A 57671-nucleotide genomic window follows, 5' to 3' on the forward strand; every position below is an offset into this window, starting at 1 on the left:
TTTCTGCGATGCCTTGGCTTCGCACGGAGTCGAGGTGCGGGTCTTGGATTACGCAGAGCACGCCATGAGTTCAGGCGGTGACGCCAAGGCAGCGGCATACCTCGAGTGCGCCATCGACAATAAGGTGATTTGGGGCGTGGGTATCGATTCGTCGATCACAACTTCGTCACTGAAGGCGATCATCAGCGCGGTCAATCGGGCGGTACGCAGCGAATAGCAATGCCAAACAGAACAAGGCCGGAGCGATGCTCCGGCCTTGTTCTGTTTGCTGAGATTGTTAAGCCAAGCTCACCGCATGCCCTGAATGCGCACCGATCTCAGCGACGATGGTTGCAAGTGCATCTGCAGGAATCTTCTGATCAACTGTGAGCGCAATGAGCGCATGGCCTGAGTCGTTGCGCGAGACCTGCATGTTGGCAATGTTGATGCCAGCCTCACCAAACACACGTCCTACGACGCCGACTACACCCGGCTTATCGTGGTAGCGCAGGAATGCCAGGTAGTCGCTGATCTGCACATCGATGTCATAGCCATCAAGTTCAACGAGCTTGCCGAGGTTTCGTGGTCCGGATGAGGTGCCAGCCACCACTACGTTCGTGCCATTGGTCAGGGTCAATCGCACGCGCACCAAGGAGCGATGATCGCCACTGTCCTCGTCAGTGGTCAACGCCACCTCAACCCCCCGCTGCTCTGCAAGTACTGGTGCATTCACAAATGAAACCGGGTCATGGACAAGGTTTTGAAAGACACCTTTGAGGGCGCTCAGCTCAAGCACCCGCACGTCATGCTCGATGACCTCGCCACGCACCTCAACATCCACTCTCTCGACTGCATCCTCGGCAAGACTGCACGCAATGAGTCCGAGCTGCTCGGCGAGCATCACCAATGGCTTGACGGCTTCGGCCATCTGACCGCCCTGAACATTGACGGCATCAGGAACAAGTTCGCCGGCCAGCGCCAGGCGTACTGAGCGGGCCACAGAAATGCCGGCTTTCTCTTGAGCCTCATCGGTGGAAGCGCCAAGGTGCGGAGTCGCGACAACTGATTCAAGGGTGAAGAGCGGTGAATCAGTGCACGGCTCCTTGTTGTACACATCGACGCCAGCCCCGGCCACTCGACCGTCAACCAAAGCCTCGTACAGAGCCTGCTCGTCAACGATGCCGCCGCGCGCTGCATTGATGATGCGCACCGTCGGCTTCACCTTGTGCAGTTCAGCATCACCAATGAGGCCGACAGTCTCCGGAGTCTTGGGCAGGTGGACAGTGATGAAGTCACTTTCTGCCAGCAGATCGTCAAGAGTCACCATGCGAATGCCAAGTTGAGCAGCCCGGGCCGGCTGAACGTAGGGGTCATAGGCAATCAGCTTCACTCCGAATGCACTGAGGCGCTGCGCGACCAGCATGCCGATGCGGCCTAGGCCAACCACGCCAACCACCTTGTCAGCCAACTCAACACCTGTGTACTTCGAGCGCTTCCACTCTCCGCGACTCAGGGCCGCATTGGCAGGAACGATGTTGCGTGCGCTGGCCAGCAGCAGCGCCACTGCAAGCTCTGCTGCACTGACGATATTTGAGGTTGGGGCATTGACCACCATGACACCGGCCTGAGTTGCGGCCTTCACATCGACGTTGTCCAGCCCAACCCCGGCGCGCGCGACAACTTTCAGCTTCTTGGCAACTGCCAGAGCTTCAGCATCGATCATGGTCGCCGAGCGAACGAGAATTGCATCGACATCCGTGATGGCCGCGAGCAGGGCTACCCGGTCGGCGCCGTCACACTCCACGATCTCGAAGTCTGGGCCCAGGGCCTCAACTGTGGCCGGGGAAAGTTCTTCAGCGATGAGTACGCGGGGCTTAGTCACCGGGAGAGTCTAGCGAGGGCTGCTGGCCTCACCTGCCTGCCCTCAACTGCCCAATCCCTCAGAATTCACAGCCCAGAGGCGGCCATACCGAAGCCTGAGCCCAAGAGCAAACCGCAGCCAAGGCCAAGGAACATGAAGGGCCCAAATGCTATGGACGAGCCCAGACGTACCCGGCCAGTGACGAGTAGGACCAAAGACCAAACGCCGCCGAGCAGCCAACATGTCATCAGGCCCAGGATCGCGGCATCCCAGTTCAGCCAACCCAAGGTCGCGCCGAGCAAAGGCGCCAACTTCACGTCGCCAAAGCCCATGGCTCGACCTGAACTCACCAGCCACACCATCCCTATCACTGCCAGCCAGAGTCCGGAACTTTCCAGGGAACGAACAACATGCCATTGGCCGCCAAGAAACCCAGCCAGACCAAGGCCGAAGGCAACAACCGCATACATCGGCATCACGATGCGATTGGGCAAGCGATGTTCCCGAATATCGATGACTGACAGAACAGCTCCAACAGCCACCCACGCGACGAGCAGTGGAGCGAGAGCGGCCATCGCACGAGTATGCGAAGCCAAGGCAATTCGCGCATCTCGCAATGCCGTGCCTGTGGACAAAGAAGAGGCGGCCGAACCCATCGGGGTCCGGCCGCCTCAGCGATGCTTGGTGTCAGCGGGCAGCAGTGCCCTCGACGTAGTCGTCACCGCGGGTGTCAACCCAACTCATCAGCCCACGGAGTTCGCGGCCAATTGCCTCAATCGGGTGTGCCTCGCCCTTGGCACGCAGTTCCTTGAACTCAGGCCCGCCAGCAAGCTGATCGGCCATGAAGCGATTGGCGAAGTTGCCATTTTGGATGTCCGCCAGAACCGCCTTCATGTTTTCCTTGACATGAGGATCGATGACGCGCGGCCCGGATACATAGTCGCCGTATTCCGCAGTGTCCGAGACGCTCCAACGCTGCTTTGCAATGCCGCCTTCGTACATGAGATCGACGATGAGCTTGAGCTCATGGAGACACTCGAAGTAGGCGACCTCAGGCTGGTAGCCAGCTTCAGTCAAGACCTCGAAGCCATACATCACCAACTGCGATGCGCCACCGCAGAGCACCGACTGCTCGCCGAAGAGGTCGGTCTCAGTCTCTTCAGTGAAGGTGGTCTTGATGCCACCGGCGCGAAGAGCGCCAATGGCCTTGGCGTAACTCAGTGCGAGTGCCCAGGCATTGCCGGTTGCATCCTGCTCGACTGCAACGATCGCTGGCACGCCTCGACCTGCGACGTACTCACGACGCACGAGGTGTCCTGGACCCTTGGGAGCGACCATGGCGACATCGACCGTGGTTGGCGGGGTGATGAATCCATAACGGATGTTGAAGCCGTGTGCAAAGAACAGCGCATCACCGGGCTGCAAGTTTGGCTCAATGGCCGTGGCATACAGCGCAGACTGAACAGGGTCTGGCACAAGCACCATGATCAGGTCGGCTTCGGCGCAAGCCGTTGCAGGATCAACAACACGCAAGCCAGCCTCTTCGGCCTTTGCACGGCTCTTGGAACCTTCAGCCAGGCCAACGCGAACGTCGACGCCTGAATCGCGAAGGGACATGGCGTGGGCGTGACCCTGGCTGCCAAAGCCAAGGACTGCGACTACGCGATTCTGAATGATCGACAGATCGGCGTCGTCGTCATAAAACAGTTCAGCTGCCACCGGAGGTTCTCCTTATTCAATATGGGACTTGCACATGTGCGTAGGAATTGCAATGTTGCGCCCAACAGGTTACGCCGTGCGTTCGCCTGACTTGTCCGCAGGCCGAGTGGATCGATCAGAGATGGAGCGCGAACCACGGCCAACAGCAACCATGCCCGACTTCACCAATTCTTTGATGCCGAACGGCTCCATGACTTTCAAGAAGTCAGCGAGCTTTTCCGGGTTGCCAGTGATCTCGATCGTCAAGGCCTCGGGCGCCACGTCAACAACCTTCGCCTTGAACAGCTGCACGACTTCAATCACCTTGCTACGAGAATCGATATCTGCCCGCACCTTGACGAGCATGATTTCGCGCGCCACTGCAGCACCCTGATCGAGTTCGACGATCTTCAGCACATTGATCAGTTTGTTCAGCTGCTTGGTGACCTGCTCGAGAGGCAGGCTCTCAACGTTCACGACGATGGTCATGCGCGAGACATCGGGCACCTCCGTTGGGCCAACGGCAAGAGATTCAATGTTGAAGCCGCGTCGAGAGAACAAACTCGAGACGCGCGCAAGCACGCCGGGTTTGTTCTCAACGAGGACTGAGAGAGTGTGTCGACTCATTATTCGTCCGACCCCCATTCTGGAGCCATAGAGCGCGCGACCAGGATCTCGTCATTGCTCGTTCCTGCAGCGACCATCGGCCACACCATTGCGTCCTTGTGCACTACAAAATCAATGACCACAGGGGCATCGTTAAGGCTCATTGCCTTCTCGATCGTGGCATCAACTTCATCGGGATTCTCACAACGCAAGCCATGGCAGCCGTAGGCATCAGCCAACTTGACGAAGTCAGGCAAGCGATGCGAATGCAGATCAGTGTTGGAGTAGCGCTCGTTGTAGAACAGAGTCTGCCATTGACGAACCATCCCGAGGCTGCTGTTGTTGATCAAGGCAACCTTGATCGGGATCTCGTTGATCGTGCAGGTGACAAGTTCCTGATTTGTCATCTGGAAGCAGCCGTCTCCATCGACAGCCCACACCGTCCTGTCCGGCATCGCCACCTTGGCTCCCATGGCCGCTGGCACAGCAAAGCCCATCGTTCCGAGCCCACCTGAATTGATCCAGGTGCGCGGTTGGTTGTACTTGATGAACTGCGCAGCCCACATCTGGTGCTGGCCCACGCCTGCCGTGTAGATCGTGTTCTCGCCAGAAATGACGCCGAGTCGCTCGATGACGTACTGCGGGGACAGACCTTCTTCTGACAGGTCGTAGCCCAAGGGATAGGTCGCGCGCATGTAACTGAGCTGACTCCACCAGCCCTCATAATCACCGTGACGCCCCGCGGCATATTCGGCCTCAATCGCCACGATGAGTTCGGGGATGATTTCGAGCAGGTCGCCGACGATTGGGACTTCAGCGAAACGATTCTTGCCAATCTCGGCCGGGTCGATGTCTGCATGAATGACTGTGGCATTGGGAGCAAAGCTCGAGAGCTTTCCCGTAACGCGATCATCGAATCGCGCACCCAAGGTCACCAGCAGATCGGCTTTCTGCAAGGCCCCAACTGCCGCGACCGTGCCGTGCATGCCAGGCATGCCCAATTGCAGCGCGTGATTGTCAGGGAACGCGCCGCGTGCCATCAAGGTGGTGACCACGGGAATGCCAGTGAGTTCGGCCAAGCGCAACAGCGCAGCAGATGCGTTGGCGCGAATGACGCCACCGCCGACATAGAGCACTGGTTGACGTGCTTCGACCATCAAGCGGGCAGCCTCACGCACCTGCTTTGCATGTGGACGTGTCACCGGGTGATAGCCAGGGAGGTCCATGGTTGGCGGCCAGTCAAAGGAGGTCATGGCCTGCATGGCGTCCTTGGAGACGTCAACGAGCACCGGACCCGGGCGGCCAGTGGATGCGAGGTGGAAGGCCTCAGCGATGGCCTGCGGAATGTCATCGGGATTGGTGACCAAGAAATTGTGCTTGGTGATCGGCATGGTGATGCCGCGGATGTCCGCCTCCTGGAAGGCATCGGTACCAATCGAAGCGCTCGCCACCTGACCAGTGACAGCGACCATCGGCACTGAATCCATGTGGGCATCAGCGATCGGTGTCACCAGATTGGTGGCACCCGGGCCACTGGTTGCCATACACACGCCCACTCGACCCGAGGCTGCCGCGTAGCCCTCGGCTGCGTGTCCGGCGCCCTGCTCATGGCGAACGAGGATGTGTCGAATCTGCCGAGAATCCATGAGTGGGTCGTACAGGGGAAGAATTGCCCCACCTGGAATCCCGAAGACGTCGGTGACCCCGGCCGCCTCTAGGGACAGCACGAGACTCTGCGCTCCCGTGACCTGCTCGCTCATTACTTCCTTCTTCTCTTGGGTCTTATCCGGTGCATCACACTGCCCCACTCAATAAGAAACCCTCCGACCCTTTCGGGAAGCGGAGGGAGCGCGCCAGCTAAAACTCAGCCTGCGCGCCTAGTAACTACGAGAGCAGTTGACACAAGGCCGAACTTTACTCCTATGCCACCCGTTATGTCACCCTATTTCTGGAGTGACGAGCACCACGCCTGCCTTGGGCTACTGCTTGGCCGCCTGCTCACGCGTTTGCACGACTGGAAGCTGCTGCACTGCCTGCGTGATGCTGGCGGTGGCGGACTTCAGCGCGGCGCTCGCGCAGGCACCGTCCGCCGTGGGGCAAGCCTGGATCTTGGCGGCCACAGCGTTCACCTGATCAGCAAGGGTGGCAAAGTCCGTGGCATAGGACTCATAGAGGACCAGATCAATCCCCTTGATTTCAGTGGCCTCCCCTTCTTTCTTGGGATAGCCAGCAACAGCGGTGGTCAAATCGACACTCGCCTGAGCGAAGCCTGGAGCAGTGCCAAGGACAGATTCAGGAGTTTGGCCGGCCAGATTGCTGCCAGAGAACTGAGCGGCCAGAGTTGAACTGGCCTCATAGGAGTGCTCCACTTTCACTGCATTCAGGGTCTTCACTGCAAAGCCAAGCCCGATTAGCAGGCTGAGCAGGAAGAACACTCCGCAGAGGAAGAGCATGCGCCCCGGTTCTCGCTTGTAAGGAGCACGCAGCTCGGCAGTCCACTTCGATCCGTCCCAGTACCGCTGACTGTTCTTGCGAATGGGGTCTGCGTAGAAGCCCGGCTCCAGACGTGCTGGCATGACTTTCAACTTGCCTCGACGAGTTGACCTTCGAATGAACACGGGGAGCAGCGAGCCGAGCGCGAACTTGACGAGGATTTCCGCGGCCAGACTGAGATAGCCACTGAAGAAGACGCCACTAATCGTTGCGTTTGCAAGGCTCCAATCGAAGTCGGCCTTCAACAGGACAAGCACCCCGACCAGAACGTCTGGCACGGTGAGCATGAGTCCCACGATGAACCAGACGTCGAACCAGATGGGTCGGCCATACAGCCGAATCGGGTCTTGGAACGTTTCCGAGTTACTGGCCCGGTTCTTCTCGAGCTTTGCGCGCGCCTTGGCTTTCACCGAACCTCGTTCTGGAGTCTTGGGCAGTAGTCCGCGAGTCAGCGGCGATGTGCATCGTGCCAGTTTTGCAGGGGAAGCGAGGGGCTGATTCAGAAAATCTGAGGTGCTAGTTGCGTGCAGCTGGTGAATGGCTCCAGGTTTCATAGCCGCCGTCAAGGTTCACCGCCGTGACACCACATTCACGCAGCAGGTTGGCAGCCGTATGGCCCCGCTGCCCCACCTTGCAGTAAACGATGACGTCCTGCTTGGGCAACTGATCACATCGACCCCTCAAGTCATCAACGGGAATGTTGATCGCCTCCGGAATATGCCCCTCCTGAAATTCCTCAGGGGTCCGGACATCAACCAGCACAGCTCCTCGGTCCATATGCGCTGCCAGTTCATTCCACTGCAAGGTCTGAGTGAGGCCACTCAAAACATTGTCGGCCATGTAGCCCAGCATGTTGACCGGATCCTTCGCCGAACCAAACGGCGGCGCATAGGCAAGTTCCAAATCGGCTAACTCAGGTGCAGTGATGCCTGCGCGCATTGCGGTGGCGAGCACATCGATGCGCTTGTCAACACCCGCACGCCCTACTCCCTGAGCGCCAAGAATCTGGCCAGTCGCTGGATCCACGACCATCTTCAGCATCATCGATTCCGAACCTGGGTAATAGCCAGCATGGGAACCCGGATGGGAATGCAGCACGACACAAGGCCGGCCTTGGGCACGCAGGCGCTTCTCACTCCAACCCGTCGTGGCCACCGCCAGATCGAACACCTTCACGATCGCCGTGCCGATCGTGGGCACCTCGCGAACCGGGCGCCCCATGATGTGATCGGCCACCATCCGGCCCTGGCGATTGGCAATGTTCGCAAGCGGCACAAGAACGGCCTCACCATCAAGGGCGTCGGTCTTCTCGACCGCGTCACCAACGGCATAGATCGACAGATCACTTGTGCGATTGAAGGCATCGACGACGATCCCTCCCCTGGGCCCGACCTCAAGGCCTGCCGCATGGGCCAGAGCCGTGTCGGGACGAACGCCGATTGCCAGGATCACTAGATCAGCATTAATCCGAGACTGATCTGCCAGTACGACCCCTTGCTCATCAATGGATGACAAAACTGAGCCAAGGCGCAAAGTGATCCCGTGTGCAATCAACTCTTCAGCAACAGGCATTGCCATCTCGGGGTCGAGTGGTGCAAGCACTTGATCCAGTGCCTCAACGAGCGTGGTGGGAATCCCCCGATGCACCAAGTTCTCTGCCGTCTCCACTCCAATGAATCCACCGCCAATCACTACCGCGTTCTTCGGGTGGCTGGTGACAGCTTGGGTCAGTCGCGTGACGTCTTCGATTGTGCGCAAGGTCAGTGCACGCTCAATGCCAGGCAGATTTGGCACGATTGCCTGCGCCCCTGGGCTCATGATCAAGTAGTCATATGGCAACTCATAGGAAATGCCATCAACCAGATTTCTGACCTTGACTGATTTCGCAGTTCGGTCGATGCCCGCGACCTCAGTCAGCACTCGCACGTCAAGGCGGAACCGGGCATGCAGACTCTCGGGCGTCTGCAGCAGCAGATCTCCTCGATCGGCGATGACACCACCGACGAAGTACGGCAGACCACAGTTCGCATAGGAGACGTAGCCGCTGCGCTCGATCACGATGATGGACGCAGTCGGATCCAGCCTGCGAAGGCGCGTCGCCGCAGACATCCCGCCGGCAACGCCGCCAATGATCACGACCTGCCTCATCTCAGCCCCCAAACAGGCGGGACAAGAACCCGCCCTGCTTCTTGGCGGCAGCCTTCTGAGCTGCCGTACACGTGCATCGTTGCGCCTTCGGCACTCCCCGCATCACCTGATCCACATGCTGGCCACAGCCAGCCCATGAGGTCTTGCCGCAGTTTTGGCAGGTCGCTTGTCGACACATGAGGTTCCATTTCGGTCGTGGGAGCATTGGTGCTATTGCTATAAGCATACCCCCCGGGGTATGCTTATAGCAATTCAACCGCTGACCGTCGACACCAAGGCAGGGCACGTGAGTCAACACGCAGAAGGTTCTTGGGATGCGCGCTTTGCCAAGGACGGCTACCTGTTTGGCACCGACCCGAATGCATTCCTCGTACGCGAGTCCCACCACATCACGCCTACCGGCTTGGTGTTGGCTGTCGCAGACGGCGAAGGCCGCAACGGCGTTTGGCTTGCCCAGCAGGGATATGGCGTGCACGCAATCGAAGCTTCGCCAGTTGCCATGGACAAGGCCAAGTCACTGGCCGTTTCACGAGGCGTGTCTATCGCAACGGGATTCACGTCGATTGAACCAGGATCCATCTTCTTCGAACAGGTGGACGTGCTGAACTGGACTTGGCCTATCGAGCAGTACGACGCCGTTGTTGCGATCTTCATTCAATTCGCCATTCCAACCCAGCGGGACAAGCTGTTCGCCGAAATCAGCGCCGCAGTCAAGAACGAGGGAGTCTTGCTGATGGAGGGCTACCACCAGCGCCAACTTGGCTTTGGGACGGGAGGGCCATCTGCACTGGAGCAGTTGTACGACACAGAATTGCTGCGGGAGTCCTTTGCCGATCTGGACCTCATCGTGTTGCGCGATTACGACCAGGAGATTGACGAGGGGCACGGACATAAGGGCACGTCGGCATTAGTCGATCTCGTGGCTCGCAGAACTTCACGACTCGATACTGTCCAGCGCGATTGAGAGCTTCTCTGAGACTTCTGCAGCAATGGCCTGCATCTGCGAATTCGTGGCAAGCTCACTCATGATGCTCGGATCGATGAAATCGACAACCGTCCCACTGGGGGTCGCTCGCACCACGACATTGCACGGCAGCAAGAGCCCGATCTCCGGTTCGGCCTGCAGGGCGCGCAAGGCCATGGCCGGATTGCATGCGCCCAGAATCAGATAGCGATCGAACTCAGCGCCCAACTTGGTCTTCAAGGTGGCCTGCATGTCGATTTCTGTGATCACGCCGAAGCCTTGAACAGCCAAGGCAGCACCGACCTGAGCCCTGACCAGATCAAAATCTCGATCGAAGGTTCGGCTCATTGAGTACGTCATCGTGTATTCCTCACTGTTGAGAATCAGGCTCGCACACACTGTTCAGACAAGCGACAAGTTCTTTTGAACCGTCGGCATGCTCACCCTGTTTCAGTATACCCATTGGGGTATGCTGAAACAGTTCAGTCAGTCTCGAAACTTCTCCCATGTTTCGAACAGTTGTGCTACTCGAGCCTCATCTGTTCCGGCTGACTCGCGCAATCGAAAGGAACCACCATGCGTACCAACCAAAGCAACGTCGATCGCATCATCCGTGTTGTACTGGCTGCAGTTGCGGTGGTCGTGGCGCTGCTTATCGGCGCCAGCAGCGTGCTCGGCATCATCTTGTTCGTCGTTGCGGCGATCTTGCTCATCACGGCCGCTGTGGGCTTCTGCCCTCTCTACCGAATTCTGGGACTGCGGACAAACAAGTCCACGTGACCACGCGCGCCTGACGAACAGTTACGTTCCCTACACGTCGACTAGGTGATGGCAGTTACTCCGCCAGAGAGTCGATGTACGTGCAGATGAAACCGGTGACGCTGACCAGCCTCAGCGTCGAGTGTGATTTCAGTTCTCACGACAGAGACTGTTTTGACTTGCCCCGCCATGCTGGCTGTTGTGCTTCATACCCCTATGGGTATGGATTTATAGTGATGCCATGGAAATTGACAACGAATTGCGCAAAGACGTGATGAATCGCCTCAAGCGTGCGCGCGGACAAATCAACGGAGTCATCAACATGATGGAGGAGGGCCGTTCCTGCTCCGATGTCGTCACGCAGATCGCCGCTGTGTCAAAGGCACTCGAGCGAGTCGGCTTCAAGATTATCGCCACCGAACTCAAGCAGTGCATTCAAGCGGGCGGCGACGTAGCGAAGGCTCAAGCCGACCTGGAGAAGCTCTTCTTGGCGCTGGCCTGAACTAACCGAGCAGGCTCACATCGCGGACAGCACCTGTGTCAGCTGAGGTCACCATCGCGGCATATGCCTGAAGCGCGGGCGACACTGTGCGATCTCTGCCGATTGGCTTGAAACCCTGCTTGCCCTTGGCCTCCATCGCCGCACGTCGTGCAGCCATTTGCTGATCTTCGATATCAACATTGATGGTGCGGTTGGGAATGTCGATGACGATCCGATCCCCCTCCTCGATCAATGCGATCGCGCCACCTGAAGCTGCTTCTGGCGAAACGTGCCCGATGGACAGGCCTGAGGTGCCACCGGAGAAGCGACCATCGGTGATGAGCGCACAGAGTTTGCCCAGACCCCGGGACTTCAGGAAAGAGGTTGGGTACAGCATTTCCTGCATGCCTGGACCGCCGCGCGGACCTTCGTAGCGAATCACGACAGCATCGCCAGCCACTATCTGCTTGTTCAGGATTGCCTCAACAGCATCATCTTGACTGTGGAAGATCCGCGCTGGGCCCGCGAAGGTCAGCAACTCCTTCTCCACTCCCGCTGTCTTTACGATGCAACCGTCAGGTGCGATGTTGCCGTGCAGCACAGCGAGTCCGCCATCCTGCGAGAAGGCATGCTCGCGATCGCGGATGACACCCTCTGACCGATCCAGATCCAGCGAGTCGTAGCGCCGATCCTGGGAAAACGCAGTCTGCGTCGGTATGCCGCCGGGTGCAGCGCGGTAGAACTCAAGTACCGATTCATCCTTCGTCTGCGCGATATCCCACTTGGCCAGAGCCATGGCCATCGTCGGCTCGTGCACAGTCGGAAGATCGGTGTGCAGCACTCCAGCGCGGTCGAGCTCACCGAGAATCGCCATCACTCCCCCTGCGCGATGGACGTCTTCCATATGAACGAGCTGCGAAGCGGGAGCAATCTTGGAAAGGTTGGGCACCTTGTGTGACATCCGATCGATGTCCTTCATCGTGAAGGGAACACCTGCTTCGCTCGCAGCGGCCAATAGATGCAGTACAGTATTCGTCGATCCGCCCATGGCGATGTCAAGTGCAATCGCATTCTCGAATGCCTCGAAACTGGCAATCGAACGCGGCAGCAGGGTCTCGTCGTCCTGCTCGTAGTAGCGCTTGGTGATCTCCACGATCAAACGACCGGCACGCAAGAAGAGTTCCTTGCGATCGGCATGCGTCGCCAGCACCGAGCCATTGCCCGGTAGCGAAAGCCCGAGCGCTTCAGTGAGGCAGTTCATCGAGTTTGCGGTGAACATGCCAGAGCACGACCCACATGTCGGACAGGCCGACCGCTCCATCGCGTCGACTTCCTCATCGGAGTTCTTCTCATCACCAGCTTCGACCATCGCGTCGATGAGATCGACTTTGCGAGTCAGACCATGCCAGGTGACCTTGCCAGCCTCCATGGGTCCACCTGAGACAAACACCACCGGCACATTCAGACGCATGGCCGCAAGGAGCATGCCGGGCGTGATCTTGTCGCAGTTCGAAATGCAGACCATTGCGTCTGCGGTATGTGCATTGACCATGTATTCGACCGAATCAGCAATGAGATCGCGACTCGGGAGCGAATAGAGCATGCCTGCGTGTCCCATCGCGATGCCGTCATCGATCGCAATGGTGTTGAACTCCTTGGCGATGCCGCCAGCGGCTTCGATCTCGCGAGCCACGAGCTGACCCAGATCCTTGAGGTGGACGTGCCCAGGAACAAACTGAGTGAAGGAGTTGACCACCGCAATGATCGGCTTGCCGAAGTCGCCATCCTTCATGCCAGTGGCACGCCAAAGTGCCCGCGCACCGGCCATATTGCGACCGTGCGTTGACGTGCGGGAGCGATACATAGGCATGGCAGACCTCACAGAACTGTTGGGCTATCTGAACCAAGACTACGCCGCGTCAGCCGAGGCCTAATCGAATAGCCACTATTCGCTTACGCCGAGCCTTTCGAGGAGAAGCGATCGGACCTTCGCCGCATCGGCCTGACCGCGGGTGGCCTTCATGACGGCGCCCACAATGGCACCAGCTGCTTGCACCTTGCCACTTTTGATTTTTTCCGCAACGTCGGGCTGGCCAGCTAGCGCCTCGTCGATTGCTGCGAGCAGCGCTCCGTCGTCACTGACGACTGCGAGCCCGCGGCTTTGCACGATGGCATCGACCGTGCCTTCGCCGCCTATCAGGCCTTCGAATACCTGCCTGGCGAGCTTGTCGTTCAGTGCGCCACTGGCGATAAGCACCTCGACCTGCTGGATGTCCTGAGGTGTGACGTTCAACTGATCGAGTTCGAGTCCCTGCTCATTGGCAACCCGCAGCAGCTCGCCGGTCCACCACTTGCGCGCCGCGCTGGAATCAACGCCAATAGCGATGGTTGCTTCTACGCGTTCGATGGCACCTGAGTTGGCAAGGGTCTGCAACTCGAATTCACTGATCTGCCATTCGATCATCAGCCGCGCTCGCTTCACCGAGGGCATTTCAGGCAAACCGGCGCGCAACTCTTCAACCCAGTCACGACTTGGAGCCATTGGCAGAAGATCTGGCTCTGGGAAGTACCGGTAATCCTCGGCTTGCTCCTTTGAGCGTCCGCTGGTTGATCGACCGGTGTCCTCGTTGAAATGTCGAGTCTCTTGAATGACTCGACCGCCTGAATCCAGGACCGAGGCCTGCCGCTCAATCTCGCTTCGCACTGCACGCTCGACCGAACGCAGGGAGTTCACGTTCTTGGTCTCACTTCGGGTTCCCCAGCCGTCGCCAGGCTTGTTCAGCGAGAGGTTCACATCACAACGCATCGAGCCCTCTTCCATGCGGACATCGGAAACCTCAAGCGCGCGCATCACATCGCGCAGTTCAGTGACGTAAGCGCGAGCAACCTCGGGTGCCAACTTGCCGGTGCCGATGACGGTCTTGGTGACAATCTCAATAAGCGGGATGCCGGCGCGGTTGTAGTCAACGAGCGAGTAGTCAGCGCCATGGATGCGACCTGTTGCTCCACCTGTGTGCGAGAGCTTGCCGGTGTCTTCTTCCATATGAACTCGCTCGATTTCGACGCGCACCACCTGCGGGCCATCGTCGGTTGCGACCGTGACGTCTAGATAGCCGTCAAAGCACAAGGGCTCGTCGTACTGGCTGATCTGATAGTCCTTGGGCATGTCCGGGTAGAAGTAGTTCTTGCGCGCGAAGCGACACCAATCTGCGATCGTACAGTTCAGGGCCAGGCCAATGCGAATGGTCGACTCAATCGCCTGCCGATTGACAACAGGCATCGAGCCGGGAAGACCAAGGCACACAGGACATACATGGGTATTGGCCTCGGCCCCAAACGCAGTCGAACAGCCACACCACATCTTTGAGTTGGTGCCGAGCTCGACGTGAGTTTCAATGCCGATGATTGGCTCATAGCGGCTGATGGCCTCGTCATATGGCAGATAGACATCGGTTGCTGAACTCATAGTGATGGAGCCTCCTCAATCAGCAGATGACCCCATTTGTCGACGAGCGCGGCTTCAAGAGCCCCACCCGCGAGGTAGAGCCGATCGTCGGCCATGGCCGGGGCCATGAACTGAAAGCCAACCGGTAGCCCGTCCTCGGGAGCAAGGCCAACAGGCAGCGACATTGCACAGATGCCTGCGAGGTTGACTGGGATCGTGGCGACATCGTTCAGATACATCGCAATGGGATCGTTCAACTTCTCCCCCAGCTTGAATGCTGTGGTGGGCGCAGTCGGCGACGCGAGTACATCGACTTTTTCGAAGGCCGCGTTGAAGTCGCGGGTAATCAGCGTTCGCACTCGTTGCGCCTGGGCGTAGTACGCGTCGTAGTAGCCGCTGGAAAGAGCGTAGGTGCCCAGAATGATGCGTCGCTTCACCTCCGGTCCAAATCCGGCCTCGCGAGTGATCGCCATGACCTGTTCAACGGAGTTCGAGCCGTCGTCGCCAGCGCGCAAGCCGTAACGCATGCCATCAAAACGAGCCAGATTGCTCGAGGCCTCCGATGGCAGAATCAAGTAATAGGCCCCGAGCGCATATTCCATATGCGGGCATGACACTTCGACTATCTCCGCACCCAGATCTTGAAGAAGGTTCAGCGCCTCGGTGTATCGCTGCGCGACTCCCGCCTGATAGCCGTCGCCACCCAACTCCTTGACCACGCCGATGCGCATTCCGCGAACGTCACCTCGTTGAGCTGCACCAACAACATCAGGCACTGGCGCATTGATGGAAGTGGAATCCATTGGATCGTGGCCAGCGATGACTGCATGCAACAAGGCGGTGTCCAGAACAGAGCGCGCGCACGGGCCAGGCTGATCAAGGGAGGAGGCCAGCGCAATCTGGCCGTAGCGCGAAACTCCGCCGTAGGTGGGTTTGACGCCAACTGTTCCGGTGACCGATGCCGGCTGGCGAATGGAGCCACCGGTGTCGGTGCCAATAGCCAGCGGGGCCTCGAAGGCGGCAAGCGCTGCTGCGGAACCACCACCCGACCCGCCGGGGATCCGGTCAAGATCCCATGGGTTGTGTGTGGGGCCATAGGCCGAGTGCTCAGTAGAGGAGCCCATCGCGAACTCGTCCATGTTCGTCTTGCCAAGGATCACAATGTCGGCCGCACGAAGGCGCTGCACCACTGTTGAGTCATACGGAGGACGCCAGCCCTCAAGGATCCGAGACCCCGCCGTAGTCGGCTCGCCCTTCATCGCGAGCACATCCTTCAACGCAAGGGGAACACCGGCCAGGGGTCCCAGTTGCTCGCCGCTGGCAATACGCGCATCAATGCTCTTGGCTTGCGCAAGCGCCGAATCACCAGTCAGGTGAAGGAAGGCGTGCACCTTGTCATCAACCGCAGCGATTCGATCCAAGTGCACTTGAGTCACCTCAACTGCAGACGTCTCTCTACTTGCGATCGCAGCAGCCAAGGTGGCAGCGGACTGCCGGATGAGATCACTCACTGCTATTCCTCGTCCAGAATTCTGGGCACGCGAAAGCGATCGTCCTGTGCTGAAGGCGCCCCGGAGAGCGCTTCATCGCGACTCAGGCTCGGCTTCACGACGTCATCGCGGAAGACATTGACCATCGGGATGGGGTGCGACATGGGCGGGATGTGATCGGCCGTGACCTCCGAGATACGGGCCACCGATTGCAGGATCACATCGAGCTGCCCCGCGTAGTGATCGAGTTCGGCTTCAGTGAGCTCAAGTCTGGCGAGTTTGCCCAAATGTGCGACATCGGCCCTGCTGATAGACATACCGCCATTCTATGAACCACACCTTATGAACGAAGCGCGGCTGCCAAGCCGTCGGCAAGCAGCACCGCGAAACGCTCTGGGCTGACCACAGGAACACCCAAGGCTTCTGCCTTGTCGAGCTTGGATCCGGCATTCTCGCCGGCGACAAGTACATCGGTCTTCTTAGAGACCGAACTCAGCACTTTGCCGCCGGCAGCAACGACAGCTTGCCCAGCCGAATCTCGGGTGAAGCCGTCAATTGATCCGGTGATCACGACGCTGACTCCCGTGAGCGCGCCTTCGGCCTTCACCTTGCGCTCATGCGCGAGTTGCATGCCGCCTTCACGCCACTTGTCGATGATTTCGCGATGCCAATCGACTGCAAACCATTCCGCCACCGCTTCGGCAATCACTCCCCCAACACCTTCGACGGCCGACAGATCCTCTGGTGAGGACTCTGCAATGGCATCGATCGAGCCAAACTCATCCGCGAGTGCCTGAGCAGCAGATGGCCCAACATGGCGAATGGACAGCGCGACAAGCATTCGCCACAAAGGTCGACTGCGGGCAACGTGCAGTTGATCGAGGATGATCTTCGCGTTCTCGCTGAGTTGGACTGCTCCGTCACCGGCATCCGCGGCCTTGACGAAGAACTCGCAAGTGGCCAAATGCTCGCCGTTGAGCAGAAAGACATCTCCGATGTCGCTGACGATGCCGCAGTCAAGCATTGCCGCAGAGGCTTTTGCACCTAAGCCTTCAATGTCCAAGGCTCCGCGCGAGGCTATGTGAATCAGGCGTTCGCGCAATTGCGCCGGACACGACCGCGAGTTGGGGCAGCGCAGATCCTTGTCGCCCTCTTTCTCAGGTGCGAGTTCGCTGCCGCATTCAGGGCAGTGCGTAGGCATATGAAACTCACGCTCTTGACCCGTCCTGAGTTCAATGACCGGTCCGAGTACTTCCGGTATGACATCGCCGGCCTTGCGTAGAAACACCATGTCGCCAATGAGCACGCCCTTGCGGGCAACCTCGAAGCCGTTGTGCAAGGTGGCCATCGCAACTGTCGAGCCAGCCACCTTCACTGGTTCCATCACTGCGAACGGAGTGACGCGACCTGTGCGCCCGACATTGACTTGGATGTCGAGCAATCGCGTGCGCACAACTTCAGGTGGGTATTTGTAGGCGATCGCCCATCGGGGTGCTCGGGATGTTTCACCAAGGGCGCGCTGCATCAGGAAGTCATCCACTTTGATGACAATGCCGTCAATTTCGTGCGCGACGTCATGCCGGTGTTCGCCGTAGAAGTGCACGTACTCCATCACTCCGGCCATATCCGCATGGATGGCGATGCGATCGCTGGTCGGCAATCCCAGTGCCGAGAGCAGCTCATATGCGTGGCTCTGGCGGGTGATAGCCAAGCCATCGACCACGCCGACACCGTGCAGAGTCAGGTCGAGTCGGGCCAGTCGATTGGTCGCATGGTCCACTTCAGCCTGCAGCCGATTCACCCGCGCCAACTGACGCTCAGTCTTGGCCTTGCGCCGCGCCTCTTCGAGCTCGTCCTGCCGCTTGTCCACTCGCTGCCGCAGGCTGCCCGCAGCCGCATTGCGCGGGTTGGCAAGAGGCGCCAGCCCCTGGTCGAGCAGTTCGGAGTTCAGAGAATCGAAAGCCGCGACGGTCAAGAACACCTCGCCACGCACCTCGATGAGCGCCGGCATCTCGACTCCCGGCTGCGCAGTCAGCGTCTGGGGAATGGCCGGCACAAAATGAGCATTGAAGGTGACGTCCTCCCCTACACGCCCGTCGCCACGGGTGGCAAGGCTCTTGAGCTGACCCCGCTCGTACACGGCGTCGATCGCGAGTCCGTCGATCTTCAATTCACACAAGAGCGCGGGGAACGTCTCAGCAGATTTCTCCAGGCGAGTGAGCCAGGTCTGAAGTTCTGCATCATCAAAGACGTTGTCCAGGGAGTACATGCGCTGGAGATGCTCAACTGGCGAGAAAAGAGCGCTGGCTGCTCCTCCCACTTCCGTGGTCGGAGAGTCCTGCCCTTGCAGAATCGGCCACTGTGTCTCGAGCTCGACCAGTTCTGCGAACAGCCGGTCGTACTCCGCGTCATCAATGGAGGGGTCATCGTGCAGGTAATAGGCATTGCGTGCTGCTTCGATCTGCTCCACGAGCGCAAGCCAGCTTGCGCGCGCAGCATCTGGAACCTCAGCCACTGGGTTCCTCCTGTCTCAACACCCGCCCGGCGCGCACGCATGCACTGTATGCAGCACGAACCTGCGACCACTGCGCCCCCGCGCAGCCACAAGTCGGCGTGATCACCACATTTGTCATGTGCTGAGCATCGTCCATGCCGAGATGATGCGCGAGCGTGCGCATCGGTGCACTGACTACTGCATCGCTTCTGCGCGGGTCAAGATTCGCGAGCGGACTGACACTTCCCGCCCAGATGCCGACTCCGGACTCCCAGGCTTCGCCGATGGCGTCCTCGTCGATGCCAGCGAGGGTGAGATCGAAGCTGACGAATTTGGCCTGCGCATTTATCAGGACGCGAATAGGTGGCTGGGCCGCGCAGCAATGAACGCCACTGATGAGCTCAGGGACAGCCGTCAGCATTTCACGCAAGGCATCCTGTACCAGCGGCGGATCGACTGGGTCAAAGCGCGAGAGGCCACTCACGCTGCCAATCGTTCCGTCGAGCACAGCATTCAAGCCTGGCTCGTCGACTTGCAGGAGGATCGTGGCGGCAGGAAATCTGTGCTGCAGTTCAGCCACATGAACGCGGACGGCTTCAGCCAGTGCGCTGGCCAAGTCGCGACAAGCTCCGGCATCCTTGAGCACGCGTTCGCCGCCTGCGAGTTCGATGCTAGCGGCCATAGTCCAAGGACCGACGATCTGTGCTTTGAGTGGTCCGGAGTAGTCCCGTCCAAACTCCTCTAGGGCATCCAGATCCTCCCCCACCCACGAGATCGCTGTGCGCATGAGTCGACTCTTGCCGTCAGTGATGCGCCAGCCATCGGCAGTGGTCTCAAGCCCGAAGTCCGAACCAACGGCGTGCAGCAAAGCGCCTGTACGGCCGATGCAATCCCCGCCTGGCCCACGATTGGGAAGCTCGGGGACGTGCAGGAAGTCCGGTAATTCACCAGCAACGATGCGGGCTGCCTCGCGGGAATTCTCGCCGGGAAGCGATCCGATGCCTGTCGCCGCCGCCGGCTCCCAGGGAAAACTCAACTGATGACGACTCGGCGAGTTCGCTCCACTGTGGCAGAGCCAATCACCCGAGTTCCGTCGTAGAGCACTACTGCCTGACCGGTAGCCAGACCACGAATCGTCTGATGCAGATCTACTACGAGTACGTCTTCAACGAGTTGAGCAATTGCATCCACCGGCTCGCCATGAGCGCGCACTTGCGCAGTGCAGGCCGTCGGCGTGCCGCCCAATGATTCGTTGGTCCAGGTGGGTCGTACTGCCGAAATCTGGTCAATATCAAGCAGAGTCGGGGGACCAACGAACACCTTGCGCGTTTGGATATCGATGTCGACGACATATCTCGGTTTGCCGTCTGCTGCGGGAACTCGAAGGTCAAGACCGCGCCGCTGCCCAATCGTGAAGCCAAAGGCGCCTTCGTGCTCGGCCACGACCTCGCCGGATGTTAGATCAATAATCTCGCCCGGCTGATCGCCCAATTTGCGGCGTAGGAATGCACCAGTGTCGCCATCGGGGATGAAGCAGATGTCGTGGCTGTCCGGCTTGCGCGCTGTCAGCAATCCGCGCCCCTCGGCCTCGGCGCGAATCTGTTCCTTGAAATCCCCCCCCAGCGGGAATAGCGAGTGTTCGAGCTGCCAGCTTTCCAGCACTCCAAGAACGTAGGACTGATCCTTTTCGGGATCGACCGCGCGATGAAGCTCCTTCCCGTGCGGGCCATCAGTCACAAGTGCGTAGTGCCCAGTTGCCACAGCGTCGAAGTCGAGCGCAAGAGCACGATCCAGAAGTGCAAGAAACTTGATGCGCTCATTGCATCGAAGGCATGGGTTCGGCGTATTGCCGTGTTGGTATTCGTCGAGAAAGTTCTCCATCACATCGATGGCGAACTGCTCCGAGAGATCCCATACATAGAAGGGAATGTCCAGACGATCGGAAACTCGCCGAGCATCTCGAGCGTCATCAAGAGTGCAACAACCTCTCGAACCAGGCACACTCGCGGATTTCGAAAGCGCAAGATGAACGCCTGTGACCTCGTGTCCAGCATCAACCATCCGCGCTGCTGCTACAGAGGAGTCGACTCCCCCAGACATGGCGGTCAGGACTTTCATGCCCGGCTCCGAACTGCGCCTGCACGAGTTGCGCGTTCAACTGCACCGGGCAAGGCGGCAAGCAATCGATCAATGTCGCTTGTGTTGGTTTCGCGACCAAGGCTGAAGCGAAGTGAACCACGGGAAGCCTGCGCCTCGGCACCCATGGCAAGCAGTACGTGGCTGGGTTCGGGAATGCCTGCCGTGCAGGCTGAACCAGTCGAGCAATCCACTCCAGCTGCATCGAGCAACAACAACAGGGCATCGCCTTCGCAGCCATCAAAAGTGAAGTGTGCATTGGCAGGCAGCCGATCATTGCCGAGTAGATCTGGGTCACCGTTGAGGCGAGCGCTAGGAACTGCCTCGAGCACCCGCAACACCAAATCATTGCGCAGCACACGGACTCGGGCAGCAAAGTTCACTTGATTCATCACGCTGTCGTGCACGGCGACAGCGAAGGCAGAGATTGCAGCCGCGTCCAAGGTGCCCGAACGGATTTCGCGCTCGTGGCCACCGCCATGCAGGACAGGTGTCGGCTTGACATCTGGATCCAGGATCAGCGCACCCACACCAAAGGGTCCGCCGACCTTGTGCCCGCTGATCGTTACCGCCGTTGCACCGAGTTCGCTGAGATCCATGTGCAGTTGCCCGAGCACTTGCACCGCATCGGTGTGGAAGGGCACGCCGTAGGACCTGCACATGTCGGCGAGTTCATGCACCGGCTGCACAGTGCCAACCTCGTTGTTCGCCCACATCACTGTGCACACCGCGATGCCGCCTTCTGCAAGCGCCTGTTCCATAGGCGCTAGTACCACTCGTCCGACACCATCCACTGGCGCCCAAACGACGCGCGCGGCCTCGTGCTCGGCAAGCCAATTGACTGGATCAAGGACTGCGTGATGCTCAATAGCAGAGGCAATGACGCCGGTATTACCTGCGGATTCGCCGGTCCAAAACAGGCCTTTGACTGCCAGGTTGTCGGCCTCGGTGCCACCACTTGTGAAGATCACAGCGCTTGGTCGCGTGTACAGGTCCGCAGCAATGCTCTCGCGCGCCTCTTCAACGATTCGACGTACACGACGGCCCGAATCATGCAAGGAAGAAGGGTTGCCAACCAGTTCGCTGACTTCTAGCCATCGCAGCCGAGCTGCGGGAAGCATCCGGGTTGTGGCAGCGTGATCCAGATAGCTGCGGTCAGTCACAAATCGACATGGTAGTGCCCGCCTCAGCGACCAGTGAAACTTGCTTTACCCGGGCCGTTTTCAATGAATGACTGCATTCCATTGATGCGGTCCTCGGTGGCAAATAGCGACGAGAAGGCTTGCCGCTCCATTTCAAGTCCAGTTTCAAGATCGACATCGAGTCCGCGATCAATCACACGCTTGGCCGCCTGCATCGCAATGCGGGGCCCGGCTGCAAGCTGAGTTGCCCACTCCATCGCTCGCGCGAGCACCTGATCTGTTGGCACGACAACATCAACAAGACCAATGGACAGCGCTTCCTGTGCATCAACGAAGCGTCCCGAGAAGATCAGCTCTTTGGCCTTCGCTACACCGATGAGTCGAGGCAGGCGCTGAGTGCCTCCGGCACCTGGGATCAAACCCAGCAGCATTTCGGGTTGACCCAATCGCGAGTTCTCGGCCGCCACGCGGAAATCACAGGTGAGTGCCAATTCGCAGCCGCCTCCCAAGGCGAAGCCGGTGATCGCTGCGATGCTGGGCTGAGGAAGGCGAGCTACCGCAGAGAATGCCTCTTGGAGTCGCACAGAGATGTTGATCATCGCCTGGTAGTCGAGTTCAGCCATTTCCTTCACATCGGCGCCGGCGGCAAATAGCCGTTCCCCGCCATACAGCACCACGGCGCGCACATCATCGCGAAGCGCAAGTTCACTCGCCACCTGGAAAATCTCTGACTGCACCTGCACTGACAAGGCATTCATTGGCGGACGCTGCAGAGTGACGACAGCCACTGCATCAAGAACTTCAAGATTGACGAACTCAGGCATGTCTTCTCCACTTAAATGAGGCGGTTCAGGGGAGCCTATCGGCGGACTTTCGCCCTCGCAGCCCTAGTAGCGTGTATCCAATGGCCCACACGCATGCACGTCCCGGTTGGGATCCCTTAGGGGTCACGCCTGATGGCAATGGCGGTGTGAATGTGGCCTTGTGGGCTGAGGGCGCTGAACTGATTCAGTTGTGTCTGTTTGACGAAGCCGGCGTTGAAAGTCGCATCGACATCACGCACAAGGTGTTCAACATCTTTCACGGACACGTCCACAACGTGCCGATAGGAACTCGCTATGGATTTCGAGTCCACGGTCCCTGGGATCCCAATATTGGCCATCGCTGGAATCCGAATAAATTACTGATCGATCCCTATGCGCGCGCGATCGAAGGTGAACTTGCGCTTGACCCATCAATCTTCGGTCACGTTGGCACCGACGATTTGGCATTCAACGTCGCTGACTCCGCTGAATTCATGCCGCGCTCAATCGTGGTCGACAGCAAATTCGATTGGGGCGACGACAAATTTCATCACGTGTCTTGGGGCGATACGGTCATTTATGAGGCTCACGTCAAAGGCCTGACAAAACTGCATCCGGGTATTCCCGAACATCAACGCGGTACCTACGCAGGTGTTGCGCATCCGCTGGTTGTCGAACATCTGAAGTCCCTGGGTGTCACCTCCATTGAACTCATGCCCGTGCATCAGTTCTTCAATGAGATCCATCTGCTTGAGACAGGTCTGACGAATTATTGGGGCTACAACTCGATCGGCTACTTCGCGCCCCATGCTCTGTACTCATCAACTGGCACTCGCGGCGAACAGGTCAATGAGTTCAAGCAGATGGTCAAGGATCTGCACGCAGCGGGGCTCGAGGTGATCCTCGATGTCGTCTACAACCACACGGCCGAGGGCAACGAGATGGGCCCAACCTTGAGCTTTCGAGGCATCGACAACGACGACTACTACCGGCTCCGCGATAGCGGACGTCACTACACCGATTACACCGGCACTGGAAACACCTTGGATATTTCCAAGCCGCATGTACTCCAGCTCGTCATGGATTCACTGCGCTACTGGGTCACTGAAATGCACGTTGACGGATTTCGATTTGATCTCGCCTCGGCACTGGCACGATCGATGCACGATGTCGACATGCTCGGCACCTTCATGTCCACGATCCATCAGGATCCGGTGCTCCGCCGGGTCAAGCTCATCGCTGAACCCTGGGACGTAGGGCCTGGCGGCTATCAAGTCGGCGAGTTTCCCTCACTGTGGACTGAGTGGAATGGCAAGTACCGCGACTGCATCCGCGATTTCTGGCGGGGTGCAACGGGCATCAGCGAAGTTGGCTGGCGCTTGACCGGCTCGGCTGATCTATACGCCTCCGAGGGCCGTCGACCTTTTGCATCGATCAACTTCATCACGGCGCACGATGGCTTCACGATGAACGATCTCGTGAGCTATGAGACCAAGCACAACGAGGCCAATCTCGAGAACAACCGCGACGGCACCAACGACAACCGTTCACGCAACTACGGAGTCGAAGGGCCAACTGAAGATCTGGCGATCAATGGCGTTCGCGATCGACAACTTCGCAACTTATTCACCACCTTGGCTCTGTCAACGGGCGTGCCAATGTTCACCGCAGGCGACGAGTTCGGAAGGACTCAGCGCGGCAACAACAATGCCTACTGTCAAGACAATGAGATCTCCTGGATCGAGTGGCAACTCACCAAGAGGCAAGCCGACCTCTTGGCCTTCAACCAACAGGTCATGCAGATTCGCAAATTGCATCGAGCCTTCCGGCAGCGCTATTTCTTCGACGGTCGGCCGATGACGGAAGGCGGTCCCAAGGATCTGGCGTGGATCGGGCCCGACGGTCATGAGGTGCCGGAGAGCGCTTGGCATGACGCAGATCAAAGAACTCTTGGCATGTACATCGCAGGTGATCTAGAGGATCGACTCGACGGCCCACCGGTCAGCGACGATTCATTTCTGCTGATCATGCATGCGGGCGAAGAGGAACTGGAGTTCACCTTGCCAGGCAAGCCCTATGGCGCGAGCTACCGGCGCATCCTGGATTCAGCGGCCGATCAATCAACGCAGTCCGAGGCAAACGAATCCGCTGGTGGAGTCATCACAATGGCTCCGCTAAGCCTGGTGCTGTTCCGAGTCAGCGACTAAAACTCAGCCAGCGAACTGCACTGGCGGCTCGCCTACCTCGATCTCGGCGACCACGATAGGCATCGTCTGCAAGCCCATCTCCAACGGCGAGGCCAGGCCTCGGTGTGAGGGAAGGATGCGGACGGTATAGCCGAAGGGGCCATTCTGATCGAGATCCAAATTCAAGGTGTACAGCCATCGGTTGCCCTCGTAGCTCTCGGCCGCTGTCATCACTGGGGATTGCGGATGGACGATGCGGTCATTGGAATCAACCCGACCGTGCACGACCTGCACGATGACATCGTCAGGAGTCAGATCCCCGAGCGCGATGTTGGCGCGAATCTCAACTTCAGTGCCCAGATTCACGATGTCGCCGATCCCCTGAATTTCAACGTGCTCCACCTGAGCTGACGGCCATGCGGCACGCACGCGCGACTTCCAGTACGACAGTTCACGAGCTACCTCGAAGTCGTTCGCACTTGCCACGCGACCAGCATGGGCTGCTGGCAGATACAGATTGTTGACGTAGTCGCTGACCATGCGGCTGGCGAGCACCTTGGGCCCAAGGGTGCGCAAGGTGTGCCGAACCATGCCGATCCAGCGACCAGGCAGACCTGATTCGTTGTTCTCATAGAAGGTGGGCGCAACCGCCCGACCCATGAGGTCATAGAGCCCGGCAGCTTCAAGATCGTCACGGCGATCGGCATCGTCAACACCATCTGCGGTCGGGATGGCCCAGCCGTTTTGGCCGTCAAACCACTCATCCCACCAGCCGTCCAAGATGGAGAGATTGAGTGCGCCATTCAGGGCGGCCTTCATGCCTGAAGTACCGCTTGCCTCCAGCGGGCGAATCGGGTTGTTCAGCCAAACATCACAACCTGGATACAGGATCGTTGCCATCGCCATGTCGTAGTTCGGCAGGAAGACAATGCGGTGACGGACATCTTCCCCATCGGCAAACTGCACGAGCTCCTGGATCAGCCGCTTGCCGCCCTCATCGGCGGGGTGTGACTTGCCCGCAACGACCACTTGAATCGGGCGCTCCTCATCAAGGAGCAATGCGCGCAGCCGTGCCTTGTCGCGCAGCATCAGCGTCAATCGCTTATATGAAGGAACACGCCGAGCGAAACCGATGGTGAGCACATCGGGATCCATGACTGAGTCGATCCACTTCAACTCAGAATCGGTGGCTCCCCGCGCCAGCCATGAATCGCGCAGCATTGTGCGCGTCATCTTGATCAGCTCTTGCCGCAACTCACGCTTGACGGCCCAGAGGCGGTCATCGGGAGCATCGGCAATCGCATGCCAGCCATCAGCATCGTTGAGCATCTCGGCACGGTCCGAGCCAAGTGCAAGATCGCGAATCTGACGGGCAGTCCAGGTTGGGGCATGAACGCCATTAGTGATCGAGGTGATGGGTACGTCCTCGATGTCGAACTCTGGCCACAGCCCAGCGAACATGCCACGTGAGACCTGACCATGCAGCAGGCTCACCCCGTTTGCTCGTCCGGCAATGCGAAGGCCCATGACGGCCATGTTGAAGACGTTGGGGTCACCGCCAGCGTAATCCTCAGCGCCCATGTCCAAGATCCGCTCAACTGGAACTCCGGCGACCGCGTTATCGCCACCGAAAGTACGGGCGACCAGTTCGCGTGGAAAGCGGTCAATGCCGGCGGGAACAGGCGTGTGCGTGGTGAAGACCGTGCCAGCCCGTACTGCCTCGAAGGCTTCATCGTAACTGAGTTTGACTTCAGACTGCACAAGCTCACGAATGCGCTCCAGACCCAAGAAACCAGCATGGCCTTCATTGGTATGGAAGACCTCGGGCTCTGGCGCTCCGGTGATGCGGCAGTAGGCGCGCAACGCCCGCACGCCTCCGATGCCGAGCAGTATTTCCTGCAGCAACCGGTGCTCTCCTCCACCGCCGTAGAGACGATCGGTGACCTCGCGCTCGGCCTGGCCGTTTTCTTCCACGTCTGAATCAAGCATCAGCAGTGGAATACGGCCAACACGGGCAATCCAGACATGCGCGTGAATCGCTCGTCCGCCGGGCAGACCAACCTCGATGCTTGCAGGGGTGCCATCGGCTTCGCGAAGCAAGATCACCGGGCTGCCATCGGGATCACAGACCGGGTACCGCTCCAACTGCCAGCCATCGCGCGAAAGGGATTGCCGGAAATAGCCAGCGCGATAGAACAGGCCCAGACCAATAATCGGGACGCCCAAATCGCTCGCGGTCTTGAGGTGATCGCCAGCCAGAATGCCAAGGCCGCCGGAGTATTGCGGCAGCGCCGCGGTCACGCCGAACTCTGGGGAGAAATAGGCGATGCCCTTGGCTGAGTCCTCGCCCAGCGACTGGTACCAGCGATCACTTGCCAGATAGTCACTCAGATTCTCTGAGCGGTGGTTGATCCACTGCACGAAGCCGTCATCGGCTGCCAACTCCTCAAGGCGGTCTGCCGATACCTCGCCAAGCAGGCGCACGGGATCCTCCTCGACCGCTAGCCACAAGGCCGGGTCGATGGACTTAAACAGATCGCGAGTCTCTGGATCCCACGACCACCGCAGGTTCAGCGCGAGATCCTCTAGGGCAGCCAGACGCTGCGGAAGGACTGTGCGGACAGTGAATCGTCTAATCGCTCTCACGAGCCTAGAGTAGTCGATATGATAGCGCTTACATTGCCACCCAGATCACAGCGGTGTGAATTTCACGCAACATCTGGGTGCCATGACATCGAGCACTGATCGTGAGGGGGCAGCAGCCGTGTTTCCGCCGCTCTCGCCGGTACGGTCTGCACCATGGTCGATGCCGTGAAGAGAGCTCCCGCCGCAAGAGTGCAGGCCAATGCCGAGCCTTGGTTGCCGCCGAACACCACTGTTGCCGCAGAGCTCTCTGGCCGCTTCCCGATCACTGACATCAGCCCGACTGTGCTCGGCGGACGCCGCCCAGCTGCCGCCGCCGTGGGTGAGCTTGTTGAGGTTCGCTGCACGAGTTTTCGCGATGGCCATGGCGCTCTCGGCTTGCACCTTGTCGTGCGCGACCATGCCGGACTTGAGCATTCACGTACCCGCATGATGCCGACGAACGACGGATTGGACACTTGGGTTGGTCAGTTCCGTCCAGACGCGATGGGGCTTTGGCATTTCGACATCGAGGCTTGGGGAGACCCATGGTCCACGTGGATGCAGCGAGCTGCCATCAAGATTCCGGCGGGCCTCGACGTAGAACTTGAATGCGAAGAGGGTGCGCGCATTCTGGAACGAGCTCTGAGCGAAACCACGATCCCGCGTAACTCTGTCATCGATGTGGCCATCCGGGCCTTGAGATCTGAGTTGGCCCCCAAGATTCGTCTGGCATCCGCAGTCGACCCTGGTGCAGCCGACGCGATGTACGTCCACCCGATTCGCGAATCCGTAACGTCCAGCGGCCCATGGCCCGTGCAGGTACAACGTCGGCGAGCACTTGTAGGAGCTTGGTATGAACTCTTCCCGCGCAGTGAGGGTGCTGATCTTGGCAAGAAGCGATCTGGAACCCTTCGTTCGGCGATGTTGCGGCTGCCTGCAATTGCTGCGATGGGCTTTGACGTTGTCTATGTGCCTCCGATTCATCCGGTAGGCGCAGTCAATCGCAAGGGACCCAACAACATCCTGAATCCCAAGGCCGGGGATCCCGGCTCGCCCTGGGCGATCGGATCTGCGGAGGGCGGCCATGACGCCATTCATCCAGATCTCGGAAACCTGAGCGATTTCACCGCGTTTGTGGCGCGAACCGAGGAACTCGGCATGGAACTTGCGCTTGATCTGGCCCTGCAAACCTCACCAGACCATCCATGGGTGGCCACACATCCCGAGTGGTTCACCACACGCGCCGACGGCACGATTGCCTACGCGGAAAATCCGCCAAAGAAATACCAGGACATCTATCCACTGAACTTCGACCTAGATCCGGAAGGCCTGTATCTCGAGGTTGAGCGCATCGTGCGACTCTGGATCGCACGAGGCGTGCGCATTTTCCGCGTGGACAACCCGCATACCAAACCCTTGTGGGTTTGGGAGCGATTGATCGCTTCCATCAACAGCACCGATCCCGAGGTGCTATTCCTCGCTGAAGCATTCACCAAGCCGCCGATGATGCGCGCACTCGCGCAGGTCGGCTTTCAACAGAGTTACACCTACTTCACCTGGCGCAACTCCCGACAAGAAATCGAGGAGTATCTGCGCGAACTCGCTGGGCCGGCTGCAGCGCAAATGCGTCCGAACCTTTTCACCAACACTCCAGACATCCTGACGGAGTACTTGCAAAATGGCGGGCCGCACGCATTCGAGATTCGATCAGTCCTCGCAGCAACCTTGTCTCCAAGTTACGGTGTGTACAGCGGCTTTGAACTCTTTGAACATGTGGCACTTCGGCCGGGCAGCGAGGAGTACCTCGACAGCGAGAAATTCCAATATCGGCCACGCAATTGGAAAGCAGCCGAGGAGAAGGGGCTCTCGCTCTCGCCATTGCTCACTCAACTCAACTCGATTCGCCGGGCCCATCCGGCACTTCAGGATCTGCGCTCCTTGCATTTCCATCAGAGCAGCAATCCCAACATCATCGCCTTCTCAAAGATTGACGAAGGCGATGTCATGCTCGTGGTGTGCTCCTTAGATTCATACCAAGCCCAACAGGGAGTCATTTCTTGGGACATGCCAGTGCTTGGCATGGATTGGGAGCAACGGTTCGTTGCCAATGATCTCTTGCACGACCACTCTTGGACCTGGGGTCGCGAGGCGTATGTTCGTCTCGCGCCTTGGGAGCAGATCGCCCACGTGATCCATGTGCCAAGGGAGGCTGCTGGTGGCAACTAGCCCAATTGGTCGGGTCGAGGTCAGCCTGTCTGAACTGGACCAGATCGTTGACGGCTGGCATCACAACCCGCATGCCGTTCTGGGTCCGCACATCAGCGGGAAATCTGTGACGATTCGCGTGCTGCGCCCGACTGCTGATGCAGTAACGGTGGTCACGCCTGAGGCGCGAATCCCTATGACACATGAGCATCGAGGCGTCTGGTTCGCGATCCTGCCTGGTGCTCAAGTGCCGAACTACGTCGTCGACGCCACATACGGCGGCAACGTCATTCCAGGCGATGACCCCTACCGATTCCTTCCCACTCTCGGCGAGATCGACCTTCATCTGATCTCAGAGGGACGCCATGAGCAACTCTGGCAAGTTCTCGGAGCACATGTGCGCCAATACGACACTCCCTTCGGCGTGGTTACGGGCGTCTCGTTTGCGGTGTGGGCTCCGAGCGCGCAGGGCGTGCGCGTCAGTGGAGATTTCAATTTCTGGGACGGCATGGCTCATCCCATGCGTTCACTTGGTTCGACAGGTGTCTGGGAACTGTTCGTGCCAAGCATTGCTGAAGGCACTGTCTACAAATTCAATGTCCTGGGCAAGGACGGCGTTTGGCGTGAGAAAGCCGATCCAATGGCCTACGCAACCGAAGTGCCTCCCGCAACAAGCTCGATCGTCTACACGTCTTCCCATCAATGGGCGGACCACGAATGGATCGATGAACGTGCAGTAGTTGATCCTCACCGGCTGCCTCTAAGCATCTACGAAGTGCATCTCGGCTCGTGGCGACCACATCTGGACTACCGCGGTCTGGCAACAGAACTCGTCGAATACGTACAAGCAACTGGATTCACGCACATTGAGTTCATGCCGCTCGCCGAACATCCGTATGCCCCTTCCTGGGGCTACCACGTCACCTCCTACTTCGCCCCGTCTGCGCGATTTGGTTCGCCAGATGACCTCAGGTTCTTGATCGACTCACTCCATCAGGCAGGCATCGGCGTGATCGTCGATTGGGTGCCTGCACACTTCGCGACTGACCCATGGGCACTTGTTCGCTTCGACGGCACGGCCCTCTACGAACATCCAGATCCGCAACGAGGCGAGCACCCTGACTGGGGTTCATTCATCTTCAACTACGGGCGCACTGAAGTGCGCAACTTCTTGGTTGCCAACGCCATCTACTGGCTCGAGGAATTCCACCTCGACGGATTGCGCGTCGATGGCGTGGCTTCAATGTTGTATTTGGACTACTCCCGCAAGGACGGCGAGTGGTCACCGAATCAGTTCGGCGGCCGCGAGAATCTTGAGGCCGTCTCCTTCTTGCAGGAGATGAATGCAACCGTCTACAAGCGGGTGCCCGGAGTGATGACGATCGCAGAAGAATCAACTGCCTGGCCGGGCGTGACACAGCCAACTTTCAATGGTGGTCTCGGCTTTGGATTCAAGTGGAACATGGGATGGATGCATGACTCCCTTGACTATGTGAGTCGAGAGCCGATTCACCGGCAGTATCACCACAACTCGATGACCTTTTCGATGATGTACGCCTATAGCGAGCGATTCGTACTGCCGCTCTCGCATGACGAAGTCGTCCATGGCAAGGCCTCAATCATCGACAAGATGCCGGGCGATCGATGGCAGAAGCTGGCGAATCTTCGTGCCTACCTGGGTTTCATGTGGGCGCACCCTGGCAAGCAGCTCATATTCATGGGCACAGAGTTCGCGCAATCGCATGAGTGGAACAGCGAAAAGGGCCTGGAATGGTGGCTTCTGGAGTTCGCTGAGCATGCTGGCATGCTCGCCGCGGTCAGTGATCTGAATCGGGTCTACCGCGAGCATCCAGCGCTGTGGCAACGCGACGACTCCCCGAATGGATTCGAGTGGCTGGATGCCAATGACTCAGCCTCCAATATCTTCAGTTGGCTTCGCTGGGATGAGGCTGGCAGCTGTGTGGCTGTAGCCGTCAACATGTCTCCAGTGCCGCGCACCACATATCGCATCGCATTGCCGTTCGCTGGCGAGTGGAAAGAGTTAATCAACACTGATGCGGCCAACTACGGCGGAACCGGCCTTGGCAATCTTGGACTTGTCACTGCACATCCGCAGGCTTGGAACGGTCGGCCAGCTTCAGCAGACATCGTGCTGCCGCCGCTTTCGGCTGTCTACTTGTCGTTCACTCGTGCCAGGGAGTAGTTGCTAGAACAGCGCACTGGCAAGGGCAGTACGAGCGGGTGCGACGGCCGGATCATCATCGGCAATCACGAACAGCTCCAACAAACGAGTCCGCGTGCGATTGCGCTCCTCACCTGTCGTGGCCTTCACTGTTGCGATCAAGCGAGCAAAGGCCGCAGCCCAATCGCTGTTGAGTGCTTCGGCATCAGCAAGGGCCAGCTGAGCATCAACATCTGATTGCGCAGCATCTTCAATGAGGGTCGCCGACTCAGTTCTGCCATAGAGACCCACCATTGCTAGACCGGCCAGAGCCTCGGCATCATTCGGCGTTTGGAGCAGCACTTCACGGTATGCCTGTTCAGCAGCAAGCCAATCCCCGGCCTCGACAGCATCGAAGGCAGCAACGAACCGTGGATCAATTGGCTGCTCCGCTTCGACTTCAGCGGCGGGCGCCGCCGCCTCACCAAAGGTGCCCGTCACCCCTTGCTCGGCCGCAACTTTGAGCAACTCAGCCAGCACCTGCTTGATTTGAGCTTCTGGATATGCACCCTGGAACAGCGGGAGCACCTGACCCTTGACCACTGCAAACACAGAGGGAATCGATTGAACCTGAAAGGCCTGCGAAATGCGCGGCTCGGCATCCACATCAACCTTGGCCAGAATCCAACTGCCACCTGCTTCAGCAGCGAGTTTCTCCAAGATGGGTGACAACTGCTTGCACGGCTCGCACCAGGTAGCCCAGAGATCCAGCACAACCGGCACCGTGTTGGACTGATCCAGAATTCGCGTCTGGAACTCGGCCTCGGTGACATCGAAGATCACGCCTGTAGGTGCCTGTGCCTTGGCAACCTCAGCAGCTTGCTGTTGCTTGCGATTGGTGGCTAAGGCACCCAGATCTATTGCACCCCGGGCAGCAAATGGTGTCGACACAGGTCCCATTCTTGCCTATGCCATGCGAGCCGCGACTAGCGGAGCAGCCCGCGGTTGGTCAGGGTGCGGCGACGCATTGGTGCGAAAACGATTCGTTCCACCAGCACGCCAACGGCAAGAATCATGAAGATCGAGCCGATCACCAATGCCATGTCTCCCAGCGAGCGTCCGTTGTCGAGCATCTGGCCAAGGCCTGGCCCAAGCGCTGGCGAAACGGCGATCAATTCAGCAGCCATCAGCGAGCGCCAAGCGAAGGCCCAGCCCTGCTCCAGCCCAGCAAGGTAGCCGGGCCAAGCCGCGGGCAGCACGATGTGGCGCACTCGAGCAAGGCCCTCGGCGCCCATCACCTGGCCGGCGCGCAGGATGATGGACGGGATCTGATCGATGCCAGCGATGAGCCCGTTGGCAATCGAAGGCACAGCACCCAAGAGCACGACGGTGTAGATCGTGGTATCAGAAAGGCCGAACCAGATGATTGCTGCAGGAACCCAAGCAACCGACGGCAGCTGCTGAAGACCAGTGAGAATCGGGCCGAAGATTGCACGCAAGGTCTTGTTCAATCCAAGCGCCACACCAATAGGCGTTGCGATGATCACTGCAAATACAAAGCCCTTTGCCGCCCGCTGAATGCTATTGAACGTTGCCTGCCACAGGATGTCTTGAGTTGCCTGCTGGCCAAGTGCACTCCACACATCGTGCGGCGAAGGAATGATGTAGTCGGGCTGCCACTGCAGCCAAATGACGATCTGCCAGATGAGGAGTATCGCGCCAATGGCAATCAGTGGCGACAGCAGAGTGAAGAAGAAAGCGCCGATGCTCCGCTTTTCTTCGCGCGGAGTCTCAAGCGCATCAAGACCTGACTCAAGGCGCTTGAGATCTGTGCCGCCGCTGGGACCTTGAGTATCAACGTCAGACGGCATGGCGAACGATCTCCTCACGCAGATTGTTGGTGATTTCGCTGGCAAGTTGCGAGACATCTGTTGAGTCCAGCCGCCACGGCTCATGTGATCCGATATCCCATTCGCGGATGATGCGACCTGGTCGAGAAGACATCAGCAGCACCCGCTCGCTGAGCCGCACAGCTTCACGCACGTTATGCGTGACGAAAATTATCGTGATGCCAGTTTCTCTCCAGATGCGCGTGATCTCTTCGTGCAGGAAGTCACGAGTGATGGCATCGAGGGCGGCAAAAGGCTCGTCCATCAACAGCACTGAGCGTCCTTGCGCAAGCGCGCGTGCGATGGCTACTCGCTGACGCATGCCGCCTGAGAGTTCGTGCGGCCGCTGCTTATAGGAGCGCTCAAGGTGGACGAGCTCAAGCAACTCCTGAGCACGAGCTTTGCGGTCCTTGCGCGGCACTCCACTGAGCTCGAGAGCGAGTTCGATGTTCTTGCCGGCGGTCAGCCACGGCATGAGCGCGGGTTCCTGGAACATCAACGTTGGCGGACCAGCAAGACCAACGGAACCGGTGGTTGTGGTCTCAAGCCCCGCGATGATGTTCAAAAGGGTGGACTTGCCACAGCCAGAGGCTCCGACGAGCGAGACGAACTCGCCTGGCTTCACTGCAAGACTCACGCCGTCAAGAATGATCGGACCGTCTGCGCTGAACTTCTTCACGATATTCGCGAGTTCCACTGCTCCCTGAGCAACGGCCATAAATGATTCCCCACTTTCGTTGGCCAGTTGAGGCGCCGGTGCGGGACCCCCGTCCCAACACCGGCGCCCATCCACCGCTACTGCAGACCGAGCGAAGCGGCCGTAACAGGCTTTGCCTTTGCGGCCTTGAGCACGCTGTTCAACAGACGCAGGTCATAGATGCCGCTCAACGCACCAGGATTCAAATTGAGCAATCCAGCTATGACCGCATCGTCGGCACTCTTCTTCAAGGTCAATGGCAGTGGATCCCAGGTGAAGCGCAGGTTGCCCCACGAGCGAGTGATGACGTTGTCGGCCAGTGGCTTGCCCGTCCACTTGGTGATCTGCTCCTGAACTGCATCCTTTGCCGGCAGGATGTTCTTGGCGATCCACTTGATCGCGCTGTTGTTGGCCTGCAGGACCGTTCGCACCGTGCCTGGGTACTGGTTCAAGAAGGCTTGCGAAGCGATGATGTCGGTCGTGACGAACTGCCCACCTGACCACAGATCCTTCTCGTCGACCAGCACCTTTGCGCCGGACTCGAGCACCAGGCGTGAAGCCCACGGCTCAGGCAACCAGCCACCATCAACGTCGCCACGCTTATAGAGAGTCAGCGTCGTTGCGTTGTCAGTCGGGATGATGGCCACATCGCCACCGCCGGCCGAGTTGAACGTAAGGCCCTTTTCCTTCAAGAACGAACGAAGCGCGACGTCCTGAGTGTTGCCGAGTTGAGGAGTCGCAATCTTCTTGCCCTTGAGATCAGCGATGCTATTGATGCCAGGGCGCACAACGAGCTGAGCGCCACCGGAGGTTGCACCTGAAACGACGCGCAACAAGGAGCCGCTGGTCGAGGTGTAGCCCGACACTGACGGGTTCGGCCCGATGTAGCCGATATCGATTGCGCCGCCCTTCATGGCCTCGATCTCAGCCGGACCGGCATTGAAGACCGTGTACTCGACCTTGGTGCCTTCCTTGGCCAGCGCCTTTTCAAACAAGCCAAGCTGCACTGCAACGAGTGCGGGCGCGTGAGTGAGGTTTGCAAAGAAGCCGATGCGCACCACGGACGCGGTCGGCAGTTTCGGCAGTTTCGGCAGAACTGAAGTGGCAGATGGGGTAGGCGTTGGCGTGGGCGTGGGCGTGGGCGTGGGCGCAGCGTGCGCCGCTACCGGAAGCACCGCAACGCTCAGTGCTGTCGCGGCGAGTACTGCCCGCTTGGTGAACTTGTTCATCATTGCCTTTCGAATTGGGATGTTTGTTCTTACTGGATCGATTTTCCTACTTAGTTGATGGGAAAGATAATGATAGTTGGAAAAGAACGCAAGTCAGACACACCGGCACTCCTGCCGACCCTTGGCAACCATTCCCCGTGAAAAAGAGGACAATGCAAACCGTGCATATCTCCGCCAAGGCTGACTATGGGATGCGAGCCCTTCTAGAACTCACCTCCGCCTACCGCGAGAATCCCAAACAGCTAGTCAAGGGCGAGGTCATCAGCAAGGCCCAGGACATCCCGGTGAAATTCCTGGAGGGAATCCTTCGTCAACTGCGCCAATCAGGGATCGTGGCCAGCCAACGAGGGGCAGAAGGTGGCTACCGCCTGGATCGCTCCCCCGATGAAGTGACCATTGCCGATGTCGTGCGCGCCTTGGACGGTCCACTGGCAGCCGTGCGCGGCCAACGGCCCGAAGACGTCGTCTACTCCGGGCCCTCTGAGCATCTTCGCGAGGTCTGGATTGCCGTTCGAGCGGCGATTCGCGATGTCCTTGAGCACATCACCTTGGCTGAGGTCGCGTCCAACGAATTGCCCACGACTGTGGCTGCCCTGCTGGATGAGCCAGGTGCATGGCAGCGCCGCTCCTCTTAAGGCAAGATGCCTCCATGGACCCCATCTTCAAGCGCGTTGACCACGTTGGAATTGCCGTTGCAGATCTCGACGTGGCAATGAAGTTCTACTCCGAGGTATTCGGCATGACCGTGCTGCACGAGGAGGTGAACGAGGAGCAGGGTGTACGTGAGGCCATGGTCGGTATCGATGGCAGCGGCGCGCAGCTGCAGTTGCTGGCTCCAACCGGCCCAGAGTCCACAATCGCCAAGTTCCTTGATCGCAATGGCCCCGGAATCCAGCAGATGGCCTACACGGTTGAAAACGTCGATGCGGCTTCAGATGAACTGCGCGCCCGCGGCGTTCGGATGCTCTACGACACCCCAAAGCGCGGCACCGGCGGTTCACGCATCAACTTCGCCCACCCCAAGGACTGTGGTGGCGTGCTCGTTGAACTGGTGGAGCCACCTGCACACGCTGCTCACTAGTACCCAGCGGATCCTTCAGCGGGCCGATGTCTGACATCGGCGTCTTCGTAGATCAACACCGCTCAGAACTGCTCGCGCTGCTTGCCGGTGCACTAGGAGCCTTGGCATTCCTCGCCTTGATACGTAAGGCGATCAAGTGGTTCATCATCTTGCTGCTGATGACTGCCCTGGTGACCGCGTGGTGGCTGACCCATGAACAAGATCTCTTCGGCGGTGCGAAAGACATCGTGGAACTCTTACGATGAACCGTGTCTGAAACAGATGTGACTCAAGTGGCGGCGGACACAGCCGTGCCCAGAGGTCCGCAGACACCCTGGCATATTGATCGTGGGCGCAAGGCCGGCGAGATGGGTTACATCCCTGGTCTGGATGGCATTCGTGCCATCGCCGTCATTGGAGTGCTCCTCTACCACGCGGATCTCGATTTCATTCCAGGCGGATTTCTTGGTGTCGATGTCTTCTTCGTCCTCAGTGGCTTTCTCATCACTTCGCTTCTTCTCGAGCAGTACCAACGTTCGGGTCGCATCAACTTCAAGGTCTTCTATCTCGGACGCATACGCAGGCTGTTTCCAGCTCTGATCGCCGTGCTCCTTGTCGTTGGAATCGTCAGCGCCTTCTTCTACAAAGATGCGGCTGGCAGATCGCTCAGCGACATCATCGCCTCATTCTTCTATGTCAATAACTGGTGGTACATCGTCGGCGACCAGTCGTACTTCGACTTCATTGCTCGACCACCATTGCTTAAGCACCTGTGGTCACTTGCCATCGAAGAGCAGTTCTATTTCATCTGGCCCGCAGTTGCCTTCTTGATCATGCGCAAGTGGCAACGACGTGGAGTGCTGCTCTTCTCGCTGCTGCTTGCCTTTGCGTCCACTGCCTGGATGTTCTACCTGTCCAATGCCAATGGCTACCCAGAACTTGCAGATCCAACTCGGGTGTACTTCGGCGCTGACTCTCACGCAATGGGATTGCTGATCGGAGCGGCACTCGCGGCGGTCTGGCGCCCGGGTCGTATGCAGGCCAAGGTCAACCCCTTAGCCCGAAATCTGTTGAATCTGATAGGCGTCTTGGCCCTTGCCGGCCTGCTTGGCTTCTACGTATTCGTTGGCGAATTCGCGCCATGGCTCTATCGCGGTGGTTTTCTTATCCTCGCTGGAATCGTCGCTTTGCTCATCGCCATCACAAGCCATCCGGCTAGTGGGTTCTGCTGGCTGCTGGGGCTCCAGCCACTTCGCTACATCGGGCAACGTTCGTACGGCCTCTATCTATGGCACTGGCCGATCTTTGCCGTCACGCGACCTGAATTGGACATCCCTCTCGACGGGCTTTCGCTGCTCGTGCTTCGTCTCGGACTGACCTTTGGTGCAGCCGAGCTCAGCTATCGCTATCTCGAAATGCCCATACGCCGTGGAGCAATTGGAAAGCTGAAGAACAAGTGGGAGCGCGGAACCACTGCCACCCGATCAAAGCTACGTTGGCAGGTGCCAGGTGCATTGCTCGTCTCGCTCCTGGCGCTCGTCACGATCTTGACAGCACTTGTGGTCACAGCAAGAAACACCACGACCGCTCCAGACATAATCGCGGCCATCGGCGATCGCCCTGCGGTCACCATCGACACCACATCGAATGTCAAGCCTTCGGTCAGCGCCATGGGTGACTCCGTGATGCTCGGCGCGCGCAAGTCGCTTCAAGGCGCGATGCCGGGCATCACCATCGATGCCGCTGTTTCTCGTTTTCCCGGCGCGTTCATCGGTCCACTCAAGCGCTACGAAAAGGCGAACAAGCTTGGATCCACTGTCATCGTGCACCCGGGCACGAATGGAGTGCTGCCTGAATCCATGCTTCGCGAGATGCTCAACATCTTGAAGCCGCATGCGCGTGTGGTGCTGGTCAATGACAACATGCCGCGCACTTGGCGCAACCCAAACAACAACGTCATCGATGACGTCGCCAAGGACTATCCGAACGTGGTGCTTGTCGATTGGTACAACGCCTCGCACGGACATCCTGAGTACTTCGTGTCAGATGGCGTACATCTGACTTCGAAGGGTGCGGCCACCTACTCGCAACTTCTCAAGAATGCAGCTGAAGCCCCCGCCGCCCAGCCATTAACGAGCCCATAGACCCGAGCAGACAGACAGCTCAGGCTAGGTCATTCCAGCGGTCCATCGGGCCAGCCCATTCACGTGGCAGAGGCGAAAACTGTGGAGCCACGGACGCAACGATGAGATCTAGAACAGCGGACACAGCCTTCTCCCCCACCCACAGATGCTTTGCCCCATCAACACCAATCACCTTCGCCTGGGGTACGCGCGAAAAACGTTGATGAGCTTCTGGTGGCTGGAGGTAGTCATCGAACTCTGGCACCAGCGCAATCAAGGGCAATTGTGAGGCGGCCCAGATGTCGAGCATCTCATCGGTTGAAAATCTCAGCGGCGGCGAAAGCAGGATTGCGCCGGCAATCCCCTGAGCCGTTCGTGCTGCAAGTGCATGTTTGAGGATCACGTCGGTTCCAAATGACCAGCCCAACACCCAAGGTTGCGGGAGATTCGCCTCCCCTACGTATGCGAGTGCGGCAGCCAGATCGCGACCTTCGGCCCCTCCGTCATCAAAGACACCTTCGCTTGTTCCGCCCGCGCTCGTGGTACCGCGCGTATTGAAACGAAGCACCGCAATATCGGCAAGGGCAGGCAGCCGCCAGGCCATCTTGCGCAGCACGTGACTGTCCATCATTCCGCCAGCTGTGGGCAGTGGGTGGACGCAGACGATGGTCGCCACTGGCGCATGCTCGAGCGGAGTCGCAAGTTCTCCGATGAGATTCAAGCCATCAGATGTACGCAAGTTGATTGGCCGTCGAAGTGCCGGAAGCACTGAGTTGGCGTTGATTTCTGCCATATCTGTCCTCAGTAGCGCGAACCGCGTTGGTGCCGCGGACCACGAGTGTGACGAGATGACCAGCACGATTTGTGCCAATGGCGGCGAGTATCGACTCCACCCAGTCCATCAGCTGGGAAAGCCACCACATGCGGGGTTCCCGGGTGAATCTCATGATCACAACCCGGGCATCGATAGGGCTTCGTGGCTGCAGCACCAGTGATGGTCTGGACGATCCAGTCCTCACCGCCGTAATCCTCAGTATTGCGCAGACCGTAAGCGGCTGGCTGGGATTGGGATCCGGGATCTACCTGACGACGATTCTTCCGGCCCACATGCGCAGTCTTTCATGCACTTCAGAACAGTCGAAGGCTCGGATCCTCAGTGCCTTTGAGAGTGTCGTAATCCAGCACGACGCAACGAATGCCGCGATCCTCGGCCAAAGTGCGTGCCTGTGGCTTGATCTCTTGCGCCGCAAAGATTCCAGTGACCGGCGCAAGGAGCGGATCGCGATTCAGGAGTTCCAGGTATCTCGTGAGTTGCTCAACACCATCAATCTCCCCGCGTCGCTTGATCTCGACGGCTACCGATGCGCCACCACCATCTCGACACATCAAATCCACTGGGCCAATTGCAGTCGGAAACTCGCGTCGCACCAAGCTCCAGCCCTCGCCGAGAATGCCAACGTGCGTGGCGAGCAGCACCTGCAAATGCGCCTCGACGCCGTCCTTCTGCAGGCCCGGATCAACACCGAGTTCATGCGAGGACTCATGGTCGACCTCATGCAAAGTGATACGCAACTGCTCCCCTGCCTTGTTCTCAACCAGCCACAGAAGCTCTCCTGTTTCCAAAATCGATTCGCGCAGTGAGCAGGGCGGACTCATCCAGTTGAGAGGCTTGTACGAACCGCCGTCAGCATGCACGAGCACCGAGCCATCGGCCTTGACCATGATCAGTCGCTGCGCCGAAGGCAGATGGGCGGTCAACCGGCCGACGTAGTCGACGGTGCACGTAGCCACCAGAATTCGCACCTCGCAACCGTACCGATGTGCGGTTTGTGCCAAATCGGGTGCACGATGGGCAAGTGCCAGCATGGAGCACCTTCTCCTATTTCTATGGACCCCTGTGTGCCTTGCTGGGCGTTGGCGTACTGATGCTCATTCTGCGATGGACCTATGCCCGCGGGAAGTCAGTTGTTGCTGCTCCCCCACGATCGGGCGCAAGTGATCAATACGGCCTCCTGGTGCCAGTTGCCAGACCCGGAAGCGTCATTGAGGGCGAGCTCCTTCGACGCAAGCTCGAGGGCGCCGGCTTGCGCGCCAATCTGGCCGAAACCTTGGATGGCCCAAGAGTGATGGTCTGGCCCGCTGATCTTGCTCGGGCTACAGAAGTGCTGAAGAACTCTCGCCCTTAACCGACACCCGGCTGATCTGAGCGCCGAGCCGAATCAGGTCGGGCACGAAACCGGCATAGCCACGGTCAATATGTGAGACCCCAGAGATCGTGGTCTCACCCTCGGCTACCAGGCCAGCGAGCACCAAGCCTGCCCCCGCACGAATATCTGTTGCATCAACAGGTGCGCCCGAGAGTTGGGGTCGACCGCGCACGAGTGCGTGGTGCCCGTCAATGCGAATATCGGCTCCTAGCCGTCCCAGTTCCTGGACAAATCTGAACCGTGCCTCGAAGAGATTTTCAGTGACCAGTGCGGCACCATCGGCAACAGAATTCAAGGCAATGAACTGCGGCTGTAGATCGGTCGGAAACCCTGGATACGGAAGAGTGACGATGTCGACAGCACGTGGTCGCTCGTGCATGACAACGCGAAATCCATCGTCCAGTTCACTGATATCAGCGCCGGCGATCTGAAGTTTCTCCAGAGCAATCTGCAGGTGCCCGACCTGCGCATTGCGCACTGTGATGTCGCCTTGAGTGATGGCCGCGGCTGCTGCCCAGGTCCCAGCAACAATGCGATCAGGAACTGCGCGATGAGTAACGGGGTGCAGAGCATCGACCCCAAACACCGTCAGCGTTGACGAACCAAGGCCATCGATGTTTGCGCCCATCGCAATGAGCATTTGGCAGATGTCGATGATTTCTGGTTCACGAGCCACGTTGTCGATGACCGTCTCGCCCTTGGCCGTCACGGCAGCCATCAGGATGGTCTCGGTTGCTCCGACGCTGGGAAAGTCCAGGTAGATGGACGCCCCTTGAAGCCGGCCGTTTGACGAGGCAATGAGGTAGCCGTGTTCGCTGACTGCAGTAGCGCCGAGTCGAATGAGGCCCTCGATGTGCATGTTCAAACCGCGAGATCCAATGTTGTCACCGCCTGGCAGTGCAACGTCGGCAACGCCACAGCGCGCAAGCAGCGGACCGAGCACACAGATGGAAGCGCGCATGCGTCGCACGAGGTCGTAGTCGGCTCGATGCTCGAGAGTCGCGGGAACATCGATGACGACCGACTGCTCCTCGCGCTCGTGCACTACCGAGCAACCAAGCCGGCGAAGCAGCTCGGCCATGATCTCGACGTCGAGAATGTCGGGGACGTCCAAGAGGGTGGTGCTGCCCTCGGCGAGTAGTGCAGCTGCCATCAACTTCAGCACGGAATTCTTGGCGCCAGTGACGCGGACCACCCCCTGCAGTCGAACACCGCCGACCACCTTGAGAAGTTCCACGGCTTCATCGTAGGAGTTCGTCCTCCTCGTCAATCTCACGCTGTGAATCCAATTGAAGATATGTTCAAGTGCTTAAGTCCTCAAGAAAAGGGGTAGCGACAATGACAAGACCCTTGTACGAGGCCAATGCGGAGTTCTTTCGCACACTGGGTCATCCTGCGCAGATCCAAGTGCTGGAATTACTGAGCGAGGGCGACTACGCAGTTCACGAACTTCTTCAGCAGATCGAGATCGGTGCGAGCAACCTCTCCCATCAGTTGGCCGTGCTGCGGCGCAATCGGCTCATTGAGCAGGGGCGGAGTGAAGGGGGCCTTCGTGGCACTGCCACTGGCCTTGGCCTTGGCCTTGGGACTCTGGTCAGGCATGGGTGCCGCAGCAGACCCAACACTCCTAAGCCCAAGCCAATGCTTGGCATAAGGTCAAACCATGGTGAATCTGACGCGCATCTATACCCGCACTGGTGATGACGGCACTACTTCACTCGGCGACATGAGTCGGACCGGCAAGAACGATCCGCGGCTCAAGGCCTACGCCGACGTCGACGAGAGCAACAGCGCAATCGGCGTGGTCGTGGCTATGAAGGAACTCCCCGACGACGTGACTGCACTTCTCGTGCGCATCCAGAACGATCTCTTCGACGTCGGTGCTGATCTGTGCACCCCAGTGGTAGACGATCCGCCGCATGAGCCCTTGCGTGTCACGCAGCCGTACATCGATGCCCTTGAGCACGCGTGCGATGAGTACAACGGGCGGCTGCAACCGTTGCGCTCGTTCGTCCTTCCCGGGGGCACCCCGGCTGCCGCCGGCTTGCACCTTGCGCGCACAGTAGTTCGGCGTGCAGAGCGGAGCACCTGGGCGGCACTTGATACCTATCACGGCGGCATGAATCCGCTCACTGCTACCTATTTGAATCGACTCAGTGACCTGCTGTTCATCCTTTCCCGCCTTGCGAATCTCTCCGCTGGCGGTGACGTGCTCTGGGAGCCTGGCCGCAACATCAAGGACGCCTGAACGGGAAATGATGAGAGGGGCCGGAGGATTCCGGCCCCTCTCATCATTTGAATTCTTATTAGCGTGTGGCGCTCGCTGCTGCAGCAACGGCAACGCGCTCCCGGTGCCTAGTCAAGCTGGCCAAGCGCTCGTAGCCGTGCTCGACCGTGAGCCGCGGTACTCGGATCGTCCGAGGCCGCGTCGGTCTTGGCCTCGTCCTCATCGATCTCAGACGCGAACTCTGCGGACTCCGCCAGGATGGTGACGCCCGCCTCGGTCACTGACAGGTAGCCCCCGTCAACCGCAATGCGCAGGTCGTCCTCGCCCTCGCGCTCGACCCGAACCATCGCATCATCGACGAGTCGAGCCACCAGCGGGATGTGGTGGGGCAAGATTCCGATTTCGCCCGATGTCGTACGGGTGAACAAGAAAGTCGCCTTTCCCGACCAGATTTTGCGCTCCACGGCAACGATGGAGACGTCCAATTCGGCCATATCACGCCACCCTTCGCCTCGAGGCTCGCGTCACAGAGTGACGCCGTAGCTTGCAGCCTTCTTCGCCAGGTCGTCCAGGCCACCGATCAGGAAGAAGGCCTGCTCTGGAACATGGTCGAACTCGCCCTTGCACAGCTTGTCGAAAGCCTCGATGGTCTCCTTGACTGGCACCGTCGAGCCAGGCTGGCCTGTGAACTGCTCGGCAGCCATCATGTTCTGGCTCAAGAAGCGCTCGATGCGCCGCGCCCTGTTGACCAACTGCTTGTCCTCCTCGGACAGTTCATCGACGCCCAGGATGGCGATGATGTCCTGAAGGTCCTTGTAGCGCTGAAGGATTCGAATGACCTCCTGTGCGACGCGATAATGCTCTTCGCCGACGATGGCCGGGTCCAGGATCGTCGAGCTCGATGCCAGCGGATCCACGGCGGGGAAGATTCCCTTGGAGAACACATTGCGGGACAGTTCCGTTGTTGCGTCCAGGTGGGCGAAGGTTGTTGCCGGCGCCGGGTCGGTGTAGTCGTCGGCGGGGACGTAGACGGCTTGCATCGAGGTGATCGAGCGACCACCAACGGATGTGATGCGCTCCTGCAGCGCGCCCATCTCGTCTGCCAAAGTCGGCTGGTACCCCACTGCAGACGGCATGCGCCCCAGCAGCGTGGAGACCTCCGAACCCGCCTGGGTGTACCTGAAGATGTTGTCGATGAACAGCAGCACGTCCTGCTTCTGGACATCACGGAAGTACTCAGCCATGGTCAGCGCCGACAGCGCCACACGCATGCGGGTACCCGGCGGCTCGTCCATCTGGCCGAAGACCAGCGCGGTGTCCTTGAGCACGTTGGCGTCGGCTAGCTCAACCCAGAGGTCATTGCCCTCGCGAGTGCGCTCCCCCACCCCGGCAAACACCGAGGTCCCGCCGAAGTTGCGCGCAATACGGTTGATCATCTCCTGAATGAGCACCGTTTTGCCCACGCCGGCACCACCGAACAGAGCGATCTTGCCACCACTCACGTATGGGGTGAGCAGGTCCACGACCTTCAAGCCGGTCTCGAGCATCTCCGTTCGCGGCTCGAGCTCGTCGAATGACGGTGGGTTGCGGTGGATTGGCCACCTTTCCAGGTCGCCGCCGTAATTGGGATCGTCCAGGCACTGTCCCAACACGTTCCACACGTGACCCTTGACAGCATCGCCCACCGGCACGGTGATCGGACCGCCGGTGTCGGTCACTTCTGCCCCACGTACCAGACCATCGGTGGGCTGCATCGAGATGGTTCGCACGAGACTGTCACCGAGGTGCTGAGCGACCTCGAGTGTGAGCATCTTGGCCATGGGGCCGTAGGTGATGTCGACGTGCAAGGCGTTGAACATCCCCGGGATCGAGCCGCGGGGGAACTCCACGTCAACCACTGGGCCGGTGACGCGGACCACCCGCCCAGCCGTGTCGCTGGTGCTGGGGGAACTGTCGGTCTCTTGGATGGCGGTCATGGTCCTCTTCGCTTTCTCGTTGATCTACTTGGCATCGGCGAGGGCATTCGCCCCGCCGACGATTTCGCTGATTTCCTGGGTGATCTGAGCCTGACGCTCGCGGTTGGCCATCAAGGTGAGATCCGTGATGAGGTCGTCCGCGTTGTCGGTGGCCGCCTTCATCGCGCGACGCCGAGATGCCGACTCCGAGGCAGCCGACTCAAGCAGCGCCGACAAGATTCGGGTCGCGACGTACCGCGGCAGCAATGAGTCGAACAAGGTGTTGGCATCCGGCTCGAAACTGAACAGGGTGCGAGGCCCGGAATCCTCCTCGTCGTAGGTCACCACCATTGGCGCGATTCGCAGAGCCTGGGCGGTCTGGGACAGCATCGATCCGAACTCGGTGAACACGATGTGCAGTTCATCGACGCCAAGGACGCCGTCCGGTCCCGGGTATTCGCCTTCGTCGTCGGCCCCGGCGAGGAAGGCCTCGACCAGAACCTTGGCAATCTCCTGGGCGTCCTCGTAGGTCGGCTTCTCGGAGATACCGACCCATGAGTTGCTGATGACCCAGTTGCGGAAGCTGAAGTAGCCCAGCGCCTTGCGCCCAACCACAGACACGACCGGAGTCTTGCCCTCAAGGCGCAGCAGAGAGATCAGTTCCTCGGCGCGACGCAGCACGTTGGCGTTGTAGGCGCCGCACAGCCCACGATCGGAAGTCACCACCAGCACCCCAGCGCGCTTGGCGTTCTCTCGCGGCACCAGCAGCGGGTGGTCGAGCGCCGCGCCGGCAGCGAGGTTGGACAGCATGTTGGTGATCTCGGCCGCGTAGGGACGTGCCGCGTCGACCCGTGCCTGGGCCTTGGCAATCCGCGATGTCGCAATGAGCTCCTGCGCTTTGGTGATCTTCTTGATCGAGGTTGCCGAGCGAATGCGTCCGCGGAGCTCACGGAGCGTGGCTGCCATTACGGCTTCTTCGGGGCGGGCTTGTGCACTTGAACGGACTCCTTCTTCTCGTCGCCCTCATCCATCGCGTCGACATGCGTGTCGGGAATGACCAGACTGCCGTCGGAAGTCGCGAAGCCCCTCTTGAACTCGCCAACAGCGTCGACGAGCTGGCTCTCTGTCTCCTCGGTGAGCAGTTGACTGTCCCTGATGTCGGAGAGGATCCCCGCTCGGGAGGCCGTCACATGCTCGATGAACTCCGACTCGAACCGTGCCACATCAGCCACGGGGACAGAGTCAAGGTGGCCCCTGGTGCCCAGCCAGGTGGCGACGACCTGATCCTGTACGGACATCGGGCTGTACTGAGGTTGCTTAAGCAGTTCCACGAGGCGGGCGCCGCGCTCGAGCTGCGCCTTTGAGACCTCGTCGAGGTCGGAGGCGAAGGCGGCGAAGGCTTCCAGTTCGCGATACTGGGACAGGTCGAGCCGAAGCGAGCCGGCCACTTCCTTCATCGCCTTGATCTGGGCTGCTCCGCCGACCCGGGAGACCGACACGCCAACATTGATGGCAGGACGGACACCCTGGTTGAACAGGTCAGTCTCCAGGAAGCACTGCCCGTCAGTGATCGAGATGACGTTGGTGGGGATGTAGGCCGAGATGTCGTTCGCCTTGGTCTCGATGATCGGAAGCCCGGTCATCGAGCCTGCACCGAGTTCATCGGAGAGCTTCGCGCAGCGTTCCAGCAGCCGGGAGTGCAGGTAGAACACGTCGCCGGGGTAGGCCTCGCGGCCCGGTGGGCGGCGAAGCAGCAGGGAGATCGCGCGATAGGCCTCAGCGTGCTTGGTCAGGTCGTCAAAAACGATGAGTACGTGCTTGCCCTCATACATCCAATGCTGGCCGATGGCTGAGCCCGTGTATGGGGCGAGGTACTTGAAGCCAGCCGGATCTGACGCCGGGGAGGCAACGATGGTGGTGTATTCCATGGCGCCACCGTCTTGTAGAGCACGGCGCACGCTGGCGATCGTGGTGCCCTTCTGTCCGATCGCGACGTACACGCATCGAACCTGCTTCGACGGGTCACCGGTCTCCCAGTTCTGGCGCTGATTGAGAATCGTGTCGACGCATACTGCGGTCTTGCCCGTCTTGCGGTCACCAATGATGAGCTGCCGTTGACCTCGCCCGATGGGGGTCATCGCGTCGATGGCCTTGATGCCCGTCTGCAGCGGCTCGTGCACGCCCTGCCGCCGGATCACCGATGGTGCCTGCAACTCCAGGGGGCGGCGGCTTTCGGCAATGATCTCTCCGAGACCGTCGATCGGCTCGCCGAGAGGATTGACCACCCGACCCAAGAACGCATCGCCTACGGGAACCGCCAGCACTTCTCCGGTCCGCTTGACCGAACCACCCTCTTCGACGGAGTCGAAGTCGCCCAAGATCACAGCGCCAATGCTGTGCTCGTCGAGGTTGAGCGCCATTCCCATGACACCGCCGGAGAACTCCAGGAGTTCCTGTGCCATCGCCGATGGCAGACCCTCGACGTGGGCGATACCGTCGCCGGCGTCGATGACAGTGCCGACCTCTTCGCGACCCGTGCCAATCTCGAGGCTCGAGACGTAGTTCTCGATGGCGCCTTGGATGTCCTGCGCTGAGATTGTCAACTCTGCCATGGTTTCTTCGTCTTCCTCTTTGTCCGGGTGGGTAGCTAGTCAGGTCTGTACGGGTGGGTACTAGTCGGGCAGTCTCGTCGCGGCCGCGGCAAGTCGAGATGACAGGGTTCCATCGATGACTTCGTCCCCGATAGCAACTGACAATCCGCCCAGCGGCGCAGGGTCGATGATCAGGTGCACCGAAACGGGGTGGCCATAGATCCGTGTCAGCACATCGGTGAGCCGCTGTCGCTGTGTCTGACTCAGTTCGGCAGCCGCGCTCACCTGGGCGACTATCTCGCCCTGTCGGGCGACCGCAAGGCTAGTCAAGTCATGGACGGCATTGTCGGCTCGTTCACCGTGCAGCAGCTCCACAGTCTGAGCGAGAAGCGCCAAGACCGTTGTGTTGGCTCCATTGCCGCCATCAACGATGGAACGCAGCAGGGCAACCCGGGCTGAGGCCGGCTCGCGGTAGTCGCTGAGCAGGGCCGTGAGCTTGGATTCGGCCTCCAGAACACGGCCGAATCGGAAGAGTTGCTCGGCAACCTCGTCGGCCTGACTCTCACGCTTGGCTCGCTCCAGAAGGCACAACCTGGCTACATGTTCCAGGCATTGCACGAAGTCCTCAGTTGTGGACCAGCGCTCTGAGGTCGCGGTGACGAGGATGTCAAGGGCGCCGGTGCCGACTCTGCCTGCCAGCAGTTGGTCCAACATCGCACGCTTGGCATCGGCCGCGCCACTGATCTCAGCCAGATGGCGCGCCAGGATCGGTTCACGCAGCAGGAGTGAGGCGACAGCGGCAAGCTCAGCGGCAAGCTGCGAGAGATCGTCAACTGACATCGAGGTCGACAGCACATCGAAGCGTGCGACCACGGCCGCTTGCGCGTCTCGGCTGGCGGGGCGAAGGTCGGTCGGGCTCAACTCCGGAGCGACGGGCACCGGCGCCATCGCCTCCAACTCATCGAGGAACCTGTCGACAGTTGCCGACCGTTCCTGCGGGTCGGCTACGCGGCCCCTGACGATCTCGCCTGCCCGACGCAACGCGTCGCTTCCGAGTAGTGCGCGGAGCTCGCGGATACGCTGCGCCCGCAGCTGGATGACCTGTTGGTCTCCGTACACCTTGAGCCGCTCGGATTCGACGGAGCCCTGCTGCCGCAAAAGTTCAGCGATGCGCAATGAGTCCGATGAGGCCTCGTCGACGATCTGACTGGCCTCGATGCGGCCATTCTCCAGGCGCTCAGCGTGGTAGCGATCGGCATCAGCAAGTCGCAGAGCCGCCTTGGCGCTCTCGTCGAGTTGCGTGCGTACCGCCTCCTGTTGCGCTGCCATCAACTTCTTCACGGGCGGAGCCGCGTACTTCATGATGATGAAGACGATGACGCCGAAACCGATCAACTGCCCGATGAATGTCGACATCTGCTGCTACCGCCCGCCACGATCTGAAGATGACGCATCCACCCGGAGGATCCGGTTGGCAAGAGTCACCGACAGGCTGTCCACTGAGGCATTCAGGCTGGACGCGAGGGAGTCTGCCTCCGACGTGAGTACCTCGCTGGCTTGGAGCAGCTTGTCCGAGACCTCCTCGTTGGCCTCGGCACGCATGTCGTCGATGACCTGACGACCATCGGCTCTGGCCTGATCCCTGAGCCCACCTGCCTCCGACCGGGCGGCGGTCAGTTCCTGCCGGTAATCCCGGTCAGTGGCCGCGTCCTGCTCAGTTGCCTGCCGGTTGTCCTGGCTGGTCTGGGCGAGTTGGCGGTCACGTTCGTTCAACACCTTCTGCACCGGTACAACAACGAACTTGGCGATCACTGCAAAGACGACCAAGAAGATCGCCAGAATGAAGAAAAAGGTGCCGTTGGGGATGAGGAAGTTGGTGGTTTCACCTTGCGCCTCAGCCGCCAAAACCGTGACGCCGGAAATTACTACGCCCATCGAATCAGGACGCTCCCGGCGTGGCGAACACGAACAATGCCATGAACGCCAGGTTGATGAAGTACGCCGCCTCCACCAGACCGACAGTGATGAAGAACGGGGTGAACAAGCGGCCCTGTGCCTCAGGCTGACGCGCGATGCCTGAGATCAGCGCGTTACCGGCGATACCGTCACCGATTCCCGCGCCGATGGCGCCGCCTGCCAGGATAAGGCCGCCGCCGATCAGCGCTCCGGCGACGATTGTTGGATCTGCCATTACATTTCCTCCTTGATTGCTTATCGGTCTGCTGTCAGTTCTTGTCTGGCTTTAGGAGCCGGCTCAGAGCCTTGCCCTATTAGTGCTCCTCTGCGCTTTCTGTGGCCTGGCTGAAGTAGAGGATGGTCAGGAGGGCGAAGATGAAGGCCTGGATCAGGCCAACAAAAAGGTCGAAAGTCTTCCAGACCGCGTTGGGCGCCCACATGATGTATGTGGGAAGCAGGGCGATCAGGCCCACCATGATGACACCAGCAAACATATTGCCGAACAGACGTAGGGACAATGAGATCGGCTTGGCGATCTCCTCCACGATGTTAATGGGGGCCAACAAGGCCACATGGCCCTTGGCCACCTTGATCGGGTAGCCGATGACGCCGCTCCGCTTAAAGCCTGCCGCGTGGTAGCAGACGAAAACGAGCAGCGCGAGCGCCAGTACGAAATTGATGTCGGAGGCTGGTGGCTGAAGCAGTTCCACCGTCCCGCCGTCGGCCGCAGTGAACTGCAGCGGCAGCACCGAGATCCAGTTCGAAATCAGGATGAAGACGAACAGGCTCACCGCGAAGGGGAGCACGAACGGGGCAAGCGAGAGGCCCATTGATGACTGGATCTGCGAGCGCATCTGGACTGTGACGGCCTCCCAGAACAACTGCACTCCGCTGGGCACGCCCGTTGACGTGACCCGAGCACGCAATATGAAGGCGAGCACGAGCGTGATAACCGCAGCCACCAGTGTCGCGCGGATCGTGTCGGTGTTCACAGTCATTCCCAGCCACGTGGCCGTGTCGTGATGGCCGACTTCGACCCCGCTCGCCGAGAGCATTTCTCTCACCATTGCGCTTACTCCGCGTCCACCGGACCGGCGCTCGAGGCGCGGCCGGTTGATTCAGTTGCACCCTGTGGAACGGAATCGTCCCAATCGCCCTTGCGGAGCTTCTTGTAGACGGGGAGAACTGTGCTCAAGACCAGGACAACCTGAAACACAGCCAGTCCGAACAGGACGCCGAAGCCGTATGGGCGAAAGACGAATGCGACGACGAGCGCAATGGAGGTAATGACCAGGAGTCGGATGGCCGAGTTCAGAGCCATAGTGCCCTTGAGCGGGTGATCCTCGGAGGTGATCGATGCCACCGACCACCCAACCAGCAGTGCGTTGGCCAATCCCAGACCCAGGCCAAAACTGAAGAAGAACCCGAAACTCATCGCACCGGCCATGAACGCAAGCGCGATCGCCATTACGGCGAGGACGGCGCAGGCCACGGCTAGCCGCAGGGGGCGGAAGACCACGGACGGGAGGACGAAGGGCGCATCAGGCACCGACGTCGCCATTGAACCTCCCATGATCATGCCGGCCCGGAAATGAATTCCGCACCGGCTGGACGCGGAACGCTACCACAAGGAATTTCACCAAGAACATCACGTTGACGACTTCCGTTCCCGACCGATATACCGAAGCAAGCCGGACGATGCGAGTGGTGATTGTCCCTGCAGTATCAGCCATATCTCTTGATTCGGCTATCGAGACAGACCGGTTTCTAGCGGTCGAACCGTACCATCCATGTGTCGGTGGAAACCGTCTGGGGGCGGCCGATATTTGGCAACTTCGGCTTTGGTCCAGGTGATTGCGCAGACCACCACAACAAGGATGAAACCCTTGGTGACGAACAAAGTGGTGTTGGCGAAGGCAATGATCAGAGTTGCCAATCCGTCCGTGCGCGGAACGGGCACGGCACTCGCCAAGGCACGAAGCGGTTGCTAGCGCAAAGTTCCAGTCCGCAGTTGCTTGGCGGAGGAGGCTTTGCTCACGCCGGGGCGCATAACCGCCCAAATGAGCAGTCCCAGGCCGAGCACGCCTCCCGCCAGCGCCCAGCCAACTGGGATAAATGCAACAGCCACTGCGGTACCGGCAATCAAGCCAGTCCATGCGTACATCAGCAGGACCGCTCGCTGCTGCGAGTGACCCATCTCCAATAGCCGGTGATGGAGGTGCTGCTTGTCTGGTGCAAAGGGATTACGGCCAGCTCGAGTTCTTCGAATAACGGCGAGAACGAGATCCACGAGCGGGATCGCCATGACCGCCAGCGGAATCAGCAACGGCAGCAGAGTCGGCAGCAATGCCGGGCCTGCCACGACGCTTGGATCTATCTGCCCGGTCAAAGTGATCGTCGCCGCTGCGAGCATCAGCCCGAGCAGCATCGAGCCGGTATCCCCCATGAAAATGCGCGCACGGAAAGTGTTGTGCGGAAGAAATCCCAAGCACATGCCAAGGAGCAGCACCGAAACAAGAGTCGCCAACGTGGCTCGGGCGATGCCGAGTTCAACGGAAAGCAGATAGGAATAGGCGAAGAAGGCCCCAGCGGCAACAGCAACGATGCCAGCCGCGAGACCGTCGAGGCCATCGACGAAGTTGATGGCATTGACGCTGACCAGCACGATCAGCACGGTGAGCAGCACGCTGGTGACCGGATCAACGACGAAGGTACCGCCGAAGGGCAACCAGATAACCGAGATGCCCTGTAGAGCCATGATGCCAGCGGCGAGCACCTGGCCGGCGAGTTTGATCGGAGCATCAAGGCCCCACTTGTCGTCCACGATGCCCAGCAACACGATCACCGTTGCCGCCGAGAGCAAAGCAAATGGCGTATCCGCTTCCCCGAACACCGAGCCCATCTTGGGGAGTTTGCTCGCCAGTAGCAGACCCGTCATCAGGCCCAGAAACATCGCCAAGCCGCCCAGTCGTGGAGTCGACTCAGCATGGACATCGCGATCGCGAACCTCAGCTACCACCTTGAATCGCATTGCGATCCGCTCGACAACTGGGGTGGTCAAGTAGGTCACCGCCGCGGCGGCGAGTAGACAAAGGAGGTATTCGCGCAAGTTATGGCCGCGGGTACGCCGGGAACTTGGTCACGAGTTCGTGTACCTGTTCGCCAATTTCGGCTGTCTTCTTGCCCTCGACATCACGCACGGCTTGTCCGATGACAGAAGCAATGACCCGCATTTCAGGAACACACATGCCTTGGGTGGTAACTGCAGGCGTTCCGACGCGAATGCCCGACGCAATTGCCGGCGGCTGCGGGTCATAAGGGATTGCGTTCTTGTTCAAAGTGATGCGCGCGGCATCGCATCGATTCTCGGCTTCAGCACCGGTGACTCCCAAGCCCTGCAGATCGATGAGAGCCAAATGGGTGTCGGTGCCACCACTGACTGGACGCATACCCTCTTCGATCAATCCAGCAGCCAACGCTTGAGCATTGGCGATGACCTGCTTGGCATAGATCGCGTATTCCGGAGTTGCAGCTTCCTTCAATGCGACTGCCTTGGCGGCGACGCAATGCATCAACGGGCCACCTTGCATCATCGGGAAGACGGCCTTGTCGATTGCTGTCGCGTGCTCGGCCTTGCACAGGATCATGCCGCCGCGGGGACCGCGCAGGACCTTGTGCGTGGTGAAAGTGACGACGTCTGCAAATGGAACCGGGCTGGGGATTGCCTTGCCGGCAACCAAGCCAATGAAGTGCGCCGCGTCGACCATCAGAATTGCGCCAACTTCGTCGGCGATGGAACGGAACGCGGGGAAGTCGATGAGTCGCGGGTAGGCAGTAGCCCCGCAGATGATCATGCGCGGCTTGTGTTGAATCGCGAGCGCTCGCACTTCGTCATAGTCGATGATTTCCGTGTCCTGTCGGACTCCGTAGGAAATGACGTTGAACCACTTGCCGGAGAAATTGACCTTGGAACCATGGGTCAGGTGGCCGCCGTGCGGAAGGCTCATTGCCAGAATCGTGTCGCCGGGCTTGGTGAATGCACCGTAGGCAGCAATGTTCGCGCTGGCCCCACTGTGAGCTTGCAAGTTTGCGTGATCGGCATCGAACAGTTCCTTCGCTCGAGCGATACCGATGTTCTCGGCGACGTCGACTTCAGCGCAACCACCGTAGTAGCGCTTGCCGGGATAGCCCTCCGCATATTTATTGCTCAGAGTTGAGCCAAGGGCTGCGAGCACGGCAGGCGAGGTGAAGTTCTCACTCGCGATGAGTTGCAGACCTCCGCGGAGTCGCTCCAACTCGGCCAGCAGCACGTTCGCGATATCGGGATCCTCTGCCGCGAGTGCATTGAAATCTGGGCCCCAGAAGGGTGTGGTGGTCATGAATCTCCTCGAGAAGGTGAAACCACCACTCTACGCAATCGCCAGGAGTGGGCAGCCCAGGAACATGAGGTAATTGGCCCCTATCGGGCTTGAGCCGGAATGCCCGGTGCTACTTGCTGGAGCTGGGCGATTGACAGCGAACCCTGACGCACCACCGTGGGATCCAAGCCAGACATATCGAGCACCGTGCTGGGAAGTTCGGCCGGTTCGAGCACTCCCGAGTCGATGGCCACAGACGCACATTCGCCTAGCTGATCGATCGCGTCCGCCAAAGTGAGCGGGGCGGCGTGCCCGGGACCGTTTGCCGTCGTGACGACGAGGGGGCCACATTTTTCAAGCACGGCCAAGATCACCGGGTGAAGCGGCATCCGCACAGCGATTGGAAGATCCGGAGTGAGATCCCAAACCAGAGTTGGCTGTGGTCGCAATAAGAGTGTGAGAGGTCCGGGCCAGAAGGCTTGCATGAGCGCCTGCACTGGCGCCGTCACTCCGGTGGCAATCCCAGCGACCGTCGCAGCTGACGGCACCATCAACGAAAGCGGCGAGTCATGGCTTTGACCCTTTGCAGCTCGCAATGCGGCAACACCACGCGAGGAGAAAGGATCGGTCACAAGCGCGTATGTCGATTCAGTGGGCAGCACCACGAGATCTCCACGTTTGACTGCGCTTACTGCTGCGGCAACTGCTCGTTCGCGATCCGAACCGCTGGAAATGGTGAGCATGGCTAGATCGACCGGCGGGCAATCGTAAACCGTGGAAGGCCGTTGAGGTCAATGCGATCTGAGACTTCAGTCCACACTGGAGTTCCCAATGCCAGACCGGAGATGGCCGAAACTTCGTAGTCAGCCGTCATCGCCTTGGCGACACCAGGGACTCCGCGCATTGCCGCATCCGAACCCTGCACGTCTGCATGCTCAACGACGAGCAAGCCTCCGGGCTTGAGCAAGATGGCTGCCGTCTTGAGAACTGCACGAACAACATCGAGACCATCTTCTCCGCCATACAGTGCGATCTTGGGCTCGTGATCGCGCACTTCGATCTCACGCGGGATCATCGCGTCCGGAATGTACGGAGGATTGCTCACCACGACAGCCACCTGCCCGATCAGCCGAGCCAATGGTTGCTCGCGATCAGCGACGGTTGCTGCGTCTTCATGGATGATCTCAACACGAGAACCATTTGCCGCCAGGGCATCTTCGTAGGCCTTGACATTGCGTCGCGTCCAAATGATCGCCTCGTCTGAGACCTCAACTGCGTGTACGCGCGAGTTGTCGACTTCCATGCCCAGTGAGATCGCAATCGCACCGCTGCCGCTGCAGAGATCCACCGCAATGCGTGATCCAATGGGCTGGCCCTGCAACTCGCGAATGGCTGCCTCAGTCACCAATTCTGTTTCTGGGCGAGGGATGAACACGCCCGGGCCAACAGCAACATCAATACGACGAAATCCGGTTGAACCGAGCAGGTGTTGGAGTGGAACTCTGGAGAGCCGTTGGGTCATCAGTTGCTCGATCTGCACCCGTTGGTCAGAATCAACGCCATCTTGCAGGATCAATCGATTGCGCGGAATCCCGAGAGCGAAAGCCACGATCTGACCAGCATCAACTGATGGCGATGGCACACCAGCATTGGTGAGTCGGCGCTCGGCATCAAAGAGCACGTCACGAATTGATTCACGACCCCCGATTGTATGTACCGAGTCGAAGCTCACTTGCCGCCGCCTACAGCCAACTTCGCGGCGTTGTCGGCGTCGATGCAAGCTTGGATTACTGCGTCAATGTCACCGTCAAGAATCTGATCAAGGTTGTGCGACTTGAATCCGACTCGGTGATCGTTCAACCGATTTTCAGGGTAATTGTAAGTGCGGATCCGCTCGCTTCGGTCAACAGTGCGCACCTGCGACCGACGTACATCCGATGCATCCTTTGCTGCAGCTTCCTCAGCAGCAGCCAGCAGACGTGCTCGCAGAATGCGCATAGCCGACTCCTTGTTCTGCAGCTGACTCTTCTCGTTCTGACAAGAGACAACAACCCCGGTTGGAAGGTGCGTGATTCGTACAGCGCTATCCGTGGTGTTCACGCTCTGACCGCCGGGACCTGAGGATCGGTAGACGTCGATGCGCAGGTCGTTCGCGTCGATCTCGACCTCGACCTCCTCTGCCTCTGGTAGTACGAGAACGCCTGCAGCCGAAGTATGTATCCGACCCTGAGACTCTGTTGCCGGGACCCGCTGGACACGGTGGACGCCACCTTCGAACTTCAGGCGTGCAAATGGCGCTTCGCCAGGCTGCGGGATTCCGCGGCTCTTGACAGCGATTGCCACATCCTTGTAGCCACCAAGATCTGACTCGACTGCTTCGATCACTTCGGTAGCCCAACCGCGTCGCTCTGCATAGCGCAGATACATGCGGGCCAGATCTCCCGCGAAGAGTGCAGACTCCTCGCCGCCCTCCCCCGACTTGATTTCGACGATGACGTCCTTGTCATCCATCGGGTCGCGCGGAAGAAGCAATGTAGTGAGGTGCTCGGCTGCGGCTTGCTCGCTTGCCACCAACTGCGGCAATTCGAGTGCGAAGGCCTCGTCATCTGCAGCAAGTTCGGCGGCCGCAGCCACATCATCGTGAAGTGCGAACCATTCGCGATAGGCAGCCACGACTGGCCCGAGCTCGGCGAATCTTCGGCCGAGATTTCGCGCCAGAGTTTGATCGCCGTGGACAGCCGGATCAGAGAGCTGTAGTTCGAGCTCGCCGTACTCCTTCACGAGCTCGGCACAGGCTTCAAACACGACGGCGTCCTCCAGGATTGCTGAACATGAATCCGGGCGCCGGTCTGGGGTCGACCGCGCGACGGGGGAGACACGCGGTCGACCCCAGGCCGGCGCCCGGGGTCGAAAACTAGTTGCTGTCGTCCTTCTTGCCGAAACGCTTCTCGAAGCGAGCCACTCGGCCGCCGGTGTCGAGAATCTTCTGCTTTCCGGTATAGAAGGGATGGCATTGCGAGCAGACATCCGCATGGATCTGGCCGCTCTTGGCCGTGCTGCGAGTGACGAAAGTCTCGCCACACGTGCAAGTCACGGTGGTGACGACGTACTCGGGATGAATGTCAGGCTTCATGGAACTCTCCTTGTGGATGTCCCGGGTCGGCACCCACGATGGCGGGGCCGTGAACCGGGTCGATGAAATTATGCCATTGGCCCCGCTGATCAGGAAATTGCGGAACCGATCGCTCAGTCGTCTTCGCCAGCCAAGCCACCGGAGCCAGGCGTCGTCTTTTGAATCTGCATCATGAACTCGTAGTTGGTCTTGTTCTCGCGCAGCTTGGACAGCAGCAGTTCAATGGACTGCTGTTGATCCAGAGCGTGCAGGACTCGACGCAACTTCCAGACGACCTTGAGCTCGTCAGGAGCCATGAGCAGTTCTTCCTTGCGCGTACCGGAGGCATCGACATCAACTGCCGGGAAGACACGCTTGTCGGCCAGTCGACGATCGAGCTTGAGCTCCATGTTGCCGGTGCCCTTGAACTCCTCGAAGATCACTTCATCCATGCGAGATCCGGTCTCCACCAGAGCCGTTGCCAAGATGGTCAACGATCCGCCATTTTCTACATTGCGTGCCGCACCGAAGAACTTCTTTGGTGGGTACAGCGCGGTCGAATCCACACCACCAGAGAGGATTCGGCCCGAG

Annotated in this window: 56 protein-coding genes and 1 pseudogene (1 of these 57 running past the window's edge); 14 read left to right on the forward strand and 43 right to left on the reverse strand. The window is 59.4% G+C overall.

Going from position 1 to position 57671, the window contains the following annotated elements:
* On the forward strand, positions 1–217 hold a 217-nt coding region (locus Q7L55_07750; GenBank protein ID MDO8732448.1), incomplete at its 5' end, for an alpha-isopropylmalate synthase regulatory domain-containing protein.
* 60 nt (positions 218–277) lie between these two features.
* On the opposite strand, the gene serA is transcribed toward Q7L55_07750, so the two are convergent.
* From serA to Q7L55_07785, 7 genes are all read right to left on the reverse strand, one after another.
* Entirely contained in the window at positions 278–1861 is a 1584-nt protein-coding gene (gene serA, locus Q7L55_07755) for a phosphoglycerate dehydrogenase (GenBank protein ID MDO8732449.1), read from the reverse strand.
* A gap of 65 nt (positions 1862–1926) precedes the next feature.
* Positions 1927–2415 carry a prepilin peptidase gene (locus tag Q7L55_07760; GenBank protein ID MDO8732450.1) on the reverse strand — a complete coding sequence of 163 codons (489 nt, stop codon included), beginning with the start codon at positions 2413–2415 and terminating at the stop codon, positions 1927–1929.
* A 112-nt stretch (positions 2416–2527) separates the two neighbouring features.
* Positions 2528–3559, reverse strand: a complete 1032-nt coding sequence (gene ilvC, locus Q7L55_07765; GenBank protein MDO8732451.1) for a ketol-acid reductoisomerase — start codon at positions 3557–3559, stop codon at positions 2528–2530.
* A gap of 69 nt (positions 3560–3628) precedes the next feature.
* Positions 3629–4165 carry an acetolactate synthase small subunit gene (ilvN, locus tag Q7L55_07770; protein ID MDO8732452.1) on the reverse strand — a complete coding sequence of 179 codons (537 nt, stop codon included), beginning with the start codon at positions 4163–4165 and terminating at the stop codon, positions 3629–3631.
* Entirely contained in the window at positions 4165–5952 is a 1788-nt protein-coding gene (locus Q7L55_07775) for an acetolactate synthase large subunit (GenBank protein ID MDO8732453.1), read from the reverse strand. Before Q7L55_07775 ends, ilvN begins: the two co-directional genes overlap by 1 nt.
* Positions 5953–6123: 171 nt before the next feature.
* Positions 6124–7047 carry a DUF2510 domain-containing protein gene (locus tag Q7L55_07780; protein ID MDO8732454.1) on the reverse strand — a complete coding sequence of 308 codons (924 nt, stop codon included), beginning with the start codon at positions 7045–7047 and terminating at the stop codon, positions 6124–6126.
* A gap of 106 nt (positions 7048–7153) precedes the next feature.
* Positions 7154–8785, reverse strand: coding sequence for an FAD-dependent oxidoreductase (locus tag Q7L55_07785; protein ID MDO8732455.1), 1632 nt, complete (start codon positions 8783–8785; stop codon positions 7154–7156).
* Between the two features lie 286 nt (positions 8786–9071).
* On the opposite strand from Q7L55_07785, the gene Q7L55_07790 reads away from it, so the two are divergent.
* Positions 9072–9749 (forward strand): class I SAM-dependent methyltransferase, encoded by a 678-nt coding sequence (locus Q7L55_07790; GenBank protein ID MDO8732456.1) that lies wholly within the window; start codon positions 9072–9074, stop codon positions 9747–9749.
* Here the strand turns inward: Q7L55_07790 and Q7L55_07795 are convergent.
* On the reverse strand, positions 9720–10109 hold the full coding sequence (locus tag Q7L55_07795) for a DUF302 domain-containing protein (protein MDO8732457.1): 390 nt from the start codon (positions 10107–10109) through the stop codon (positions 9720–9722). The genes Q7L55_07790 and Q7L55_07795 overlap by 30 nt on opposite strands.
* Before the next feature lie 216 nt (positions 10110–10325).
* Here Q7L55_07795 and Q7L55_07800 point away from each other — a divergent pair, with 216 nt between their 5' ends.
* On the forward strand, positions 10326–10529 hold the full coding sequence (locus Q7L55_07800; protein MDO8732458.1) for a DUF2892 domain-containing protein: 204 nt from the start codon (positions 10326–10328) through the stop codon (positions 10527–10529).
* Positions 10530–10749: 220 nt separating this feature from the next.
* On the forward strand, positions 10750–11010 hold the full coding sequence (locus Q7L55_07805) for a metal-sensitive transcriptional regulator (protein ID MDO8732459.1): 261 nt from the start codon (positions 10750–10752) through the stop codon (positions 11008–11010).
* Position 11011: 1 nt separating this feature from the next.
* On the opposite strand, the gene ilvD is transcribed toward Q7L55_07805, so the two are convergent.
* The 9 genes from ilvD to Q7L55_07850 all read right to left on the reverse strand — a co-directional run bounded on the left by ilvD (position 11012) and on the right by Q7L55_07850 (position 22520).
* Positions 11012–12859: a dihydroxy-acid dehydratase gene (gene ilvD, locus Q7L55_07810; protein ID MDO8732460.1), complete on the reverse strand. Its 1848-nt coding sequence runs from the start codon at positions 12857–12859 to the stop codon at positions 11012–11014.
* A 75-nt stretch (positions 12860–12934) separates the two neighbouring features.
* Positions 12935–14455 carry an Asp-tRNA(Asn)/Glu-tRNA(Gln) amidotransferase subunit GatB gene (gatB, locus tag Q7L55_07815; GenBank protein ID MDO8732461.1) on the reverse strand — a complete coding sequence of 507 codons (1521 nt, stop codon included), beginning with the start codon at positions 14453–14455 and terminating at the stop codon, positions 12935–12937.
* Complete coding sequence (gene gatA / locus Q7L55_07820; protein MDO8732462.1) at positions 14452–15945, reverse strand: Asp-tRNA(Asn)/Glu-tRNA(Gln) amidotransferase subunit GatA; 1494 nt, start codon at positions 15943–15945, stop codon at positions 14452–14454. Before gatA ends, gatB begins: the two co-directional genes overlap by 4 nt.
* 2 nt (positions 15946–15947) lie before the next feature.
* Positions 15948–16241: an Asp-tRNA(Asn)/Glu-tRNA(Gln) amidotransferase subunit GatC gene (gene gatC, locus Q7L55_07825; GenBank protein MDO8732463.1), complete on the reverse strand. Its 294-nt coding sequence runs from the start codon at positions 16239–16241 to the stop codon at positions 15948–15950.
* Between the two features lie 23 nt (positions 16242–16264).
* The gene (ligA, locus tag Q7L55_07830; GenBank protein ID MDO8732464.1) at positions 16265–18439 is read right to left on the reverse strand and encodes an NAD-dependent DNA ligase LigA; all 2175 of its coding nucleotides are present in this window, start codon (positions 18437–18439) and stop codon (positions 16265–16267) included.
* Entirely contained in the window at positions 18432–19454 is a 1023-nt protein-coding gene (locus tag Q7L55_07835) for a methionine synthase (protein MDO8732465.1), read from the reverse strand. Before Q7L55_07835 ends, ligA begins: the two co-directional genes overlap by 8 nt.
* Positions 19451–20536: a tRNA 2-thiouridine(34) synthase MnmA gene (gene mnmA, locus Q7L55_07840; protein MDO8732466.1), complete on the reverse strand. Its 1086-nt coding sequence runs from the start codon at positions 20534–20536 to the stop codon at positions 19451–19453. The genes Q7L55_07835 and mnmA overlap by 4 nt, the downstream gene beginning before the upstream one ends.
* A complete protein-coding gene (locus tag Q7L55_07845) occupies positions 20533–21717 on the reverse strand; it encodes a cysteine desulfurase family protein (protein ID MDO8732467.1) in 1185 nt (394 codons plus the stop codon). Before Q7L55_07845 ends, mnmA begins: the two co-directional genes overlap by 4 nt.
* Before the next feature lie 23 nt (positions 21718–21740).
* Entirely contained in the window at positions 21741–22520 is a 780-nt protein-coding gene (locus Q7L55_07850; GenBank protein ID MDO8732468.1) for an enoyl-CoA hydratase-related protein, read from the reverse strand.
* An 80-nt stretch (positions 22521–22600) separates the two neighbouring features.
* Between Q7L55_07850 and glgX the strand changes: the two genes are divergently transcribed.
* Positions 22601–24706: a glycogen debranching protein GlgX gene (gene glgX, locus Q7L55_07855; GenBank protein MDO8732469.1), complete on the forward strand. Its 2106-nt coding sequence runs from the start codon at positions 22601–22603 to the stop codon at positions 24704–24706.
* Positions 24707–24709: 3 nt separating this feature from the next.
* Here the strand turns inward: glgX and glgP are convergent, their stop codons facing one another.
* Positions 24710–27331 carry an alpha-glucan family phosphorylase gene (glgP, locus tag Q7L55_07860; protein MDO8732470.1) on the reverse strand — a complete coding sequence of 874 codons (2622 nt, stop codon included), beginning with the start codon at positions 27329–27331 and terminating at the stop codon, positions 24710–24712.
* A gap of 153 nt (positions 27332–27484) precedes the next feature.
* On the opposite strand from glgP, the gene Q7L55_07865 reads away from it, so the two are divergent.
* Positions 27485–29536, forward strand: coding sequence for an alpha-1,4-glucan--maltose-1-phosphate maltosyltransferase (locus Q7L55_07865; protein ID MDO8732471.1), 2052 nt, complete (start codon positions 27485–27487; stop codon positions 29534–29536).
* Positions 29526–31718 (forward strand): 1,4-alpha-glucan branching protein GlgB, encoded by a 2193-nt coding sequence (gene glgB, locus Q7L55_07870; GenBank protein ID MDO8732472.1) that lies wholly within the window; start codon positions 29526–29528, stop codon positions 31716–31718. Before Q7L55_07865 ends, glgB begins: the two co-directional genes overlap by 11 nt.
* A gap of 3 nt (positions 31719–31721) precedes the next feature.
* Here the strand turns inward: glgB and Q7L55_07875 are convergent, their stop codons facing one another.
* From Q7L55_07875 to Q7L55_07890, 4 genes are all read right to left on the reverse strand, one after another.
* On the reverse strand, positions 31722–32627 hold the full coding sequence (locus tag Q7L55_07875; GenBank protein ID MDO8732473.1) for a tetratricopeptide repeat protein: 906 nt from the start codon (positions 32625–32627) through the stop codon (positions 31722–31724).
* Between the two features lie 35 nt (positions 32628–32662).
* Positions 32663–33547: an ABC transporter permease gene (locus tag Q7L55_07880; GenBank protein ID MDO8732474.1), complete on the reverse strand. Its 885-nt coding sequence runs from the start codon at positions 33545–33547 to the stop codon at positions 32663–32665.
* On the reverse strand, positions 33537–34283 hold the full coding sequence (locus tag Q7L55_07885) for an ABC transporter ATP-binding protein (protein MDO8732475.1): 747 nt from the start codon (positions 34281–34283) through the stop codon (positions 33537–33539). Before Q7L55_07885 ends, Q7L55_07880 begins: the two co-directional genes overlap by 11 nt.
* Positions 34284–34360: 77 nt before the next feature.
* Entirely contained in the window at positions 34361–35494 is a 1134-nt protein-coding gene (locus Q7L55_07890; GenBank protein MDO8732476.1) for an ABC transporter substrate-binding protein, read from the reverse strand.
* A 158-nt stretch (positions 35495–35652) separates the two neighbouring features.
* Between Q7L55_07890 and Q7L55_07895 the strand changes: the two genes are divergently transcribed.
* The 4 genes from Q7L55_07895 to Q7L55_07910 are packed head-to-tail and all read left to right on the forward strand — an operon-like array spanning position 35653 to position 38695.
* Complete coding sequence (locus Q7L55_07895) at positions 35653–36126, forward strand: Rrf2 family transcriptional regulator (protein ID MDO8732477.1); 474 nt, start codon at positions 35653–35655, stop codon at positions 36124–36126.
* A gap of 14 nt (positions 36127–36140) precedes the next feature.
* On the forward strand, positions 36141–36572 hold the full coding sequence (gene mce, locus Q7L55_07900) for a methylmalonyl-CoA epimerase (protein MDO8732478.1): 432 nt from the start codon (positions 36141–36143) through the stop codon (positions 36570–36572).
* Between the two features lie 26 nt (positions 36573–36598).
* Complete coding sequence (locus Q7L55_07905; GenBank protein ID MDO8732479.1) at positions 36599–36817, forward strand: hypothetical protein; 219 nt, start codon at positions 36599–36601, stop codon at positions 36815–36817.
* 3 nt (positions 36818–36820) lie between these two features.
* Entirely contained in the window at positions 36821–38695 is a 1875-nt protein-coding gene (locus tag Q7L55_07910) for an acyltransferase family protein (protein ID MDO8732480.1), read from the forward strand.
* A gap of 19 nt (positions 38696–38714) precedes the next feature.
* Here the strand turns inward: Q7L55_07910 and Q7L55_07915 are convergent, their stop codons facing one another.
* The 3 genes from Q7L55_07915 to nucS all read right to left on the reverse strand — a co-directional run bounded on the left by Q7L55_07915 (position 38715) and on the right by nucS (position 40477).
* Positions 38715–39467, reverse strand: a complete 753-nt coding sequence (locus tag Q7L55_07915; GenBank protein MDO8732481.1) for an alpha/beta hydrolase — start codon at positions 39465–39467, stop codon at positions 38715–38717.
* A gap of 8 nt (positions 39468–39475) precedes the next feature.
* Entirely contained in the window at positions 39476–39718 is a 243-nt protein-coding gene (locus Q7L55_07920; GenBank protein MDO8732482.1) for an ATP/GTP-binding protein, read from the reverse strand.
* A gap of 84 nt (positions 39719–39802) precedes the next feature.
* Positions 39803–40477, reverse strand: a complete 675-nt coding sequence (gene nucS / locus Q7L55_07925; protein MDO8732483.1) for an endonuclease NucS — start codon at positions 40475–40477, stop codon at positions 39803–39805.
* Between the two features lie 53 nt (positions 40478–40530).
* Between nucS and Q7L55_07930 the strand changes: the two genes are divergently transcribed.
* On the forward strand, positions 40531–40860 hold the full coding sequence (locus Q7L55_07930; GenBank protein MDO8732484.1) for a hypothetical protein: 330 nt from the start codon (positions 40531–40533) through the stop codon (positions 40858–40860).
* On the opposite strand, the gene murA is transcribed toward Q7L55_07930, so the two are convergent.
* On the reverse strand, positions 40829–42118 hold the full coding sequence (gene murA, locus Q7L55_07935; GenBank protein ID MDO8732485.1) for a UDP-N-acetylglucosamine 1-carboxyvinyltransferase: 1290 nt from the start codon (positions 42116–42118) through the stop codon (positions 40829–40831). The two genes, Q7L55_07930 and murA, sit on opposite strands and share 32 nt — an antisense overlap.
* 101 nt (positions 42119–42219) lie before the next feature.
* On the opposite strand from murA, the pseudogene Q7L55_07940 reads away from it, so the two are divergent.
* Together Q7L55_07940 and Q7L55_07945 are read left to right on the forward strand one after the other, a co-directional pair.
* Positions 42220–42405, forward strand: a pseudogene (locus Q7L55_07940) (ArsR family transcriptional regulator).
* Positions 42406–42544: 139 nt separating this feature from the next.
* Complete coding sequence (locus tag Q7L55_07945) at positions 42545–43129, forward strand: cob(I)yrinic acid a,c-diamide adenosyltransferase (protein MDO8732486.1); 585 nt, start codon at positions 42545–42547, stop codon at positions 43127–43129.
* A 107-nt stretch (positions 43130–43236) separates the two neighbouring features.
* Here Q7L55_07945 and Q7L55_07950 read toward each other — a convergent pair whose 3' ends face one another.
* The 17 genes from Q7L55_07950 to rho all read right to left on the reverse strand — a co-directional run.
* The gene (locus tag Q7L55_07950) at positions 43237–43602 is read right to left on the reverse strand and encodes a F0F1 ATP synthase subunit epsilon (GenBank protein ID MDO8732487.1); all 366 of its coding nucleotides are present in this window, start codon (positions 43600–43602) and stop codon (positions 43237–43239) included.
* A gap of 30 nt (positions 43603–43632) precedes the next feature.
* The gene (gene atpD, locus Q7L55_07955; GenBank protein MDO8732488.1) at positions 43633–45084 is read right to left on the reverse strand and encodes a F0F1 ATP synthase subunit beta; all 1452 of its coding nucleotides are present in this window, start codon (positions 45082–45084) and stop codon (positions 43633–43635) included.
* A gap of 24 nt (positions 45085–45108) precedes the next feature.
* Positions 45109–46029 carry a F0F1 ATP synthase subunit gamma gene (locus Q7L55_07960; GenBank protein ID MDO8732489.1) on the reverse strand — a complete coding sequence of 307 codons (921 nt, stop codon included), beginning with the start codon at positions 46027–46029 and terminating at the stop codon, positions 45109–45111.
* A complete protein-coding gene (atpA, locus tag Q7L55_07965; GenBank protein ID MDO8732490.1) occupies positions 46029–47675 on the reverse strand; it encodes a F0F1 ATP synthase subunit alpha in 1647 nt (548 codons plus the stop codon). Before atpA ends, Q7L55_07960 begins: the two co-directional genes overlap by 1 nt.
* A gap of 60 nt (positions 47676–47735) precedes the next feature.
* Positions 47736–49070 carry a F0F1 ATP synthase subunit B/delta gene (locus tag Q7L55_07970; GenBank protein MDO8732491.1) on the reverse strand — a complete coding sequence of 445 codons (1335 nt, stop codon included), beginning with the start codon at positions 49068–49070 and terminating at the stop codon, positions 47736–47738.
* A gap of 6 nt (positions 49071–49076) precedes the next feature.
* Positions 49077–49589: a F0F1 ATP synthase subunit B gene (locus Q7L55_07975; protein MDO8732492.1), complete on the reverse strand. Its 513-nt coding sequence runs from the start codon at positions 49587–49589 to the stop codon at positions 49077–49079.
* A gap of 4 nt (positions 49590–49593) precedes the next feature.
* On the reverse strand, positions 49594–49845 hold the full coding sequence (locus tag Q7L55_07980; GenBank protein MDO8732493.1) for a F0F1 ATP synthase subunit C: 252 nt from the start codon (positions 49843–49845) through the stop codon (positions 49594–49596).
* 79 nt (positions 49846–49924) lie between these two features.
* Entirely contained in the window at positions 49925–50674 is a 750-nt protein-coding gene (gene atpB / locus Q7L55_07985; GenBank protein MDO8732494.1) for a F0F1 ATP synthase subunit A, read from the reverse strand.
* Between the two features lie 8 nt (positions 50675–50682).
* Positions 50683–51171: an ATP synthase subunit I gene (locus tag Q7L55_07990; GenBank protein ID MDO8732495.1), complete on the reverse strand. Its 489-nt coding sequence runs from the start codon at positions 51169–51171 to the stop codon at positions 50683–50685.
* 186 nt (positions 51172–51357) lie between these two features.
* Positions 51358–51570 (reverse strand): hypothetical protein, encoded by a 213-nt coding sequence (locus tag Q7L55_07995; protein ID MDO8732496.1) that lies wholly within the window; start codon positions 51568–51570, stop codon positions 51358–51360.
* A 27-nt stretch (positions 51571–51597) separates the two neighbouring features.
* Positions 51598–52680, reverse strand: a complete 1083-nt coding sequence (locus tag Q7L55_08000; protein MDO8732497.1) for an MraY family glycosyltransferase — start codon at positions 52678–52680, stop codon at positions 51598–51600.
* 40 nt (positions 52681–52720) lie between these two features.
* Positions 52721–53989: a serine hydroxymethyltransferase gene (glyA, locus tag Q7L55_08005; protein MDO8732498.1), complete on the reverse strand. Its 1269-nt coding sequence runs from the start codon at positions 53987–53989 to the stop codon at positions 52721–52723.
* Positions 53990–54069: 80 nt separating this feature from the next.
* Positions 54070–54711 (reverse strand): L-threonylcarbamoyladenylate synthase, encoded by a 642-nt coding sequence (locus Q7L55_08010; protein MDO8732499.1) that lies wholly within the window; start codon positions 54709–54711, stop codon positions 54070–54072.
* 2 nt (positions 54712–54713) lie between these two features.
* Positions 54714–55700 (reverse strand): HemK/PrmC family methyltransferase, encoded by a 987-nt coding sequence (locus Q7L55_08015; GenBank protein ID MDO8732500.1) that lies wholly within the window; start codon positions 55698–55700, stop codon positions 54714–54716.
* Positions 55697–56773, reverse strand: coding sequence for a peptide chain release factor 1 (gene prfA, locus Q7L55_08020; GenBank protein ID MDO8732501.1), 1077 nt, complete (start codon positions 56771–56773; stop codon positions 55697–55699). The genes Q7L55_08015 and prfA overlap by 4 nt, the downstream gene beginning before the upstream one ends.
* Before the next feature lie 109 nt (positions 56774–56882).
* Positions 56883–57101 carry a 50S ribosomal protein L31 gene (rpmE, locus tag Q7L55_08025; protein ID MDO8732502.1) on the reverse strand — a complete coding sequence of 73 codons (219 nt, stop codon included), beginning with the start codon at positions 57099–57101 and terminating at the stop codon, positions 56883–56885.
* 113 nt (positions 57102–57214) lie between these two features.
* Positions 57215–57671 carry the 3' end of a transcription termination factor Rho gene (rho, locus tag Q7L55_08030; protein MDO8732503.1) on the reverse strand. 1304 nt of this gene lie beyond the right edge of the window, so 457 of the gene's 1761 nt are visible here — the last part of the coding sequence; the start codon falls outside the window, past its right edge; it ends in the stop codon at positions 57215–57217.

It is taken from the genome of Actinomycetota bacterium, from assembly GCA_030650795.1.
In the GTDB taxonomy this organism is placed as follows: Bacteria; Actinomycetota; Actinomycetes; order S36-B12; family S36-B12; genus UBA11398.

What these genes read in the sequence shown, in the direction of transcription:
- glgX (MDO8732469.1), top strand. Translation starts at nt 22,601, where the DNA reads ATGGCCCACACGCATGCACGTCCCGGTTGGGATCCCTTAGGGGTCACG.
- gatC (MDO8732463.1), bottom strand. Translation starts at nt 16,241, where the DNA reads ATGTCTATCAGCAGGGCCGATGTCGCACATTTGGGCAAACTCGCCAGA.
- Q7L55_07960 (MDO8732489.1), bottom strand. Translation starts at nt 46,029, where the DNA reads ATGGCAGCCACGCTCCGTGAGCTCCGCGGACGCATTCGCTCGGCAACC.
- atpD (MDO8732488.1), bottom strand. Translation starts at nt 45,084, where the DNA reads ATGACCGCCATCCAAGAGACCGACAGTTCCCCCAGCACCAGCGACACG.
- ilvD (MDO8732460.1), bottom strand. Translation starts at nt 12,859, where the DNA reads ATGCCTATGTATCGCTCCCGCACGTCAACGCACGGTCGCAATATGGCC.
- Q7L55_07970 (MDO8732491.1), bottom strand. Translation starts at nt 49,070, where the DNA reads ATGTCGACATTCATCGGGCAGTTGATCGGTTTCGGCGTCATCGTCTTC.
- Q7L55_07945 (MDO8732486.1), top strand. Translation starts at nt 42,545, where the DNA reads ATGGTGAATCTGACGCGCATCTATACCCGCACTGGTGATGACGGCACT.
- Q7L55_07905 (MDO8732479.1), top strand. Translation starts at nt 36,599, where the DNA reads ATGTCTGACATCGGCGTCTTCGTAGATCAACACCGCTCAGAACTGCTC.
- Q7L55_07880 (MDO8732474.1), bottom strand. Translation starts at nt 33,547, where the DNA reads ATGCCGTCTGACGTTGATACTCAAGGTCCCAGCGGCGGCACAGATCTC.
- glyA (MDO8732498.1), bottom strand. Translation starts at nt 53,989, where the DNA reads ATGACCACCACACCCTTCTGGGGCCCAGATTTCAATGCACTCGCGGCA.
- Q7L55_08010 (MDO8732499.1), bottom strand. Translation starts at nt 54,711, where the DNA reads ATGCTCACCATTTCCAGCGGTTCGGATCGCGAACGAGCAGTTGCCGCA.
- Q7L55_07990 (MDO8732495.1), bottom strand. Translation starts at nt 51,171, where the DNA reads ATGGCGACGTCGGTGCCTGATGCGCCCTTCGTCCTCCCGTCCGTGGTC.
- atpA (MDO8732490.1), bottom strand. Translation starts at nt 47,675, where the DNA reads ATGGCAGAGTTGACAATCTCAGCGCAGGACATCCAAGGCGCCATCGAG.
- Q7L55_07980 (MDO8732493.1), bottom strand. Translation starts at nt 49,845, where the DNA reads ATGGCAGATCCAACAATCGTCGCCGGAGCGCTGATCGGCGGCGGCCTT.
- Q7L55_07865 (MDO8732471.1), top strand. Translation starts at nt 27,485, where the DNA reads ATGGTCGATGCCGTGAAGAGAGCTCCCGCCGCAAGAGTGCAGGCCAAT.
- rpmE (MDO8732502.1), bottom strand. Translation starts at nt 57,101, where the DNA reads ATGAAGCCTGACATTCATCCCGAGTACGTCGTCACCACCGTGACTTGC.
- mce (MDO8732478.1), top strand. Translation starts at nt 36,141, where the DNA reads ATGGACCCCATCTTCAAGCGCGTTGACCACGTTGGAATTGCCGTTGCA.
- Q7L55_07975 (MDO8732492.1), bottom strand. Translation starts at nt 49,589, where the DNA reads ATGGGCGTAGTAATTTCCGGCGTCACGGTTTTGGCGGCTGAGGCGCAA.
- Q7L55_07850 (MDO8732468.1), bottom strand. Translation starts at nt 22,520, where the DNA reads ATGCCTGAGTTCGTCAATCTTGAAGTTCTTGATGCAGTGGCTGTCGTC.
- Q7L55_07950 (MDO8732487.1), bottom strand. Translation starts at nt 43,602, where the DNA reads ATGGCCGAATTGGACGTCTCCATCGTTGCCGTGGAGCGCAAAATCTGG.
- gatB (MDO8732461.1), bottom strand. Translation starts at nt 14,455, where the DNA reads ATGAGTTCAGCAACCGATGTCTATCTGCCATATGACGAGGCCATCAGC.
- Q7L55_07890 (MDO8732476.1), bottom strand. Translation starts at nt 35,494, where the DNA reads ATGATGAACAAGTTCACCAAGCGGGCAGTACTCGCCGCGACAGCACTG.
- Q7L55_07800 (MDO8732458.1), top strand. Translation starts at nt 10,326, where the DNA reads ATGCGTACCAACCAAAGCAACGTCGATCGCATCATCCGTGTTGTACTG.
- Q7L55_07885 (MDO8732475.1), bottom strand. Translation starts at nt 34,283, where the DNA reads ATGGCCGTTGCTCAGGGAGCAGTGGAACTCGCGAATATCGTGAAGAAG.
- Q7L55_07795 (MDO8732457.1), bottom strand. Translation starts at nt 10,109, where the DNA reads ATGACGTACTCAATGAGCCGAACCTTCGATCGAGATTTTGATCTGGTC.
- ilvN (MDO8732452.1), bottom strand. Translation starts at nt 4,165, where the DNA reads ATGAGTCGACACACTCTCTCAGTCCTCGTTGAGAACAAACCCGGCGTG.
- Q7L55_07785 (MDO8732455.1), bottom strand. Translation starts at nt 8,785, where the DNA reads ATGAGGCAGGTCGTGATCATTGGCGGCGTTGCCGGCGGGATGTCTGCG.
- Q7L55_07760 (MDO8732450.1), bottom strand. Translation starts at nt 2,415, where the DNA reads ATGGCCGCTCTCGCTCCACTGCTCGTCGCGTGGGTGGCTGTTGGAGCT.
- Q7L55_07915 (MDO8732481.1), bottom strand. Translation starts at nt 39,467, where the DNA reads ATGGCAGAAATCAACGCCAACTCAGTGCTTCCGGCACTTCGACGGCCA.
- mnmA (MDO8732466.1), bottom strand. Translation starts at nt 20,536, where the DNA reads ATGAAAGTCCTGACCGCCATGTCTGGGGGAGTCGACTCCTCTGTAGCA.
- Q7L55_07805 (MDO8732459.1), top strand. Translation starts at nt 10,750, where the DNA reads ATGGAAATTGACAACGAATTGCGCAAAGACGTGATGAATCGCCTCAAG.